The sequence below is a fragment of the Streptomyces sp. NPDC002176 genome, from assembly GCF_044903645.1.
Lineage (GTDB): Bacteria > Actinomycetota > Actinomycetes > Streptomycetales > Streptomycetaceae > Streptomyces.
In genome coordinates, this window is the sequence record NZ_JBJDQW010000003.1 from 618,094 (window position 1) to 675,764 (window position 57,671).

General features: G+C 71.3%; 45 protein-coding genes, 3 tRNA genes and 2 pseudogenes (2 of these 50 only partly in view). 22 read left to right on the plus strand and 28 right to left on the minus strand.

The window, feature by feature from the left end; all coding sequences use genetic code 11:
- On the minus strand, positions 1-442 hold the 5' portion of the coding sequence (locus ACI2LY_RS16645; protein ID WP_404707765.1) for a RimK family alpha-L-glutamate ligase. The gene continues 437 nt to the left of window position 1, outside the view; 442 of the gene's 879 nt are visible here — the first part of the coding sequence; its start codon is at positions 440-442; its stop codon lies off the left edge, out of view.
- A gap of 152 nt (positions 443-594) precedes the next feature.
- Here ACI2LY_RS16645 and ACI2LY_RS16650 point away from each other — a divergent pair, with 152 nt between their 5' ends.
- From ACI2LY_RS16650 to ACI2LY_RS16665, 4 genes are all read left to right on the plus strand, one after another.
- Positions 595-1,635 (plus strand): MerR family transcriptional regulator, encoded by a 1,041-nt coding sequence (locus ACI2LY_RS16650; protein WP_404707766.1) that lies wholly within the window; start codon positions 595-597, stop codon positions 1,633-1,635.
- A 37-nt stretch (positions 1,636-1,672) separates the two neighbouring features.
- A complete protein-coding gene (locus ACI2LY_RS16655; RefSeq protein ID WP_404707767.1) occupies positions 1,673-3,160 on the plus strand; it encodes an acyl-CoA synthetase in 1,488 nt (495 codons plus the stop codon).
- 137 nt (positions 3,161-3,297) lie between these two features.
- Complete coding sequence (locus tag ACI2LY_RS16660; RefSeq protein ID WP_404707768.1) at positions 3,298-4,335, plus strand: rod shape-determining protein; 1,038 nt, start codon at positions 3,298-3,300, stop codon at positions 4,333-4,335.
- Between the two features lie 406 nt (positions 4,336-4,741).
- Entirely contained in the window at positions 4,742-5,572 is an 831-nt protein-coding gene (locus ACI2LY_RS16665) for a glycoside hydrolase domain-containing protein (protein WP_404707769.1), read from the plus strand.
- Positions 5,573-5,578: 6 nt separating this feature from the next.
- On the opposite strand, the gene ACI2LY_RS16670 is transcribed toward ACI2LY_RS16665, so the two are convergent.
- The 5 genes from ACI2LY_RS16670 to ACI2LY_RS16690 form a co-directional block, all read right to left on the minus strand.
- Positions 5,579-6,115 carry a DoxX family protein gene (locus ACI2LY_RS16670; RefSeq protein ID WP_404707770.1) on the minus strand — a complete coding sequence of 179 codons (537 nt, stop codon included), beginning with the start codon at positions 6,113-6,115 and terminating at the stop codon, positions 5,579-5,581.
- Between the two features lie 75 nt (positions 6,116-6,190).
- A complete protein-coding gene (locus ACI2LY_RS16675; RefSeq protein ID WP_404707771.1) occupies positions 6,191-7,729 on the minus strand; it encodes an N-acetylmuramoyl-L-alanine amidase in 1,539 nt (512 codons plus the stop codon).
- Positions 7,730-7,816: 87 nt separating this feature from the next.
- A complete protein-coding gene (locus tag ACI2LY_RS16680; protein WP_404707772.1) occupies positions 7,817-8,557 on the minus strand; it encodes a D-Ala-D-Ala carboxypeptidase family metallohydrolase in 741 nt (246 codons plus the stop codon).
- A 40-nt stretch (positions 8,558-8,597) separates the two neighbouring features.
- Positions 8,598-9,017, minus strand: a complete 420-nt coding sequence (locus tag ACI2LY_RS16685; protein WP_404707773.1) for a hypothetical protein — start codon at positions 9,015-9,017, stop codon at positions 8,598-8,600.
- Positions 9,018-9,067: 50 nt separating this feature from the next.
- On the minus strand, positions 9,068-9,463 hold the full coding sequence (locus ACI2LY_RS16690) for a hypothetical protein (RefSeq protein ID WP_404707774.1): 396 nt from the start codon (positions 9,461-9,463) through the stop codon (positions 9,068-9,070).
- Between the two features lie 141 nt (positions 9,464-9,604).
- Here ACI2LY_RS16690 and ACI2LY_RS16695 point away from each other — a divergent pair, with 141 nt between their 5' ends.
- The 3 genes from ACI2LY_RS16695 (at position 9,605) to ACI2LY_RS16705 (ending at position 12,650) form a co-directional block, all read left to right on the plus strand.
- The gene (locus tag ACI2LY_RS16695; RefSeq protein ID WP_404708158.1) at positions 9,605-10,594 is read left to right on the plus strand and encodes an ArsR family transcriptional regulator; all 990 of its coding nucleotides are present in this window, start codon (positions 9,605-9,607) and stop codon (positions 10,592-10,594) included.
- Positions 10,595-10,680: 86 nt separating this feature from the next.
- A complete protein-coding gene (locus tag ACI2LY_RS16700) occupies positions 10,681-11,304 on the plus strand; it encodes an acyltransferase (RefSeq protein WP_404707775.1) in 624 nt (207 codons plus the stop codon).
- Positions 11,301-12,650, plus strand: coding sequence for a hypothetical protein (locus ACI2LY_RS16705; RefSeq protein WP_404707776.1), 1,350 nt, complete (start codon positions 11,301-11,303; stop codon positions 12,648-12,650). The genes ACI2LY_RS16700 and ACI2LY_RS16705 overlap by 4 nt, the downstream gene beginning before the upstream one ends.
- Here ACI2LY_RS16705 and ACI2LY_RS16710 read toward each other — a convergent pair.
- From ACI2LY_RS16710 to ACI2LY_RS16745, 8 genes are all read right to left on the minus strand, one after another.
- Positions 12,555-13,838, minus strand: a complete 1,284-nt coding sequence (locus tag ACI2LY_RS16710) for a nucleotide sugar dehydrogenase (RefSeq protein ID WP_404707777.1) — start codon at positions 13,836-13,838, stop codon at positions 12,555-12,557. The two genes, ACI2LY_RS16705 and ACI2LY_RS16710, sit on opposite strands and share 96 nt — an antisense overlap.
- Positions 13,839-13,840: 2 nt before the next feature.
- Complete coding sequence (locus ACI2LY_RS16715) at positions 13,841-15,484, minus strand: glycosyltransferase family 2 protein (protein ID WP_404707778.1); 1,644 nt, start codon at positions 15,482-15,484, stop codon at positions 13,841-13,843.
- Positions 15,481-17,094 carry a glycosyltransferase family 4 protein gene (locus tag ACI2LY_RS16720; RefSeq protein WP_404707779.1) on the minus strand — a complete coding sequence of 538 codons (1,614 nt, stop codon included), beginning with the start codon at positions 17,092-17,094 and terminating at the stop codon, positions 15,481-15,483. Before ACI2LY_RS16720 ends, ACI2LY_RS16715 begins: the two co-directional genes overlap by 4 nt.
- Before the next feature lie 99 nt (positions 17,095-17,193).
- Positions 17,194-18,177, minus strand: coding sequence for a Gfo/Idh/MocA family protein (locus ACI2LY_RS16725; protein ID WP_404708159.1), 984 nt, complete (start codon positions 18,175-18,177; stop codon positions 17,194-17,196).
- Positions 18,178-18,224: 47 nt separating this feature from the next.
- A complete protein-coding gene (locus tag ACI2LY_RS16730; RefSeq protein ID WP_404707780.1) occupies positions 18,225-19,373 on the minus strand; it encodes a DegT/DnrJ/EryC1/StrS family aminotransferase in 1,149 nt (382 codons plus the stop codon).
- A 391-nt stretch (positions 19,374-19,764) separates the two neighbouring features.
- Positions 19,765-19,838: transfer RNA gene (locus ACI2LY_RS16735), tRNA-Ile, on the minus strand.
- 168 nt (positions 19,839-20,006) lie between these two features.
- Positions 20,007-20,079 (minus strand) — tRNA-Asn (locus ACI2LY_RS16740).
- 6 nt (positions 20,080-20,085) lie between these two features.
- Positions 20,086-20,158 (minus strand) — tRNA-Asn (locus ACI2LY_RS16745).
- Positions 20,159-20,328: 170 nt separating this feature from the next.
- Here ACI2LY_RS16745 and ACI2LY_RS16750 point away from each other — a divergent pair.
- The 4 genes from ACI2LY_RS16750 to ACI2LY_RS16765 all read left to right on the plus strand — a co-directional run bounded on the left by ACI2LY_RS16750 (position 20,329) and on the right by ACI2LY_RS16765 (position 25,977).
- Positions 20,329-20,637 carry a YtxH domain-containing protein gene (locus ACI2LY_RS16750; protein ID WP_388993232.1) on the plus strand — a complete coding sequence of 103 codons (309 nt, stop codon included), beginning with the start codon at positions 20,329-20,331 and terminating at the stop codon, positions 20,635-20,637.
- A 96-nt stretch (positions 20,638-20,733) separates the two neighbouring features.
- Positions 20,734-22,188: an FGGY family carbohydrate kinase gene (locus tag ACI2LY_RS16755; protein ID WP_404707781.1), complete on the plus strand. Its 1,455-nt coding sequence runs from the start codon at positions 20,734-20,736 to the stop codon at positions 22,186-22,188.
- Positions 22,189-22,315: 127 nt separating this feature from the next.
- Positions 22,316-24,049: an ABC transporter ATP-binding protein gene (locus tag ACI2LY_RS16760; protein ID WP_404707782.1), complete on the plus strand. Its 1,734-nt coding sequence runs from the start codon at positions 22,316-22,318 to the stop codon at positions 24,047-24,049.
- Entirely contained in the window at positions 24,049-25,977 is a 1,929-nt protein-coding gene (locus ACI2LY_RS16765; RefSeq protein WP_404707783.1) for an ABC transporter ATP-binding protein, read from the plus strand. The genes ACI2LY_RS16760 and ACI2LY_RS16765 overlap by 1 nt, the downstream gene beginning before the upstream one ends.
- Before the next feature lie 157 nt (positions 25,978-26,134).
- Here ACI2LY_RS16765 and ACI2LY_RS16770 read toward each other — a convergent pair.
- The 4 genes and pseudogenes from ACI2LY_RS16770 to ACI2LY_RS16785 all read right to left on the minus strand — a co-directional run.
- Positions 26,135-27,349 (minus strand): annotated as a pseudogene (locus ACI2LY_RS16770) (RNA polymerase sigma factor); the annotation flags it as partial.
- 124 nt (positions 27,350-27,473) lie between these two features.
- The gene (dnaG, locus tag ACI2LY_RS16775; RefSeq protein WP_404707784.1) at positions 27,474-29,378 is read right to left on the minus strand and encodes a DNA primase; all 1,905 of its coding nucleotides are present in this window, start codon (positions 29,376-29,378) and stop codon (positions 27,474-27,476) included.
- Between the two features lie 47 nt (positions 29,379-29,425).
- Entirely contained in the window at positions 29,426-30,685 is a 1,260-nt protein-coding gene (locus ACI2LY_RS16780) for an NAD(P)/FAD-dependent oxidoreductase (RefSeq protein WP_404707785.1), read from the minus strand.
- A 115-nt stretch (positions 30,686-30,800) separates the two neighbouring features.
- Positions 30,801-32,075, minus strand: a complete 1,275-nt coding sequence (locus ACI2LY_RS16785) for a deoxyguanosinetriphosphate triphosphohydrolase (protein WP_388993253.1) — start codon at positions 32,073-32,075, stop codon at positions 30,801-30,803.
- A gap of 135 nt (positions 32,076-32,210) precedes the next feature.
- On the opposite strand from ACI2LY_RS16785, the gene ACI2LY_RS16790 reads away from it, so the two are divergent.
- Entirely contained in the window at positions 32,211-32,882 is a 672-nt protein-coding gene (locus tag ACI2LY_RS16790; protein WP_404707786.1) for a vancomycin high temperature exclusion protein, read from the plus strand.
- Here ACI2LY_RS16790 and ACI2LY_RS16795 read toward each other — a convergent pair.
- Complete coding sequence (locus ACI2LY_RS16795) at positions 32,879-33,181, minus strand: MarR family winged helix-turn-helix transcriptional regulator (protein ID WP_404707787.1); 303 nt, start codon at positions 33,179-33,181, stop codon at positions 32,879-32,881. The two genes, ACI2LY_RS16790 and ACI2LY_RS16795, sit on opposite strands and share 4 nt — an antisense overlap.
- Before the next feature lie 135 nt (positions 33,182-33,316).
- Between ACI2LY_RS16795 and ACI2LY_RS16800 the strand changes: the two genes are divergently transcribed.
- The 3 genes from ACI2LY_RS16800 (at position 33,317) to ACI2LY_RS16810 (ending at position 36,548) form a co-directional block, all read left to right on the plus strand.
- Positions 33,317-34,963 (plus strand): M4 family metallopeptidase, encoded by a 1,647-nt coding sequence (locus ACI2LY_RS16800; protein WP_404707788.1) that lies wholly within the window; start codon positions 33,317-33,319, stop codon positions 34,961-34,963.
- Between the two features lie 286 nt (positions 34,964-35,249).
- The gene (locus ACI2LY_RS16805; RefSeq protein WP_404707789.1) at positions 35,250-35,792 is read left to right on the plus strand and encodes a hypothetical protein; all 543 of its coding nucleotides are present in this window, start codon (positions 35,250-35,252) and stop codon (positions 35,790-35,792) included.
- Between the two features lie 129 nt (positions 35,793-35,921).
- The gene (locus tag ACI2LY_RS16810) at positions 35,922-36,548 is read left to right on the plus strand and encodes a class F sortase (protein WP_404707790.1); all 627 of its coding nucleotides are present in this window, start codon (positions 35,922-35,924) and stop codon (positions 36,546-36,548) included.
- A 4-nt stretch (positions 36,549-36,552) separates the two neighbouring features.
- Here ACI2LY_RS16810 and ACI2LY_RS16815 read toward each other — a convergent pair whose 3' ends face one another.
- A complete protein-coding gene (locus ACI2LY_RS16815) occupies positions 36,553-37,194 on the minus strand; it encodes a hypothetical protein (protein WP_404707791.1) in 642 nt (213 codons plus the stop codon).
- A gap of 172 nt (positions 37,195-37,366) precedes the next feature.
- Here ACI2LY_RS16815 and ACI2LY_RS16820 point away from each other — a divergent pair, with 172 nt between their 5' ends.
- A complete protein-coding gene (locus ACI2LY_RS16820) occupies positions 37,367-37,729 on the plus strand; it encodes a hypothetical protein (RefSeq protein ID WP_404708160.1) in 363 nt (120 codons plus the stop codon).
- Between the two features lie 325 nt (positions 37,730-38,054).
- On the opposite strand, the gene ACI2LY_RS16825 is transcribed toward ACI2LY_RS16820, so the two are convergent.
- Both ACI2LY_RS16825 and ACI2LY_RS16830 read right to left on the minus strand, forming a co-directional pair.
- Complete coding sequence (locus ACI2LY_RS16825; protein WP_404707792.1) at positions 38,055-38,345, minus strand: hypothetical protein; 291 nt, start codon at positions 38,343-38,345, stop codon at positions 38,055-38,057.
- Between the two features lie 252 nt (positions 38,346-38,597).
- Positions 38,598-39,314 carry a GntR family transcriptional regulator gene (locus ACI2LY_RS16830; protein ID WP_404707793.1) on the minus strand — a complete coding sequence of 239 codons (717 nt, stop codon included), beginning with the start codon at positions 39,312-39,314 and terminating at the stop codon, positions 38,598-38,600.
- A gap of 56 nt (positions 39,315-39,370) precedes the next feature.
- Between ACI2LY_RS16830 and ACI2LY_RS16835 the strand changes: the two genes are divergently transcribed.
- Positions 39,371-40,192: a class I SAM-dependent methyltransferase gene (locus ACI2LY_RS16835; protein ID WP_404707794.1), complete on the plus strand. Its 822-nt coding sequence runs from the start codon at positions 39,371-39,373 to the stop codon at positions 40,190-40,192.
- Positions 40,193-40,543: 351 nt separating this feature from the next.
- Here the strand turns inward: ACI2LY_RS16835 and ACI2LY_RS16840 are convergent, their stop codons facing one another.
- The 3 genes from ACI2LY_RS16840 to ACI2LY_RS16850 form a co-directional block, all read right to left on the minus strand.
- A complete protein-coding gene (locus tag ACI2LY_RS16840) occupies positions 40,544-42,016 on the minus strand; it encodes a P-loop ATPase, Sll1717 family (protein ID WP_404707795.1) in 1,473 nt (490 codons plus the stop codon).
- A 575-nt stretch (positions 42,017-42,591) separates the two neighbouring features.
- Positions 42,592-45,312: a pyruvate, phosphate dikinase gene (gene ppdK / locus ACI2LY_RS16845; RefSeq protein WP_404707796.1), complete on the minus strand. Its 2,721-nt coding sequence runs from the start codon at positions 45,310-45,312 to the stop codon at positions 42,592-42,594.
- A gap of 406 nt (positions 45,313-45,718) precedes the next feature.
- Positions 45,719-46,987: an ROK family protein gene (locus ACI2LY_RS16850; protein WP_404707797.1), complete on the minus strand. Its 1,269-nt coding sequence runs from the start codon at positions 46,985-46,987 to the stop codon at positions 45,719-45,721.
- A gap of 119 nt (positions 46,988-47,106) precedes the next feature.
- On the opposite strand from ACI2LY_RS16850, the gene ACI2LY_RS16855 reads away from it, so the two are divergent.
- From ACI2LY_RS16855 to ACI2LY_RS16865, 3 genes are all read left to right on the plus strand, one after another.
- Positions 47,107-48,525: an MGH1-like glycoside hydrolase domain-containing protein gene (locus ACI2LY_RS16855; protein WP_404707798.1), complete on the plus strand. Its 1,419-nt coding sequence runs from the start codon at positions 47,107-47,109 to the stop codon at positions 48,523-48,525.
- Positions 48,522-50,450 carry a glycogen debranching N-terminal domain-containing protein gene (locus ACI2LY_RS16860; RefSeq protein ID WP_404707799.1) on the plus strand — a complete coding sequence of 643 codons (1,929 nt, stop codon included), beginning with the start codon at positions 48,522-48,524 and terminating at the stop codon, positions 50,448-50,450. Before ACI2LY_RS16855 ends, ACI2LY_RS16860 begins: the two co-directional genes overlap by 4 nt.
- Positions 50,451-50,932: 482 nt before the next feature.
- Positions 50,933-52,495 carry a sulfatase-like hydrolase/transferase gene (locus ACI2LY_RS16865; protein ID WP_404708161.1) on the plus strand — a complete coding sequence of 521 codons (1,563 nt, stop codon included), beginning with the start codon at positions 50,933-50,935 and terminating at the stop codon, positions 52,493-52,495.
- A gap of 57 nt (positions 52,496-52,552) precedes the next feature.
- Here ACI2LY_RS16865 and dusB read toward each other — a convergent pair whose 3' ends face one another.
- A complete protein-coding gene (gene dusB, locus ACI2LY_RS16870) occupies positions 52,553-53,683 on the minus strand; it encodes a tRNA dihydrouridine synthase DusB (protein ID WP_404707800.1) in 1,131 nt (376 codons plus the stop codon).
- 139 nt (positions 53,684-53,822) lie between these two features.
- Here dusB and ACI2LY_RS16875 point away from each other — a divergent pair, with 139 nt between their 5' ends.
- The gene (locus ACI2LY_RS16875) at positions 53,823-55,265 is read left to right on the plus strand and encodes an MFS transporter (RefSeq protein WP_404707801.1); all 1,443 of its coding nucleotides are present in this window, start codon (positions 53,823-53,825) and stop codon (positions 55,263-55,265) included.
- Positions 55,266-55,267: 2 nt separating this feature from the next.
- On the opposite strand, the gene ACI2LY_RS16880 is transcribed toward ACI2LY_RS16875, so the two are convergent.
- On the minus strand, positions 55,268-55,846 hold the full coding sequence (locus ACI2LY_RS16880) for a DUF6000 family protein (protein WP_404707802.1): 579 nt from the start codon (positions 55,844-55,846) through the stop codon (positions 55,268-55,270).
- Complete coding sequence (locus tag ACI2LY_RS16885) at positions 55,843-56,715, minus strand: helix-turn-helix transcriptional regulator (protein ID WP_404707803.1); 873 nt, start codon at positions 56,713-56,715, stop codon at positions 55,843-55,845. Before ACI2LY_RS16885 ends, ACI2LY_RS16880 begins: the two co-directional genes overlap by 4 nt.
- Positions 56,716-56,893: 178 nt before the next feature.
- Here ACI2LY_RS16885 and ACI2LY_RS16890 point away from each other — a divergent pair.
- A pseudogene (locus ACI2LY_RS16890) lies at positions 56,894-57,671 on the plus strand (MFS transporter); it runs 657 nt beyond the window's last position.

Genomic DNA, 57,671 nt, shown 5'->3' on the forward strand with positions numbered 1-57,671 from the left:
GTTCCTCGGGCGTGTACCGGGCCGCGTACCGGGCTCCCGCGCCCGAGGCGGGCTTGATCACGTACTCGTGCCCGGTCGGCAGGTCCGGTTCGGCGCCGGGCGGGAGGTAGCGGGTGGGGACGGTCGGGACGCCCGCGTCGGCCAGTTCGCCGAGGTAGCGCTTGTCGACGTTCCAGTGCACCACGTCGGCCGGGTTGAGCAGCAGGGTCAGCGCGTCAGCCCGGTCCACCCAGGCCAGGAACTCGGCGGTGCGCCAGGTGTAGTCCCAGGTGGAGCGGATGAGGACGAGGTCGTAGGCGGCCCAGTCGGCGTCCGGGTCGTCCCAGAACCGGGCCTCGGCGTCGGCGCCCGCCGCCCGCAACTGAGCGACCAGACCGACCAGATCGGGGTCCTTGCTGGGCTCGGTGCCGGGGTCATAGGTGGCGAGGGCGATACGCGGCACGGCGGGCTCCCTGGTCGTCTGCGTCGGCTCGGTGCTCGCGAGGCTAGCAACCGCCCCGGAACCGGCACACCCCGGTTGACCTTCCCCTTCGGTGAAGCCCCAGCATCGGTGGCGAAGCGAGGAACCGGCCTTTCCAGGGAGCTTGCACGGACATGGATCTGCTGACCATCGGCGCGTTCGCCAAGGCGTCCGGGCTCTCCCCGAAGGCCCTGCGGCTCTACGACGAGCTGGGCCTGCTGCGCCCCGCACGCGTCGATCCGTACACCGGCTACCGCTACTACGCCGTCGTCCAGTTGGACCGGGCCCGGCTGGTGGCGTGGCTGCGGCGGCTCGGGATGCCGCTGGCGGAGATCCGCGCGGTGTCCGCCCTGACCGGGGCGGACGCGGCGCGGGAGGTCCGGGCGTACTGGGCCCGGGTCGAGGCGAAGACGGCCGTACGGCGGGATCTCGCCGCGTTCCTCGTGACGGAGTTGACCGAAGCACCGAGAGAGGGAACCACCATGCTGGAACTGCGCTGTGCCGCCCACTCCGACCGGGGGCACGTCCGCCACGCCAACCAGGACTCCGTGTACGCGGGCCGCAGGCTGCTCGCCGTGGCCGACGGCTTCGGCGCGGCCGGGGCTCCCGCCAGCGGGGCCGCCGTCGAGGCGCTGCGGTTCCTCGACGAGGGGGACGGGGTGCGGCCGGGCAATGTGCTGAACCTGCTGGCCGACGCCGTGCGCGGCGCGGGCGATGCCGTACGGGACGTCACGGAGGGGGCCGAGGACGCGGGCACCACGCTGACCGCGCTGCTGTGGACGGGGTCGGGGCTGGCCCTGGCGCACATCGGGGACACGCGGGCCTGTCTGCTGCGCGAGGGCGAGCTGTTCCGGATCACCCACGACCACAGCGTGGTCCAGTCGCTGCTGGACGAGGGCCGCCTCACCCCGGCGGAGGCCGAGAGCCACCCGCAGCGGTCGCTGCTGCTGAAGTCCCTCGGCGCCGAACCGGACCTCCGCCTGCACGAGGCCCGCCCCGGCGACCGCTACCTGCTCTGCTCGGACGGTCTCACCGGTGTCGTCCCGGACGACCGGATCAGGGAGCTGCTCACCGCGGCCCCGGACCCGGAGACGGCCGTACGGGCGCTGGTCGACGCGGCCAACGCGGCGGGCGGGCCGGACAATGTGAGCTGTGTGGTGGGTGACGTGGGGTAGGAAGGGGCTGTCGTACCCGGCAGCGAAGGAGTCCCGCGTGTCCTCCCTGTTCCCCGCCCTGACGGACCCCCGGACGGCTGGAAGGACGGCGCTGCGTTTCGGCGCCCGGTCGCTGACCTACGCGGAACTCGCCTCCGCCGCCGGGGCGGTGGCCGGGCACCTGCGCGGCCTCGGCCGGGTCGCCGTGTGGGCGACGCCCGAGCTGGAGACCGCCGTGGCGGTGACCGGCGCGCTGCTCGCCGGGACGGCCGCGGTGCCGCTCAACCCCAGGTCGGGGGAAGGGGAGCTGGCGCACATCCTCGCCGACAGCGAACCGGCGCTGCTGCTGACCGCGCCGGGCGCCGAACTCCCGCCGGTAATGGCGGACTTGCCCCGACTGGAGGTCTCCGGCACCGGCCAGGTCCCCGAGGACACCCACGGGGACGAGGACCCGGCGCTGATCGTCTACACCTCCGGCACCACCGGCCCGCCGAAGGGTGCCGTCGTCCCGCGCCGCGCGCTCGCCGCGACCCTGGACGCGCTGGCCGACGCCTGGCGGTGGACCGGGGAGGACGTGCTGGTGCACGGTCTGCCCCTGTTCCATGTGCACGGACTCGTCCTCGGCGTCCTCGGCCCGTTCCGGCGCGGCGGCTCGGTGCGGCATCTGGGCCGCTTCTCCCCCGAGGGCGTGACCCGCGAGCTGAACGACGGCGCGACCATGGTGTTCGGCGTGCCCACGATGTACCACCGGCTGGCGGAGGCCCTGCCGTCCGACCCGGAGCTGGCGAAGGCCCTCGGCGGGGCCCGGCTGCTGGTCTCGGGCTCGGCCGCGCTGCCGGTGCACGACCACGAGCGGATCGCGGCGGCGACCGGACGCCGGGTGATCGAGCGGTACGGCATGACGGAGACCCTGATGAACACCTCCGTACGCGTCGACGGCGAGGCCCGCGCGGGCACCGTGGGCGTACCGCTGCCCGGGGTGGAGCTGCGGCTGGTGGAGGAGGACGGCACCGAGGTGAGCGCGCGGGACGGGGAGAGCGTGGGCGAGATCCAGGTGCGCGGCCCGAACCTGTTCACCGGGTATCTGAACCGGCCCGACGCGACCGAGGCCGCGTTCACGGCCGACGGCTGGTTCCGCACCGGGGACGTGGCGGTGCGGGAGGCCGACGGGTACGTCCGGATCGTCGGCCGGAAGGCCACCGACCTGATCAAGAGCGGGGGTTACAAGATCGGGGCGGGCGAGATCGAGAACGCGCTGCTGGAGCACCCGGCGGTCGCGGAGGCGGCCGTCACCGGGGAGCCGGACGCGGACCTGGGCGAGCGGGTGGTGGCCTGGGTGGTGCCCTCGGACCCCGAAAGCCCGCCCGCGCTAACCGAGTTGGCGGGTCATGTGGCCGCCCGGCTGGCCCCGCACAAGCGGCCCCGCGTGCTGCACCTGCTTCCCGCGCTCCCCCGCAACGACATGGGAAAGATCATGAAGCGCGCGCTGACAGTCCCGGCCCCGCTGACACCCCCGGCCCCCGAGGGCCAGCCCGACACGGCATAGTCGCGCCGAAACCCCCCGTTCGGCGGCGCCCCGCCCGGCCCCCTCCAGAAGGCACCCCCGCCGGTGCCCGCGCAGGATTCCACTGAGGCCCCGAATCCGGTGGCCGCCCATGGTCAGCGCACTCGGGAGGAACTGCCGTGACCGTCAGCCTGGAGCAGTTGGGCCGCTGCCACTTCGCCGTCGACCTGGGCGCGGCCCGCACCCGCGTCTATGTGAAGGGCGCCGGACTCGTCGTCGACCAGCCCTCGGTGGCGGCCGTGAACACCCGGACCGGCGCGCTCATCGCGGTCGGTGACTTCGCGGAGCAGATGACCGGGCGCACCCCGCAGTACATCCGCGTGGTGCGGCCGGTGTCCGGCGGCACGGTCGTGGACATCGAGATGGCGCAGCGCATGCTGCGGCATCTGCTCGGCGACAAGATGCGCCGCGCCCTGCGCCGCAAGCCCCGGCTCCGCGCGGCGGCGTGCACCCCGCACGAGGCGGACCCGCTGGCGCGCCGGGCGACGATCGAGACGCTGGTCGGGCTGGGCGCGCGGCGGGTGGAGCTGGTGGACACGCTGATCGCGGCGGCCGTCGGCTGCGGACTTCCGGTGGAACGCCCCGAAGCCACCATGGTCATGGTGTGCGGGGCGGCGGCGACCCAGGTGGCGGTGCTGTCGCTGGGGTCGATCGTCACGGCCGAGCGCATTCCGGTGGGCGGCGAGGCGGTGGACCGGGCGATCGTGCAACACCTGCGGCACAAGCACGAGTTGATGCTGCCCAGCCAGTCGGTGCGGCCGCTGCAGATCGCCCTGTCGGACAACGGGCTGACCCCGCAGGGCCCGGTGTCCACCGAGATCCACGGCCGGGACGTGGCCACCGGCCTGGCGCGCAGTGTGCGGGTGGACACGGCGGCGATGCGCACCGCGATCCACACCCCGCTGCTGGCCGTCCTGGACGGCATCGGCAAGGTGCTCCGGGACTGCCCGCCGGACCTGGTGGCCGACCTGGTGGACCGGGGCATCATGATGGTCGGCGGCACCGCGCTGCTGCCGGGCCTGGACCAGATGCTCCAGGAGGCCATCGGCATCCCGGTGCACATCGCGGAACGCCCCGACATCTGTGCCGTGCAGGGCCTGGGCGCCATGCTGGAGGGGAAGATCGCCCCCCTCGTCCTGGCACCGCTGGCCGCCTGACGGCCGCCGCCGCCCGGTCTCAGTACGGCAGGACGCGCCCCGAGGGCGTCCTGCGGTCGATCTCCTGGCCCCGCGGAGCCGCAGGCCGACGACTGACCCGTACCCGAATTTGACGCTCCACGTCACCCTCCTCCCAACCGACACCGAACACCGGTAGGAGGACGGTGCCCAGAACGCGACCGCCCCAAGCCCGCCCGGCGAAAAGAATGCGATCACCCCGTTCTCCGGGCCACTTGACGGAAACCGGCACACGAGCGCACATCCCCCTCGCACACCCCTTCCATTAGAGTGCTGTCACTTCGTACGTCCGCGGTCCCGCAACGGGCGACCGCCGTACCTGAAGTCACATCGTTCGCCCCTCGCGGCGCCGTCCGCGCGCCCGGGGGCATGAGCATCTGGGGTGGGGATGTCCAGCCATCGGCTGTCCAAGAAGAGCCGTTACATCGCCTGGGGCGCCGCGGGGGTCGCGGTCGTCGCCGGTGCCGGGATCGCGGCGCAGGCGTCCAGCGCGGCCACGGTCTGGCCCGCGCAGAAGACCTTCACCGGCCGCGCCTTCGACACCTGCACGGCGCCGTCCGCCACGGCGATGAAGGCATGGAAGGCGAACGGCTACTACGGCGCCGCCGCCGTCTACATCGGCGGCAAGAACCGCGGCTGCGCGCAGCCGAACCTGACCGCTTCCTGGGTCAAGTCGGTCAACTCCCTGGGCTGGAAGCTGATCCCGCTCTACGTCGGCGCCCAGCCGCCCTGCCAGAAGAGCGCCAACCCGGAGAAGATGACCACCGCCAACGCGGCCTCCCTCGGCGCGACGGACGCGAAGGACGCGGTGGCCAAGGCGTCCGCGCTCGGCATGAAGACGGGCAGCGCGATCTACCTCGACATGGAGCCGTACGACACCGCGAACAAGGCGTGCAACGACGCCGTGCTGACGTACGTCCGTTCCTTCAGCAAGACGCTGCGCGCCAAGGTGTACCGCGCGGGCTACTACGGCTTCACCAGCTCCAGCGCGAAGGCAGTCGCCACCGCCACCGACAAGACCGACCTGCCGGGCAACCTCTGGTACGCCCTGTGGGACGGCCAGGACACCACCACGGCCGACTGGCCCTGGAACCCGAAGCAGTTCACCGACCACAGCCGCGCCCACCAGTACATGGTCAACAGCAAGGAGACGCGCGGCGGTTACACGATCACGGTGGACCGCGACGCGTGGGACGCGCCGGTCGCGATCGTCGGCTGAGCGGGCCTACAGGCTGAGGGTGATCGCCGCGCCGATGCCGCCCAGGCCGAGGGCCAGGGCGGCGGACCACCAGCCGCCCCGGCCCCAGGGGAAGAAGCGGTCGAAGGACAGGCGGCCGGGGCCGGTCGCGGCGATGCCGAGGGCTACGGCGGCGATGCAGAGGTTGTACTCGAGACCGCCGTCGGACGCCCACAGGCCGTGCTGGGCCGTGACCAGCGCCATCGCGTTGATCATGACGCCGATCAGCGCGGCGCAGGCCAGGGGGGTCAGCAGGCCGACGGCGAGGCCGAGGCCACCGACCAGCTCGGACAGGCCCGCGATGGTGGCGAAGACCTTGCCCGGCCGGTAACCGAGGGCTTCGAACCCCTTGCCGGTCGCGGTGAGCCCCTGCCCGCCGAAGATCCCGAACAGCTTCTGCGCCCCGTGGGCCGCCATCACCAGACCGAAGGTCACTCTGATGAGCAGCAGCCCCCAGTCGGCGGCGGAACCGAACAGGGTGCGGTCCGTGGCACGGGCGGGTCGGTCGGTACGCGTAGTGGTCATGGGCGATGCTCCGAAGGCCCCCCACCTGGGTCGGAAGGTACGGGCGGCTCCCCCCGCACGTGCCTTCCCAGGCTATTAGCGTCCGGCCTGCAGCGCGCCCCAGGTGGCCGGGCCGACCTGACCGTCGACGCCGAGGGAGCGGCTGGTCTGGTAGTCGCGTACCGCCTGTCCGGTGCCCGAGCCGAAGTCGCCGTCCGCCGTGATCGTCCGCCCGAGGGCCGCGGTCAGGGCCCGCTGGAGGCGCTGGACGGCGGCGCCGGTGCTGCCCTGGCTGAGCGCGGGCGTGCTGCCCGCCGAGAGCAGCGCGGTCCAGGTACGGGCGCCCACCACACCGTCGGCGCCGAGTCCCCGCGCCTTCTGGAAGGCGGTCACGGCCGAGGTGGTCTTGGTGCCGAAGCTGCCGTCGACGGTGCCCGCGTCGAAGCCCTGCGCGTTGAGCAGCGACTGCGCGGCCGAGACCTGGGCGCCGGTGGAGCCGGAGCGCAGGGTGTCGTACGACGGGAAGCTGAGCTGCACCTCGCCGCCGCCGGTGCTGCCGCCGACCAGCTGCATGTAGTAGGTCCAGTTCCAGTTCGGACCGGGGTCGGTGTGGTCGTTGCCGGGCACCTCGGAGTGGCCGACGATGTGCGCGCGGTCCTTGGGGATGCCGTAGCGGGCGCAGATGGAGGCGGTCAGCGCGGCGGAGGAGCGGTACATCGCGTCGGTGAACCAGCTGGGGTTGTTTATGTACCCCTCGTGCTCGATGCCGACGCCGGTCGCGTTCCCGGACCGGGCGTGCCAGGCGGTGTCCTTCTCACGCACCATCTGGGTGATCTGGCCGTCCGAGGAGCGCACCACGTAGTGCGCGCTGACCTGCGCCGACGGGTTCTGGAACCAGCTGATCGTCCCGGCGTACGAGCCCTCGGTGACGTGGATGACGACCTTGCTGATCGCGGCCGTGCGGCCGACCGCGTAGTTGGCGGAGTTGGCCGGGACCCAGAGGGCGGAGGGGTAGTCGGGGCTCTGCGCGGCCGGAGCGAGGCTGCCGCGCTCGGGGGCGACCTTGCGGGCGGGCAGGGTCAGCTGCTCGCCGCCCTCGGCGCGGGCGGTGACGCCCTTGGCCAGGAAGGTGTAGACGGTGTCGGCGTAGAGCCGGGCGGTGGCGGGGTCGGTGGCGCCGCCGTACCGGGCGAGGAGCGGGTACCAGGTGTCGGTGTCGCGGCGCTCGGCCTGGCTCAGTCCGGCGTGGTCGGCGTAGGAGCGCAGCACGGCGGCGCCGCCGCGGATGTTGGCGGCGGTGTCGGTGCGCAGCTCGCGGGCGGTGTCACCGGTCAGCCGGGACGCCAGCTCCAGGGTGTGCTGGTCGGGGTTGCTGACCAGGTGCATCACACCGTAGCCGCCCGCCTGGCTGGGCAGGCCGTCGTGGCCGTCGAGGTGGGTCTCGCTGTAGCCGAGGGCGATCAGGAGGTCGCGCGGGACGCCGTACTCGGCCGCCGCGCTGCTGAAGGCGTGGGCGACGGGGCCCTCGGCTCTGTCCGTCCGGGGTGCGGCGCTGACGGGCTGCACGGCGGCGGCGATCACGGCCAGGGTGCCGAGACCGGCGAGGGCCGCGCGGCCCAGGGGTATGCGGGGCATGGGGGTGTGACCTTCCGGGTGGGGGTGGTGGAGGTGCGGGGAAGCCGGGGACCTCGTGCGGTCCCCGGCCCCTGGGCTGCGGCGGCTTTAGATGGTGCCGCTCTCCCACCACCAGGAGCGGCCGAGGTCGGCGCGGCTGTCGACGTGCTGGTGGTCGACGTCGTACCGCTCCAGGCCGGAGAAGCCGCAGGTCTCGGCCTTCTGGTAGACGGTGCGGTTGGCGACGCCGGGCACGTCTAGGTCGGCGGCGGTGCCGTAGAGGTGCATGCTGTCGCTGGCGCCGCCGATCTCGGCGTTGTGCGCGATGCTGCGGAAGCCGGAGTTGACGGTGATCGGCACGTTGCCGAGCTTCTTGCGCAGCGCCTCCAGCTTGTACATGGCCCGGCGGGCGTTCTCCTTGACGGCGGCCGCGCTCACCTTGCCGCCGTTGAAGTTGCCGCTCGAACGGTCGTAGAACTCGCTCCAGTTGAAGTGCGCGGTCGAACCGTCCGACTGCTCCAGGGCGTTGAGCTGCGCCTGGGTCGCGGGCCCGGCGCTGCCGTCGGCGGAGAGACCGTACGCGGCCTGGAACCGGCGGACCGCGGCGGCCGTACCCGGGCCGAAGTCGCCGTCGACGCTCACCCGCGACTGCGAGGCGGAGTCCGCCGCCCAGCCGGCCACCCGGATCTGCAGCTCGGTCACATCGGCGCCGGTGGCGCCCTGGTTCATGGTGCGTGTCCAGTTGTACGCCTGCGCGCTGCCCGAGAGCAGGACGGGCCCGGCGAAGACGCCCGCGGTGGCGGCGAGGGTGCCGCGCAGGATGGTGCGGCGGTTCGGAGAGAAGGTCATCGTGAACTCCCTTTTACGAACGGTCAGAAGGCGTCTGCGGTCAGAAGGCGAGCTGGAACGGGACGTTCTGGGCGTCGGTGTCGTAGGCGTGCACGCGGAGCTTGAAGCGGGTGCCGTCCTTGACGTCGGTGGCGACGGTCGCCCACTGGGGGCCGAACGTCGAGTAGGTGTTGTCGTGGTTGCACAGCGTGGTGTGGTCCACGAAGACGATGCAGGCGTCCAGGAAGCCGGTGGCGGAGCTGCTGAGCTTGATGTTGATGTCGCCGCAGCGCGAGGTGGTGGTGTAGGTGCCGTACTCGACCGCGGCGGTGGAGTAGCGGTAGGTGAGGGACTTGGCGCCGCCGTAGCAGGAGGTGGCGGCGGCCTGCTCGGGCTGGGCGACGGCGGGCGCGGTGGCTCCGGCGGCGAGGAGCGCGGTCGCGGCGGCGAGGACGGCCGCCGTTCTCCGGGTGCGGGTCATGGTGGGTCCGATCACTTGAGGAGAGCGGGAGTTGAGGACCGTTGCGGGTGTCAGAAAGCGATCTGGACGCGCGCGGAGGAGCCTTCGAGGTCGACGCCGAGGGGCACGGTGAACTTGCTGCCGTCCTTGACGTCGGTGGCGATGGTCTTCCAGCTCCGGCCGACCTTGGTCCAGTAGTTGCACTCGCCGACGCGGGTGAACTTCACGCAGGCCCAGACGAATTCGGCGTCGCCGCTGACCATGCGGAGGTTGATGTCGGCGCAGCGGGAGGTGGTGGTGTAGGGGCCGAACTCGACGGCGTCGCCGTAGTTCACGGTGACGGCGCCGCCGTAGCAGCTGGCGGCCGCCACGGGGGCGGGGGCGGCCGACGCGGTGGCGGGCGCCGAGACGGCGAGGGCCGCGAGCAGGGCCGCCGCCGCGGCCGGGTGGGTGAGGATCTTCGCCATCGGGTTCCTTCGGTGTGCGGAAGGTGCGGGTGGTGCCTCGGGGATCGGTGCGGCGGAGCGAGTTCATGCTCCGGTGTGCGCCATCGGCTGTCATGCTCATTCGAAGAGGGTCAAATGACGGCGGTGGAAAGGGTGTTGAGCGTGCTTCGCTTCCACTTCTCGGCCGAGGATCTGGCCCGGACCCGGGTCGCCGCCGCCCCGCACCCCCTGTGGGAGATCGCCGCCAGCCTCCACCGCTTCCAGACCCCGGCGGGCCGCTGGGCGTACGCGGCCTGGTACCGCACGGCCCGCGAGCGGTTACGGGAGGCCGGGCTGGAGAACGCGGTACGCCGGACCCTGCTCCCGCTCTATCCCCGCGCGTCGTACTGGCCGGACTTCCTCACCCCGCTGGAGGGCGCGTACGGCCTGGAAGCGGGCCTGACGGCGATCCTGGCCACGCCCCCGGCCCGGGTGACGGCGGAACTGGCGGCGCTGGCCCGGATAAGACGTATCCCGCCCCACCTGGCCCGGCTGCCGGAGAAGGGGGCCCGCGAGGAGCTGGTGAGCGTCCTGCGGGCCTACCACCGCACCGTGATCGAGCCCCACGAGGAGTGGATGCACGAGGGCGTCCACACCGAACGCGTGCGCCTGGCCCGGCACTTGCTCGACGGCGGCACCGAGGGCCTGCTCGGGGGGCTCGGCCCCACGGTCCGCTGGCGTCATCCCCTGCTGGAGATCGGCGCGTACCCGACGGAGCACGACATCCGCCTGGAGGGCCGCGGGCTGCTCCTGATCCCCTCGTACTTCTGCTGGAAGGGCCCGGTCTCCCTGGCCGACCCGACCCTGCCCCCCGTCCTCATCTACTCCCTCCACCACGAGCCGCCCCGCGCGGCCCCGGGCTCACCCTCCCTGGAGGTCCTCCTCGGCCGGGCCCGGGCGACGGTCCTCCGTGCCACCGCCGCCGGAGCCACCACCACCGAGGCCGCCCACCGCGCCGGGGTGACCCCCGCCACCGCCACCCACCACACCACCGCCCTCCGGGACGCGGGCCTCATCACCAGCCACCGCCACGGCAACTCCGTCATCCACACACTGACCCTGCTGGGGGCGACGATGCTGAGCCGGAACCTCCGGCAGGACGCGGAGCCGTGATGCCCCGTTCCGGGCCGGGCGCGCCCGGTGTCGGCGGTGCGCCGTATGCTCGGCCGATCAAGGAGCGTTTTCGGAAAGGCGCAGTTGTGGATTACACGGTCAAGCCCACCGCCCAGGTCGACGCCACCGCGGAGCTGGGGGCGGGCACCACCGTCTGGGAACTCGCCCAGATCCGCGAGCAGGCGGTGCTCGGCGCGGGCTGCGTGATCGGACGCGGCGCCTACGTCGGCACCGGCGTGCGGATGGGCGACAACGTCAAGCTCCAGAACTACGCGCTGGTCTACGAGCCCGCCGTGCTCGGCGACGGGGTGTTCGTCGGCCCCGCCGCGGTGCTCACCAACGACCAGTACCCGCGCTCGGTCGACCCCGAGGGCAAGCAGAAGCGCGGCGGTGACTGGGAAGCGGTGGGCGTGACCGTCGGCGAGGGGGCGTCGCTGGGCGCCCGTTCGGTGTGCGTGGCGCCGGTCGCCGTCGGGCGCTGGGCACTGGTCGCGGCCGGGGCCGTGGTCACCCGGGACGTCCCGGACTTCGCGCTGGTCGCCGGGGTCCCGGCCCGCCGTATCGGCTGGGTCGGCCGGGCGGGCGAGCGGCTCGTCGAGAGCGCCGACGAACCGGGGACGTGGCAGTGCCCGCGCACCGGGGAGCGCTACACCGAGCAGGCCGGGGTGCTCACCCAGGCCGGACCCGAGGGCGCGGCCGACGCGTCATGACGCGGCCCGGAACCGCGCCCGGCGCGAGCCGGGCCGCCGCCGCGCTGGGGGCGCTGACCGCCCGCGCCTGGCCGCTCGCCGCCGCCGTGGCCGTCGTCTTCGTGCTGCTGCAGTTCACCGCGGGCGGGCAGTGGTCGATGTACCCGGACTCGTACCGGTACGCGCGGTCCGCGGAGCAGTTCGCCGGGCAGAGCCGGGCCGAGGCGCACCGGGAGGCGCTGGACGCCTTCTGCCGCACCCGCGCGGATGCGGCGCGGGCCACCGCCGATCTGGCGCCGCTCGACGGCGCGCCGCTGCCCACCGGCACGATGACCGCGGCCGACTGCGTGGCCCGCTGGGCGGACGCGCCGGACATCACCACCGCCGACCCCCGCTACCAGGCCATCTTCTCCTCCCGCCCCGGCTATCCGCTGCTGGCGGCGCCCTTCGTGCGCGCCTTCGGCGTGGCGGACGGCATGCGGGCGCTGGGGCTGCTGACCGCGGCGGGCTGCTCGCTGCTGGTGGTCGGGCTGCTGCGCTCCGCGGGGCTGACGCCGACGGCCGCGCTCGGCGGGCAACTGGTCTTCCTCGCCACCCCGCTGTCCCGCTGGAGTCTTCAGGCGCTCAGCGAGGGCCTGGTGACGCTGTGCGTCCTCGCGGCGGTGTGGGCCGCGGTGCTGCTGACCGGGCGGCGGCCGTGGGCCGGGGCGCCGCCGCTGGTGGTGGCGCTCGGGGTGTGCGCGGTCACCCGCTACTCCACGGCGCTGGTGCTGGCCGGGCTGCTGGCGGCCGCGGCGGTGGCCTGCTGGGCCGGTTCCCGGCGGCTGCGGCACCGCGGTACGGCGCTGCTGGCCGGGCTGGCGGCGCTGGGCGCCGTGGCGACCGGCGCCGCGATGTCCGTACTGGCCCTGCCGTCGTCGGCCACGACGCTCCAGGACACCTTCACCCGGCACTTCGCGTCCCCGGACGTGGCGGACCCGTGGGGGCGGCTGGCCGACCTGGACGTCCGCTACTGGGCGCACTGGATCGGCGAGCAGGCCACGATGCCGGTCTATGTGGTGCCGACGCTGCTGGCTGGCTGGGCGCTGGCCCGTCACGGCCGCGGGCTGGGCTGGTTCGCGGCGGCCACGGCCCTGGTGGGCGTGGTGCAGGTCGCCGCGCACCCGCTGGTCCAGGAGGCGGACCGGCTCGGGGTGCTCATGTGGGTGCCGACGGTGCTGGGCCTGCCCCTGCTGCTGGAGCGGGCCCGGCACCGTACGGGCGGTGCGGACTCAGCCGCCGATGACCACCCGGCGCACTCCCTGCCAGCGGTCCGGGTCGGTGGTGCGGCGCCCGTCGACCAGGACGCGCACCTCGGGAAGGTCTGACGGCGCGAGCTCGCGGTACTCCGCGTGGTCGGCCTGCAGGACGGCGGCCGTGACGGTCTCCCCCCGGTGCGGCGGGAGACCGAGCGCGGTCAGCTCGTCCGCGGTGTACATCGGGTCGGAGACGTACGGCACCGCGCCGCGCTCCCGCAGCGCCTGGACGGTCGGGAAGACGCCGGAGAAGGCGGTCTCCTTCACCCCGCCCCGGTAGGCGGCGCCGAGCACCAGCACCGCGGCGTCCGTCAGGTCGCCGTAGGCGGCGGCCAGCAGGTCCACCGCGTACAGCGGCATGGCGGCGTTCGCCTCGCGCGCCGAGCGGACCACGGTGGCCTGCGGGTCGTTCCACAGGTACATCCGCGGGTAGATCGGGATGCAGTGGCCGCCGACGGCGATGCCCGGCTGGTGGATGTGGCTGTAGGGCTGGGTGTTGCAGGCTTCGATGACCTTGGTGACGTCGATGCCCGCCTGGTCGGCGAAGCGCGCGAACTGGTTGGCCAGCCCGATGTTGACGTCGCGGTAGGTGGTCTCGGCGAGCTTCGCCAGCTCCGACGCCTCCGCGGAGCCCAGGTCCCAGACGCCGTTGGGGCGCGCGAGGTCGGGGCGCTCGTCGAAGTCCAGCACCTCCTCGTAGAAGCGGACGCCGTGCGCGGCGGACGCCTCGTCGATGCCGCCGACCAGCTTCGGGTAGCGGCGCAGGTCGGCGAAGATCCGGCCGGTCAGCACCCGTTCGGGGCTGAAGACCAGGTGGAAGTCCTCGCCCGCGGTCAGGCCGGAGCCCTCCGCGAGCATCGGCGCCCAGCGGTCGCGGGTGGTGCCGACCGGCAGCGTCGTCTCGTACGACACCAGGGTGCCGGGACGCAGACCGGCGGCGATGGCGCGGGTGGCGGAGTCCATCCAGCCGAAGTCCGGGACACCGTCGGCGTCCACGAACAGCGGGACGACGACCACGACGGCGTCCGCCTCGCGGACCGCCGCGGTGGTGTCGGTGGTCGCCGTCAGCAGGCCGCTCTCCACCGCCTGCTTGAGCCGGATGTCGAGTTCGGCCTCACCGGGGAACGGTTCCACCCCGGCGTTGACCTGCTCGACGACCTTCTCGTTGACGTCGGCACCGATCACCCGGTGGCCCTTGGCGGCGAACTGGACCGCGAGCGGCAGCCCGATCTTGCCCAGGGCGACGACACAGATCTGCACTGCTATTTCCTTCCGGTGGCCCGCAGCCGACGCAGGCGTTGAGCGATCACCCGGCGCAGCCGGATGGGGGTCAGGACAAAGGTGAGCGCGCCGTCGGACTCGACGGTCGCGGAGGCGCGGTAGACGTGCAGGCCGCGCCGCAGCCGTACGGACGCCGGGCCACCGGTGGTTCCGGGGGCGGTGGCCACCGGGACCGGCAGCTCGCCGTCGGCGGTGTCCAGCCGCCAGCGCAGCGACCAGGCGGTGCGGCCCGCGGCCGACGCGGCGGCGAGCAGCGGTGCGAGCGGGACGCGGGTGCTCAGCCGGGTGCCGCCGTCGGCCGGGGTGTACCCGACCTCGCAGTCCAGGCCGGCCGGTACGCCGCCCGCGGGCTTCCGCTCGCAGCCGAGGGACGCGGAGCGGACGAGGCCGCCGTAACCGGGTACCGGGGTCTCGGCGGTGAGCAGCAGGGCGGGGCCCGCGGCGTCGGTGACGAACGACGCCCGGGCCTTGCCGAGTCCGCGCACCGCGGCGCGGGTGCGGTCGACGAGCTTCGTGAGGTCGGCGAACCGGGGGTCGCCGACGAAGGGGTAGCCGAGGTGGGCGCGGCCTTCGACGACGGTGAGCGGCAGCTTCTTCTCGTCCACCTGCTCGGCGCCGCCGTGCTCCGCCTCGAAGCGCAGGGTGCTCAGCAGCAGGTCGAAGGCGCCGGAGCGGGCGAGCGTCAGGTGGACGCGGTCGGTGAGCGGCAGTCGGCCGAGCAGCGCGTCGGTGGCGAAGTCCGTCAGCAGCGGCCGGGCCCCCGCCATGATCCGCTCCCGCACGTCGGGCTCGGCGGCCAGCAGCCGGTAGCCCAGCACGAAGGACATCTCACTGGTGAGGTGGCGGCGGTTGAGACCGTAGCGCTCGTCCTCGGTCTCGGTGAACCGCTCGGTGAGCCGCATGATGCGCTCGGTGCCGATCAGCCGGTGCTCCAGGCTGCCGCGATAGGTGACGTTGCCCTCGTCGCCGCGCCGGACCGCGAAGTAGTAGTCGTAGTCGTCGAGGATCGATATGCCCTCGGCGCGGAAGCACGCCTCCAGGGTGAACGGCTGGTCGCTGAGGATCGGCAGGTCCTCGGGGTAGCGCAGGTGGTGCTTCTCGATCAGCGCGCGGCGGAAGAGCTTGGTGTTGGACAGCGCCCACGGGAGCGGGGAGTTGCGGAGGGTCGCGTCGTGCCGGGTGCGCTCGAAGACCGCCTGGGGCACCCAACGCCCGTTCACCCCGACCATCTTGGCGACGACCACGTCGGTGCCGTGCTCGTCGGCGGCGGCCACCATCCGCTCCAGTGCCTCGGGGCCCAGGTAGTCGTCGGAGCCGAGGAAGAAGACGTAACGGCCGGTGGCCACGTCGAGCGCCTGGTTGCTGGGGGCGGCCGGGCCGCCGGAGTTCTCCTGGGTGATCACCCGGAAGACGCCGGGGTGCTCGGCCGCGAACCGGGCCAGCTCCTTCGGGCTGTCGTCGGTCGACCCGTCGTCGACGGCGACGACCTCCAGCCGGTCCAGGCCGATGCTCTGCTCCACCAGGGAGTTCAGGCACTCGGTGAGGTACGGCATGGTGTTGTACACGGCGACGACGACGGTGACATCGGGCTCGGCGGGTTCCGCGGCCGGTGCGGATTCGGTCACGATCTGACTCCGGTCTGTGCGGGTTCGGGCTGCTCCGCCGGGCGCTCCAGGCGCGGGCGGTCCAGCAGATCGGCGTACAGGTCGTCGAGGATCTCCGCCTGCGCCTCCCATGTCCACTGGTCGAGCAGGCCGGGCTGGTCGTACACCGCCCGGTACCGCGCCGGATCGGCGAGCACCGCCTTCGTCGCGCGCACGAAGTCCTCCAGGTCCTCGGCCCGGAACACCTCGCCCTGCCCGGTGGACTCGGTCACGCCGCCCATCGTCTTCACGTCGCTGACCACCAGCGGCAGCCGGGCGTGCGCGTACTCCATGAACTTCGTGATCAGCGCGATCTCGTGGTTGGGCCAGTGGTGGATCGGGATGACGCCGATGTCGGCGGCCGCCAGGAACCTCGACACCTGGTAGTGCGGCACGTACGGCAGTACGTGCATCCGGTCGGCGACGCCGAGCGCGGCCGCCCTGGCCCGCAGGCTCCGCATGTACCCGTCCTCCGGGTACAACACGACGAACGCGGCGTGCACGCCCTCCAGTCGGGGCAGCGCCTCCACCATGATGTCGAGCCCGCGCTGCTTGGCCGCGGCACCGCTGTAGACCATCAGCGGCACGTCGGGGCCCACCCCGCACAGCGCGCGCAGGTCGGGGACCGGCTCGGCGGCCAGGTCGGGCGCGACGGTGGCGCTCGGCGCGTTGAGCACCACGCTCGGGCGCTCGGCCAGGCCGTGGGTCTCGCGCAGCATGTCGGCGAGCATCTCCGAGACGGTCACCACCGCGTCGGCGGCAGGCGCGTACTCGCGCTCCATCGCCACCGCGGCCGGGTGCCAACGGGCGGTGTCCTTCCACGGCTTGATACCGGGCAGGTACTCGTGCGCGTCCCACACCAGCTTGACCGAGCGGCCGCGCGCCCGCGCCCGCATGACCGCCCGCGCGGCCACGCCGAGCATCCGGAAGTCGTTGGCGTGGATCAGCTCCGGCTTGAGACGGTCGATCACCGGGCCGTAGGCCAGCTCGAAGTCCCACATGCCCGGCTCCAGCCGCCGCCAGGCGCTGTCGCCGCGCAGCACCGTCTGCATCCGGGCGACCAGCCGGTCGTACCGGGTGTCCTGGCGCCGCCTGGCCCGCTGCATGGACTCCAACTGGTGGCGTCGGAAAGCCACCCAGCGCTTGGCGACGAAGGCGCCCCCGCGGCTGGGCAGCAGCGCGGCCCGGCCGGCCGCGACCCGCAGCGGCGAACCGCCCTCGCGGGCGGCGACGTCGAGCTTCGTCCGGCGCTCGCGCAGGTAGGCGTGCCAGGCGTCGACCTGCGCGGTGCGGTACCGGGCGACGTGGAACGGCGGGTACGCGAACGGGCGGCGCAGCCAGGCGCGCCGGAAGTACATGGGGTGCTTGTCGAGGTGCCCCGCGACCTCGATCAGCCGGACGTCGGCGTCGCCGAGCTTCCAGGAGGCGACCTTGCCGTTCGGCGCGCGGCCGAGCAGGATCACCTCCCAGCCCGCGTCCGCCGCCGACCGGGCCTGCTTCTGGACGCGCGAGTCACCGTTGACCCCGTTGTCCACCAGCATGACGACACGTCCGCGGCGCTCGCGCGTCCCGGAGCCGTTCTCAGGGTCCATTGCCTGCCTTTTCCTGGGTGGGTGCGTCGGCTCCGTGCCGGTCCGCGGTGGATGGCCGCCGGACGGCGGGCGGGGCGGCCCGCCGTCCGGCCCGGGTGTTCAGTGCGCGGCCACGGTGTCCCGGGCAGGCGCGCAGTCCACGGTCAGGCCGCGTTCGGCGGACTCCAGCACCGCGGCGGAGACCTCGACGGTCCGCAGCCCCTGCCGGAGGGTGACGAGGTCCGCCATGGAGCCCACGCCGAGCACCGCGTCGCGGAACTTCTCGTGCTCGACCTGGAGCGGCTCCCGCTTGGCGATCGCGTAGCGGATCATGTCGCCCTCGGCGACGCCGCGGAAGGCGCGCAGCGCCTCCCATTCGGTGTTCACGGCCCCGTTGGCGTAGAAGGTCAGGTCGGCGGTCAGGGTGTCGGCGACGAAGCAGCCGCGGTCGCCGGTGACGACCGTGGACCGCTCCTTGAGCGGACTGAGCCAGTTGACCAGGTGGTTGACCATCGTGCCGTCGGACAGCTCGCCGACCACGGCGACCATGTCCTCGTGCGGGCGGCCGCTCTTGGAGACGGTGCGGGCGGCGACGGAGACGTAGTCGCGGCCGGTGACCCAGCCGGTGAGGTCGATGTCGTGGGTGGCGAGGTCCTTGACCACGCCGACGTCCGCGATGCGGTGCGGGAAGGGGCCCTGGCGGCGGGTCACGACCTGGAAGACCTCGCCGAGTTCACCGGCCTCCAGCCGCTTGCGCAGGCTCTGCAGGGCCGGGTTGTACCGCTCGATGTGGCCGACGCCCGCCACCAGCCCGCGGGACTCGAACGCCTCGACCAGCCGGGCGGCGGCCGCCACCGAGTGGGCCAGCGGCTTCTCGATCAGCGCGCAGACACCGGCCTCGGCCAGTTCCAGGCCGATCGGTTCGTGCAGCGCGGTCGGGCAGGCGATGACGGCGTAGTCCACGCCGCGCGCGATCAGTTCGGCGACGGTGGACACCACCGGCACACCGCGCGCCGCCCCGCCGGGGTCCCCGGCCGGGTCCACCACGGCGACCAGCTCGACGCCGTCGAGGCCGGACAGCACGCGGGCGTGATGGCGTCCCATCGCGCCGACCCCGATGAGTCCGGCGCGCAGCTTCGTAGCGGACCCGGTCACAGCACGTCCTCCAGCGCGTTCACGGCGGCGATGATCCGGTCCAGTTCGGCCGGGGTCAGCGACGGGTGCACCGGCAGCGACAGCGCCTCGGCGGCGGCCCGCTCGGTCTGCGGCAGGTCCCAGTCGCGGGACGCCGACGGACCCGACTGCGCGTACGGCACCAGGCGGTGGATCGGCGTCGGGTAGTAGACGGCGTTGCCGACACCGGCCTCGGTGAGCCGGGCCTGGGCCGCGTCGCGGTCACCGGATATCCGGACGGTGTACTGGTGGTAGACGTGGCTCGCGCCGGGTGCGACGGGCGGCGTGGTGACCGTGGTGATGCCCGCGTCCAGCACCTTGGCGTTGGCGCGCCGCTGCTCGGTCCAGCCGGGCAGCTTCTTCAGCTGCTCGCGGCCGATCGCGGCCGAGACGTCGGTCATCCGCATGTTGGCGCCGACGATCTCGTTGGCGTAGCGCTGTTCCATGCCCTGGTTGCGCAGCAGGCGCAGGGTCCGGGCCAGGGCCGGGTCCGCGGTGGAGACCATGCCGCCCTCCAGGGCGTGCATGTTCTTGGTCGGGTAGAAGCTGAAGCACCCGGCCGCGCCGAACGCCCCCACGGGCGTGCCGTCGAGGGCCGCGGCGTGCGCCTGCGCGGCGTCCTCCACGACCGCCAGCCCGCGGGCGTCGGCCAGCGGCTGGATACGGTCCATCGCGGCCGGGTGGCCGTAGAGGTGGACCGGCATGATCGCGGCGGTGCGCGGGCCGATGGCGGCGGCGGCGGCGTCCGGGTCGAGGCAGAAGCTGTCGGCGTCGATGTCGGCGAAGACCGGTTCCGCGCCGACCAGTCGCACCGCGTTGGCGGAGGCGGCGAAGGAGAAGGAGGGCACGATCACCTCGTCGCCCGGTCCGATCCCGAGGGCCAGCAGCGTGAGCTGGAGCGCCGAGGTGCCGGAGTTCACCGCCACACAGTGCCGTCCGGCCACCAGCTCGCCGAACTCCTCCTCGAACGCGGCGACCTCGGGGCCCTGCACCACCCGTCCGCTGCGCAGCACGCGGACGGCGGCGGCGATCTCCTCCTCGCCGATGACCGGTCGCGCCGCGGCAATCGGCTCGCCGGTGACGGCCGGCCCCTGGCCGGTGTCCGGCCCCTTGTCGCGTCCCGGCACTGGGCTTCCTCCTCGTGGGTGGCGGGTCCTCCCGCCGATCCGGCTCGACCCCGTCACGGGCCGATCAGTACGCAGGGGCTTGGCTGCCGCCGTATACGTCTCACCGTCGCGGGATGCCCGCGGGCAGCGCATTCGCGTACCCGAATGGGCGAACAATCGGCGCGCCTTCGCACGCCTGATCCAGCGACACCTTATAGCAGCTTTACCGCAGGGCAACCGTCCGTCAGGAACCCCGACATCGCCCGTACTCCGCGCGTTAATCCGGCGACGATCCCCTGACCCGGCATCAGCCGACCGGTCATCAAGGGGGAAGCGAAACGGGTCATCGGCAACCGCTGTCGCAGCGGGCGGCCCGGCCGCTCACGAAGCGGCACGGCTCTTCCAGTGTGGGTGGGGCGGGTGGGACTCGAACCCACGGCCGACGGATTATGAGTCCGCTGCTCTAACCGGCTGAGCTACCGCCCCTCGCGGCGTGTCGCGTACAACTGTGCGCGCCGTCTGCCGCAGCATAGCCGCTCATACGATCTCCTGCTTCGGATGGTCGGCTTCCGCGCTGCTTCCTGACCTGGAACGACTCTCCCGGACAGGGAAGCGGACATGAAAAAGGACCCCGCAGGGTCCTCGTTCACCGCGCTCCCCCGACTGGACTCGAACCAGTAACCTGCCGGTTAACAGCCGGCTGCTCTGCCAATTGAGCTACAGGGGATCGAAGCTCCCCCGACTGGACTCGAACCAGTAACCTGCCGGTTAACAGCCGGCTGCTCTGCCAATTGAGCTACAGGGGATCGCTTCGTCTGCATCGAACGCATCCACCTGGGTATTCGCCAGGGGGCGGGCGCTCGCTGCGACACATACATTAGCGCAAGCAGGGGGGTGCTCCGCCAATCGGTTCCCCTCCGGCCCCCGCTCAGCACCACAGACCCCCGTCAGGGACTACGAAGGAAGGGTGGCCCACATGCGCTACCGGCTCACGTTCGTCGCCGGACTGGCCGTCGGATACGTCCTCGGAGCACGCGCCGGCCAGCAGCGCTACGAGCAGCTGAAGAAGGCCGCTCGCGGGATCGCGCAGAACCCCGCGGTCCGCAACACCGCCGAGACCGCCGCCCAGCAGGGCAAGGTCTACGCGGGCAAGGCGCTGCACACGGTGAGCGAGAAGGTCGGCGAGCACGCCCCCGAGTCCTTCACGGACCGTGTCCGCTCCCGGCTCGGCCGGGGTGGCCCGGCCCGTCCGGCCGAGGACGACTGGGGCACCAGCCACCCCTGAACCGGCCACCCCGCACACGTGCCCCCTGAGCTGCGGCTCCAGGGGGCACAGGCGTATCGGCCGGAGCAGCCCCCGCTCTGCGGCAGAATTTGAGCCATGGGGATAGTCGCCGGGTTGGACAGTTCGCCCGCATTCACTCGCATCGTGGTCTGCGACACGGACACGGGGGCCGTGCTGCGTCAGGGGTACGCCCCGCATCCGCTGGACGTGCCGGACGGCGCCCCGCGGCCCAGTGACGTCGACCCGCAGGCGTGGCTGCTCTCCCTGGGCGAGGCCGCGGGCGGCGGCCTGCTGGAGGGCGTGCAGGCCATCGGCGTCTCCACCCAGGCGAACGCCGTGGTCCCGCTGGACGCGCAGGGCAACACCGTGCGCCCGGCGATGGCCGGGGCCGACAAGCGGGCCCAGGTGGCCGCCGCCGACCTGATCGACGCGCTCGGCGGCCGCGAGGCGTGGGCGCAGGCGGTGGGCTGTGTCCCGCAGGCCGCCCGGCCGGTGACCAAGCTGCGCTGGCTGGCGAAGAACGAGCCGGAGAACGCCAGCCGGACCGCCGTACTCCTCCAGGCGCATGACTGGCTGGTCTGGCAGCTGCTGGGGCGCCCGGTGCGCCGGACCACCGACCGGGGCGGCGCCTCGGGCACCGGGTACTGGTCGGCGGCCACCGGCGCCTACCGCCCCGACCTGGTCGAGCTGGCGCTCGGCCACCAGGTGGCGCTGCCCGAGGTGATCGGCCCGGCCGAGGCCGCGGGCACCACCCCGGAGGGGCTGCTGATCTCCGCCGGTACGGGCGAGACGATGGCCGCCGCGTTCGGCCTCGGGATCGGGCTCGGCGACGCGGTCGTCTCGCTGGGCGCGTCCGGGTCCGTGATGGCCGTGCACACCGAGGCGCTGGCCGACCAGACCGGGATGATCACCTCCCTCGCCGACGCCACCGGCATGCACCTGCCGGTCGTCACCACGCTGAACGCCGTACGGGCCCTGCGCGGCACCGCCGGACTCCTCGGGCTGGGCGGCCTGGAGGAGCTGTCCGAACTGGCCCTGAAGTCCACGCCCGGCTCGCACGGCCTGGTGCTGCTCCCCTACCTGGAGGGCGAGCGCACCCCCAACCTGCCGCACACCGCGGGCACCCTCGCCGGGCTGCGCCGGGAGTCGATGAAGCCGGAGCATCTGGCGCGGGCCTCCTTCGAGGGCATGCTGTGCGGGCTCGCGGACGCGCTGGACGTGCTGCGCGGGCGGGGCGTGGCGGTGCGGCGGATCTTCCTGCTGGGCCAGGCCGCCGAGCTGCCCGCCGTGCAGGCGATCGCCCCGGCGCTGTTCGGCACGCAGGTGGTCGTGCCGCAGCCCGCCGACTACGCCGCGATCGGCGCCGCCCGCCAGGCCGCGTGGGCCCTCGGGGCCGCCCAGGGCACCCTGGACCCCCGTACCCCGCCCGCCTGGCGGGGAGCGGCCGCCCAGGTGCTGGAGCCGGGCGACGACCTCGCCGTGGGGCAGGCGGTGCGCCAGCAGTACGTGGCGGTGCGCGAGCAGACCCACCCGGGGGCCTTCCGCGCGTAAAGAGCCGTACAAGCCGGGAGCGGCGGGGCACCCGATGGGTTAATCGGTTGAGGTAACACGGGTGGAGTGCCCGACGATAGGGCCATGGGCTGTTCCACCGCCCCACCGCCGACTCCGAGAGACAAGCGTGCTCATACGACTTCTGCGGACCTGTCTCAGGCCCTACAAGAAACCCATCGCCCTGCTGGTGGCGCTGCAGCTCCTCCAGACCTGCGCCACGCTCTACCTGCCCAACCTCAACGCGCACATCATCGACAACGGTGTCGTGAAGGGTGACACGGGTTACATCCTCACCGCCGGTGCCCTGATGATCGGCATCTCGCTGGTCCAGGTCGTCTGCAACATCGGCGCCGTGTACTTCGGCGCCCGTACCGCCTCCGCGCTGGGCCGGGACCTGCGCGCCGCGGTCTTCGACCGGGTGCAGTCCTTCTCCTCGCGGGAGCTGGGCCACTTCGGCGCGCCGTCGCTGATCACCCGTACGACCAATGACGTGCAGCAGGTCCAGATGCTGGTCCTGATGACGTTCACGCTGATGGTGTCGGCGCCCATCATGTGTGTCGGCGGCATCGTGCTGGCCCTCGGTCTCGACGTGCCGCTCTCCGGCGTGCTGGTCGCCGTGGTGCCGGTGCTGGGCATCTGCGTGACGCTGATCGTGCGCAGGCTGCGGCCGCTGTTCCGGTCGATGCAGACCCGGCTGGACAAGGTGAACCGGGTGCTGCGCGAGCAGATCACCGGCAACCGCGTCATCCGCGCCTTCGTCCGCGACACGTACGAGCAGGAGCGGTTCGGGAAGGCCAACGGCGAGCTGACCGAGATGCAGCTGGCGACCGGCCGGATGCTGGCGCTGATGTTCCCGATCGTGATGACGGTGGTGAACCTGTCGTCGATCGCCGTGGTGTGGTTCGGCGCGCACCGCATCGACAGCGGCGGGATGCAGATCGGTGACCTGACCGCGTTCCTCGCCTATCTGATGCAGATCGTCATGTCCGTGATGATGGCCACCTTCATGTTCATGATGGTGCCGCGCGCGGAGGTGTGTGCCGAGCGCATCCAGGAGGTGCTGGGGACCGAGTCCAGCGTCGTGCCTCCGGTGGCGCCGGTCACCGAGCTGCACGGGCACGGGCGGCTGGAGATCCGGAACGCGGGCTTCCGCTATCCGGGCGCCGAGGAGCCGGTGCTGCGCTCCATCGACCTGGTGGCCCGCGCGGGCGAGACGACGGCGGTGATCGGCTCGACCGGCAGCGGCAAGTCGACCCTGCTGGGCCTGGTGCCCCGGCTGTTCGACGCCACCGAGGGCCAGGTCCTGGTGGACGGCGTGGACGTGCGCGAGGCCGACCCGGCCCTGCTGGCCCGTACCGTCGGCCTGGTCCCGCAGAAGCCGTACCTGTTCGCGGGCACGGTCGGCGGCAATCTGCGCTACGGCAAGCCGGACGCCACCGACGACGAGCTGTGGGCCGCGCTGGAGACCGCGCAGGCCAAGGAGTTCGTGGCGGGTCTCGAGGGCGGCCTGGAGGCGCCGATCGCGCAGGGCGGCACCAATGTGTCCGGCGGTCAGCGCCAGCGTCTGGCCATCGCCCGCACCCTGGTGCAGCGCCCGGAGATCTACCTCTTCGACGACTCGTTCTCCGCGCTCGACTACGCCACCGACGCGGCCCTGCGTGCGGCGCTCGGCCGGGAGACCGCCGACGCCACGGTGGTGATCGTGGCCCAGCGGGTGGCGACCATCCGGGACGCGGACCGGATCATCGTGCTCGACGAGGGCCGGGTGGTGGGCTCCGGCCGCCACCACGAGCTGATGGCGGGCAATCAGACGTACCGGGAGATCGTGCTCTCCCAACTGACGGAAGCGGAGGCCGCCTGATGGCCGGTCCCATGGGACGCATGATGGCCGGGGGCGGACCCGACCAGCGGTCGATGGACTTCAAGGGCTCGGGCAAGCGGCTCATGGCCCAGTTCCGGCCCGAACGGGTCACCATCTACGGGCTGCTGGCCTGCGTGGTGATCAGCGTGGCGCTGAACGTGATCGGCCCGAAGATCCTCGGCAAGGCCACCGACCTGGTGTTCGCGGGCATCGTCGGCCGGAAGATGCCCGCCGGGGCGTCCAAGGAGCAGGTGCTGGACTCGCTGCGCGAGCGCGGCCAGGGTTCGGTCGCGGACATGCTGCGCAGCACCGACTTCACGCCCGGCCAGGGCATCGACTTCGACGCGGTCGGCCGGGTGCTGCTGCTGGCGGTCGGGGTCTTCCTGGTCGCGGGTCTGCTCATGGCGGTGGCGACCCGGCTGGTGAACCGGGCCGTCAACCGCACGATGTACCGGCTGCGCGAGCAGGTGCAGGCCAAGCTGTCGCGGCTGCCGCTGTCCTACTTCGACAAACGGCAGCGCGGTGAGGTGCTGTCCCGCGCCACCAACGACATCGACAACATCGGGCAGACGCTCCAGCAGTCGATGGGCCAGCTGATCAACTCGGTGCTGACCATCATCGGCGTGCTGGTGATGATGTTCTACGTCTCCTGGCTGCTCGCGCTGGTCGCGCTGGTGACGGTGCCGCTGTCCTTCGTGGTGGCGACGAGGGTCGGCAAGCGGTCGCAGCCGCACTTCGTGCAGCAGTGGCGCGTCACCGGCACCCTGAACGCCCACATCGAGGAGATGTACACCGGGCACACCCTGGTGAAGGTGTTCGGCCGCCAGGAGCAGTCGGCGAAGCAGTTCGCCGAGCAGAACGACGAGCTGTACGAGGCCGGGTTCAAGGCGCAGTTCCACAGCGGGGTGATGCAGCCGCTGATGATGTTCGTGTCGAACCTGAACTACGTGCTGGTCGCCGTCGTCGGTGGTCTGCGGGTGGCCTCGGGCGCGCTGTCCATCGGTGATGTGCAGGCGTTCATCCAGTACTCCCGCCAGTTCTCGATGCCGCTGACCCAGGTCGCCTCGATGGCCAACCTGGTGCAGTCCGGTGTCGCCTCGGCGGAGCGGGTGTTCGAGCTGCTGGACGCCGAGGAGCAGGAGGCGGACCCGGTACCGGGAGTGCGTCCCGCCGAGCGGCGCGGCCGGGTGGAGCTGGACCACGTGTCCTTCCGGTACGACCCGGAGAAGCCGCTGATCGAGGATCTCTCGCTCACCGTGGAGCCGGGCCAGACGGTGGCCATCGTCGGCCCGACCGGCGCGGGCAAGACCACACTGGTCAACCTGCTGATGCGGTTCTACGACGTCACGGGCGGCCGCATCTCCCTCGACGGGGTGGACGTCCGCACCATGTCCCGCGACGACCTACGGGCCGGGATCGGCATGGTCCTCCAGGACACCTGGCTGTTCGGCGGCACCATCGCGGAGAACATCGCCTACGGCTCCTCGCGCGAGGTCACCCGCGGCGAGATCGAGGAGGCGGCGCGGGCGGCCCACGCGGACCGCTTCATCCGTACGCTGCCCGACGGCTACGACACGGTGATCGACGACGAGGGCACCGGGGTGAGCGCCGGTGAGAAGCAGCTCATCACCATCGCCCGGGCGTTCCTGTCCGAGCCGGTGATCCTGGTACTGGACGAGGCGACGAGTTCGGTGGACACCCGGACCGAGGTGCTGATCCAGAAGGCCATGGCGAAGCTCGCCGACGGCCGCACGTCCTTCGTCATCGCCCACCGCCTCTCCACGATCCGGGACGCGGACACGATCCTGGTCATGGAGAACGGCTCGATCGTGGAACAGGGCGCGCACGCTGCCCTGTTGGCCGCGGATGGCGCCTACGCGCGCCTGTACAAGGCCCAGTTCGCGCAGGCGGTAGCCGAAGTCGACTGAGGCTGAGCGGGGGTGGGCGCACTTGCCCGCGTTGGCGGGGTGCCGCCTGCGCCCACCCGTGCCGCCCCAAGCGGCACGACTGCCCGCAGTCCAGCTGTAGTTGTTTTTAGGGGCGCGGGGAACTGCGCGACAAGCCACGACGGGCCCGCAGCCGGAATCAGTCCAGATAGCCCCGTAGTTGATCCGCGTAAGCGTGATCCCGGAGCTTGCTCAGTGTCTTGGACTCGATCTGCCGTATCCGCTCACGGGTCACCCCGAACAGCCGGCCGATCTCCTCCAAAGTACGAGGGCGGCCGTCCGCCAAGCCGTACCGAAGTTGGACCACCTTCCGCTCCCGCTCCCCGAGGGTCGACAACACCGCCTCCAAGTGCTGCCGCAGCAGCAGAAACGCGGCCGACTCCACGGGACTTGCCGCATCCCCGTCCTCGATCAGATCGCCGAAGGCGACATCGTCCTCCTCCCCCACCGGCGCGTGCAGCGACACCGGTTCCTGGGCGAGCCGGAGCACCTCACGGACCCGCTCGGGCGGGAGGTCGAGGTGAGCCCCGACCTCCTCGGGGGTGGGCTCGTACCCCCGCTCCTGCAGCATGCGCCGCTGCACGCGGACGACCCGGTTGATCAGCTCCACCACATGCACGGGCACCCGGATGGTGCGGGCCTGGTCGGCGAGAGCACGTGACATGGCCTGCCGAATCCACCAGGTGGCGTAGGTCGAGAACTTGTACCCGCGCGCGTAGTCGAACTTCTCCACCGCGCGGATGAGCCCGAGGTTGCCCTCCTGGACCAGGTCGAGCATGGTCAGCCCCCGGCCCACGTACCGCTTGGCCACGGAGACGACGAGGCGCAGGTTGGCCTCGATGAGGCGGCGCTTGGCCATGCGGCCCATGACGACGATCCGGTCCAGGTCGAGCGCGAGCCCGCTGTCGAGGTGCGGGGTGGTGCCGAGTTTCTCCTCGGCGAAGAGTCCGGCCTCCACCCGGCAGGCGAGTTCGACCTCCTCGGCGGCGGTGAGCAGGGGGATGCGGCCGATCTCGCGGAGGTACTGGCGGAACAGGTCGGCGGAGGGGCCCCCGCTCTCGGTCCGGGCGGCTCCGCGTACGTCGGCGGGCTCGGGCTCGCCGGTGTCGCCGGTCAGCGCCTCGGCGGGGGGTTCGGGGGTGTCCTCCGGCGCCGGTTCCGGGGCCGTCTCCGGATGCCGGTGGCCATGGCTCTGCGCGGGCACGGCCCTGAGCAGTCCCGGCTCGGCACCGCCGTGGGCGCTGCGGGCTGTCTGCGTGAGGGTGTGGGTCTGCACGGGGGCGACCTCCAGGATGATCGCTGCTCCGGGGGGGTGTGCGGCAGCGGCGCGGCGGAGCGCGAAGTCGACGGCCTGCGCTCCGGAGACTCGGGCACCGCCCCCAGTGTGGGGTACGACACATCTCCGCCACGAGAGTCGTGCGGTGACTTTTTGCTTCCGGCCGGTGACCGCGTGGTGATCCTGGGGCGCCGGGGAACGTCTAGAGCGCGGCCGGACCCTCGTGCTGGAGGGCGCGGTCGTACCGGGTGAGCACCATCATCTCGTTCTGGACGGCCGCCGACTGGGCCGGATCGGTGTGGCCGAGGCGGGTGAGGGTGGACTGCAGCTCGGTGATGCGGCGGCTGACGGCACGCCGCCTGATCTGCACCAGCACCATGCCCGCGTACGTCTCGTCGACCGTGCGGCGCATGATCGCCTCCACGGCCAGCTCGGTCACCATGGCCCGGACGGTGTCGTCGGGGGCGGCCTCGCGGACGCGGACCACGTACTCCTGGGGGTCCTGGGTGCCGAATTCGGCGCCACCGGCTTCCGCGATGGCCTGACGGACGGCCGTGTACGGGGGTGCGGTGAACTCGTCGAGACCGTAGGCGTCGAAGGCGGGCGAGACCAACTCCGGTCGCTGGAGGGCGAGTTTGAGGAGTTCGCGTTCGGTGGCGTAGACCGGGTTGCGCAGCGTGAGGGCGGGGCCGCCGGTGGCGCGGGGCGCGGCCTCCCAACTCTGCTGGGGGGCGCGGGACCGCTCCTGCGGGGCGCCGCCCTTGCCGCCGCGTTCGCGGGCCCAGCGGGCCAGTTGGGCGACGCGCTTGACGACGAACTGGGTGTCGAGGATGCCGAGCATGCCCGCGAGGTCGACGGCGACCTCGTGCTGGGCACCGCTGTTCTTGATCCGGGCGACGACCGGCGCGGCCTCGTCCAGGGCGGCGGCGCGTCCGGCGGGGGTGTCGAGGTCGTAGCGGGCGACGATCTGGCGCAGCGCGAACTCGAAGAGCGGGGTGCGCGGCTGGACCAGGTCGGCGACGGCCTCGTCGCCCTTGGCGAGGCGGAGGTCGCAGGGGTCCATGCCGTCGGGGGCGACGGCGATGTAGGTCTCGGCGGCGAACTTCTGATCGTCCTCGAAGGCGCGCAGCGCGGCCTTCTGTCCGGCCGCGTCCCCGTCGAAGGTGAAGATCACGCGGGCCGAGCCGTTGTCCATCAGCAGGCGGCGCAGGATCTTGATGTGGTCGCCGCCGAAGGCGGTGCCGCAGGTGGCGATGGCGGTGGTGACCCCGGCGAGGTGGCAGGCCATGACGTCGGTGTAGCCCTCGACGACGACCGCCCGGCTGGACTTGGCGATCTGCTGCTTGGCCAGGTCGATGCCGTACAGCACCTGGGACTTCTTGTAGATCGCGGTGTCGGGGGTGTTGAGGTACTTGGGCCCGTTGTCGGACTCGTAGAGCTTGCGGGCGCCGAAGCCGACGACCTCGCCGCCGATGTCCCGGATGGGCCACATCAGGCGGCCCCGGAAGCGGTCGATGGGGCCGCGGCGGCCGTCCTGGGCGAGGCCGGAGAGGATCAGTTCCTTGTCGCTGAAGCCCTTGCCGCGCAGGTAGCGGGTGAGGTGGTCCCAGCCCTGAGGGCTGTAGCCGACGCCGAAGTGGACGGCGGCGGCCTGGTCGAAGCCGCGTTCGGCGAGGAAGATCCGGCCGGTGTCGGCCTCGGGGCTGGTGGCGAGCTGTTCGGCGTACCACTGGGCGGCGATCTTGTGCGCCTCGACCAGCCGGATGCGTTCGCCGCGCTGGTGGGCGGGGTTGTAGCCGCCCTCCTCGTAGCGCAGGGTGATGCCGGCCTGGGCGGCGAGGCGCTCGACGGCCTCGGAGAAGGAGAGGTGGTCCACCTTCATCACGAAGGTGAGGGTGTCGCCGCCCTCCTGGCAGCCGAAGCAGTGGAAGAGTCCCTTGCTCGGGCTGACCTGGAAGGACGGCGACTTCTCGTCGTGGAAGGGGCAGAGGCCCTTGAGGTTGCCGCCGCCCGCGTTGCGCAGCTGGAGGTACTCCGAGACCACGGCGTCGATCGGGACCGCGTCCCGTACCGCCTTCACGTCCTCGTCGTTGATCCGTCCTGCCACGGATGAATTCTACGGGGGTCCGGCGGCTCCCCCCGCTCGCGCGGACCTCAGGGCACCAGGTCGGCGAGCGGTACGTGCGGGTCGGCGAGCGCCTCGACGTCCACCGCGGCGCCGGAACGGATGAGGCGCTGGATGTGCTCTGTGACGTCCCACACGTTCACGTTCATCCCGGCGAGCACCCGGCCCTCGCGCACCCAGAAGGCGATGAACTCGCGCTTGCCCGCGTCGCCCCGCAGGACGACCTGGTCGTAGGAGCCGGGGGGTGCCCAGCCGCTGTACTCGAGGCCCAGGTCGTACTGGTCGGAGAAGAAGTAGGGGACGCGGTCGTAGGTGACGTCCTGGCCGAGCATCGCGCGGGCGGCCGCGGGGCCGCCGTTCAGGGCGTTGGCCCAGTGCTCGACGCGCAGCCGGGTGCCGAGGAGCGGGAAGTTCGCCACGTCTCCGGCGGCGAAGACGTCGGGGTCGGAGGTGCGCAGCCGTTCGTCCACCGCGATGCCGCCGCCGAGGGCGCGGTCGGCCAGGTCCAGCCCGGCCGCCTCGGCGAGGCCGGTGCGGGGGGCCGCGCCGATGGCGGCGAGCACGTCGTGCGCGGGGTGTTCCTCGCCGTCGTCGGTGCGGGCGGCGAGCACCATGCCGTCCTGGCCGATGATCTCGGTGAGCCGGACGCCGAAGTGGAAGCGGACGCCGTGCTCGCGGTGCAGCTCGGCGAAGAGGTTGCCCAGCTCGGGGCCGAGCGCGCCGTACAGCGGGGCGGGCTCGGGCTCGATCACGGTGACCTCGGCGCCGTACTCGCGGGCGGCCGCGGCGACCTCCAGGCCGATCCAGCCCGCGCCCGCGATCACCAGGTGGCCGTTGTCCCGGCCGAGGGCGGCCAGCACACCCTTGAGGCGCTCGGCGTGGGCGAGGCGGCGCAGGTGGTGGACGCCCGCGAGGTCGGTGCCGGGGACGTCGAGGCGGCGGGGTTCGGCGCCGGTGACGAGGAGCAGCTTGTCGTAGCGGATCAGGGTGCCGTCGTCGCCGAGGCGGACGGTCCGGGCCTCGCGGTCGAGGGCGTCGACGGTCTGGCCGAGGTGCAGCTCGATGTCGTTGCGGGCGTACCAGGCGGGCTCGTGGACGAAGACGCTGTCGCGCTCCTCCTTGCCGAGCAGGTGTCCCTTGGACAGCGGCGGACGCTCGTAGGGGTGGTCCAGCTCGTCGCAGATCAGTATCACGCGGCCGGTGAACCCCTCCGCGCGGAGCGTCTCGGCCGCCTTGGCTCCGGCGAGACCGCCTCCGACGATCACGAACGTCTGATCCGCGTCGACCACTTGATGCCTCCTCGTGAAGATGCCCCGCCTTCAGGCTTCAGGCGAGCGTCCCGCACGCGGCGTGGTGCGGGAAGAGGGGGTGACTTGAAACGGGCCACCCTCGGTCATTTTCCCGCTACATATGCCCCGTCAGTCTCGCGTGCAGCGTGCGGGCGGACGCGTCGGTCAGCGAGGCGATCTGGTCGACGATGACCCGCTTGCGCGCGTGATCGCTCTCCGCCTCGTCGAACAGCGCCCTGAACTGCGGCTCCAGCCCCTCCGGCGCGCGTCGGGTGAGCGCCTCGGCCAGCTCGGCGACGACGATGCGCTGATCGGCGCGGAGCAGTTCCTGCTCGGCGCGCTGCATCACGTACCGGTCGGCGACGGCCTTGAGCACCGCGCACTCCATGCGGGCCTCGCGGGGTACGACGAGTTCGGCGCCGTACCGGGTGAGGCGGCCGGTGCCGTACGCGGCGCGGGTGGCGCCCTCGGCGGCGAGGCAGAAGCGGCCGATGAGCTGGCTGGTGGCGTCCTTCAGCCGGGACTGGGCGACCGCGGTGCCGTCGTAGCCGTGCGGCCACCACTCCTGGTCCTGGAGCCGGTCGAGGGCCTCGGCCAGCTCGGCGGGGTCGGTGTCGGCCGGGACGTAGCGGCCGACGGCGACCTGGAAGACGGCCTGCCGTTCGGAGTCGGCGTGCAGGCAGTCGGGGTCGATGTGCCCGGCGTGCAGGCCGTCCTCGATGTCGTGCACCGAGTACGCGACGTCGTCGGCCCAGTCCATGACCTGCGCCTCGAAGCAGGTGCGGGTGCCGGGGGCCTCCTTGCGGACCCAGTCGAAGACGGGGCGGTCGTCGTCGTAGACGCCGAACTTGGGGGACGCCGGGTCGGTGGGGTGGGCGCCGCGCGGCCAGGGGTACTTGGTCGCGGCGTCGAGGGTGGCGCGGGTGAGGTTGAGGCCGACGGAGCCCTCGGGGGTGAAGCGCTTGGGCTCGATGCGGGTGAGCAGGCGCAGCGACTGGGCGTTGCCCTCGAAGCCGCCGATGTCGTCCGCGAACTCGTTCAGCGCCTGTTCGCCGTTGTGGCCGAAGGGGGGATGGCCGAGGTCGTGCGCGAGGCAGGCGGCTTCGACGAGGTCGGGGTCGCAGCCGAGGGCGGCGCCCAGCTCGCGGCCGACCTGGGCGCACTCCAGGGAGTGGGTGAGGCGGGTGCGCGGGGTGGCGTCCCACGCCGGGGTGCGGGTGCCGGGCGTGACGACCTGGGTCTTGCCCGCGAGGCGGCGCAGCGCGGCGGAGTGCAGGATGCGGGCGCGGTCGCGCTGGAAGGCGGTCCGGCCAGGGCGTTTGTCGGGTTCGGGTGCCCAGCGTTCGACGGAGGTCGGATCGTAGGCCGAGGGGTGTGCGGTGCCTTCCATGCCTCGACAGTAAGCGCCGGTACGGACATCGCGGGGCAGGGGGGACGGAATTGTGGCGGTATGCGGGGGCGGAGTGAACCACGTGGGCGTGTTTCACGTCCTCCGGGGCGGGGTTCGGACACCACAGGGGGCGGGATGGGGATCGGCCGACCGAGGCTGCCGCGTACGGTGCGGGGGCGCCGACGGCTGGTGCGGGGCGTGGTCGCGGGGTGCGTGCTGGCCCTGCTTCCGTCGACCTGGCTGTACGTGTCGACGGCGGACCGGCTGCGCACGGCGTCCGACGTGCCGCGTACCGACGTCGCCGTCGTCTTCGGCGCCGGTCTGTGGGACGGCGGGCCCTCCCCGTACCTGGCGCACCGGCTGGACGCGGCGGCCCGGCTGTACCGCGCCGGCCGGATCAAGGCGGTGCTGGTCACGGGCGACAACAGCCGCGAGGACTACGACGAGCCGAGCGCGATGCGCGCCTACCTCAGCCGCCACGGGGTCCCGGCCGGACGGATCGTCAGCGACTACGCGGGCTTCGACACCTGGGACTCCTGCGTCCGCGCCCGCCGGATCTTCGGCGTCCACCGCGCGGTCCTGATCAGCCAGGGCTTCCACATCCGCCGCGCGGTGGCCCTCTGCGAGGCGGCGGGCGTCACCTCGTACGGCCTCGGGGTCGAGGCGAAGCACGACGCCACCTGGTACTACGGCGGCACCCGCGAGGTCTTCGCGGCGGGCAAGGCGGCGCTGGACGTGGCGCTGCGCCCTGATCCGCGGTTCCTCGGCCCGCGGGAGAAGGGCATCCAGCGGGCGCTGGCTCCCTAGGGGGTGTCCCCCAGGGAGACCAGCAACTCGCGCGGGATGCGGCCCAGTTCGTCACGGTCGGTGTCCTCCAGCCCCGAGAGGATCTTCCGCTGGTTCCGCACGTGCCCCTCCGCGACGCGGTCGACGAGGTCCCGCCCGGCGTCGGTGAGCGCGATGTGCAGTCTGCGGCGGTCTCCGGGCACGGACTCGCGGACCACGAGGCCGCGGGCGACCAGCCGGTCGACGCGGTTGGTGCGGCTGTCACACGCCCGGAAGCCCCGCGGTCGCCAGTCCCCTAAGGGATCTCCACGCGCCGTCACGCCCCGTAGGGGATCTCCACGAGAACCCCATCAGGCCCCCTGACGGCGCTATGGACATGACATGTCATGCCCTCTTAAATCTCTAGGGCATCGCGCCACCCCCACGCCTCACAGGCGCCTCACCCAAGGAGACCGATGAGCCGGATACGGCAGCACGTCCGAGGGTCCCGTCGTCTCGCCACCGCCGGAACCGCCGCGGCCGCGGCAACCCTGCTGGTCACCGCCCTCTCCCCCGCCGCCCAGGCCGACCCCGGACCGCAGCGGGCGACCACGCTCGCGGACGCGGCCTCGATCCTGGTCGCGCACGCGACGAGCCTCGGCCTCACCTCCGACCAGGGCACCAGTGTCCGGGACGTGATCGTCGACAAGGACGGTACGCAGCACGTCCGTTACGACCGCACGTATCACCAGCTTCCCGTGCTCGGCGGGGACTTCGTGGTCCACCTGAACTCCGGCGGCGCCTACCGCGGCGCCGACCGCGCCACCCGTACCGCGCTCTCGCTGCCCACCGTCACCCCGAAGCTGACCGGCCCGAAGGCGGCCGGGATCGCGGTGGACGCGCTGCGTGCCGCGAGCCCCCGGAAGCTGACCCAGGCCAAGGCCAAGCCGCAGCTGGTCGTCGACGCCCTGCACGGGGCGCCCCGACTGGCCTGGCGCACCAACGCGGTCGGCCTGGACACCCTCGGCAACCCGGTGGGCCGTACCGTGCTGACCGACGCCCGCACCGGCGCCCGGATCGACGCGTGGGACAGCATCGAGACGGCGGCGGGCGACGGCAAGTCGCTGTACAGCGGCACCGTTCCGCTGCAGACGACCCAGTCCGGCTCGTCGTACCAGCTCAAGGACGCGACACGCGGCAACACCTACACCGGCGACGCGGCCAACAAGACCGACCTGTGCATCCTCGGGATCTGCCTGAGCCGCGCCCCCTCGACGGTGTTCACCGACACCGACAACCACTGGGGCACCGGCGCCACCGCCGACCGCGCCTCGGCTGCCGTCGACGCCCAGTACGGCACCGACCAGACCTGGGACTACTACAAGGACGTCCACGGCCGGAACGGCATCGCGGGCGACGGCAAGGGCTCGTACAACCGCGTCCACTACGGCAGCAACTACAACAACGCCTTCTGGGACGACAGTTGCTTCTGCATGACGTACGGCGACGGTGACGGCACCACGTTCGGCCCGCTGGTCGCGCTCGACGTGGCCGGGCACGAGATGACGCACGGCGTCACCTCCAAGACGGCCGCGCTGACGTACTCGGGCGAGTCCGGCGGTCTGAACGAGGCGACCTCGGACATCCTCGGCACGATGGTCGAGTGGCACGCGGACAACGGCACCGACCAAGGCGACTACCTCATCGGTGAGCGCATCGTGAAGCCCGGCTTCGGCAAGGCCGCGCTGCGCTTCATGGACAAGCCCTCCAAGGACGGCAACTCGGCCGATTACTGGTCGAGTTCGCTCGGCAACCTGGACGTGCACTACTCCTCCGGCGTCGCCAACCACTTCGCGTACCTGCTCGCCGAGGGCAGCGGCGCGAAGACCATCAACGGCGTGTCGTACGACTCCCCGACCGTGGGCGGCCAGTCGGTGACCGGCATCGGCCGGGACAAGGTCGGCAAGATCTGGTACCGGGCGCTGACGGTGTACATGACCTCCTCCACCAAGTACGCGGGCGCCCGCACGGCGACCCTGAACGCGGCGAAGGACCTGTATGGGGCCGGAAGCGCGGAGTACAGCGCGGTCGCGGCGGCGTGGACCGCGGTGAACGTGAGCTGAACCTGCTTCAGCGAGCGGTGACTGACGGTGCGTCGGGCTTCCGGCGCACCGTCTTCGCGTTCCCCCCGGCCGCACGCCATTCGTGTGCACTTGCCCCCCTGTCCCTGTGGTGCCCCTGACCTGCGGTTACGCCGTTCCGCCTCACCCGTGCGGGGGCGGCGGGCGCCACCCGTTCACCGCAGCGGGGGCGACGGCTCGGGAGGCGCGCCGGGCGCGGTGGCCTTTACCTCGAAAGGGCAGGGGCACGCCCCTGGATCACACGAGTCGGACAAGCTCTGGGGAGACCATGCGACGCACCGCCCGTCTGCTGACCGGTACCGCGCTGGCCGTAGCCGCGGCCGGGCTCGGCACCGCTCCGGCCCACGCGGGCGTTCCGCACCTGCGGCCCGCGCAGGTCGGCAGCCTCCAGGTGTACCCGTCCACCGCACTGCCGGGCAGCCAGGTCACGGTGAACACGGCGGCCTGCGGGGAGAAGGGCGCGGCGCTCGGCGACGCGGGGGCGGTGGGCGCGGGAACGTTCGCGTTGGCGCCCACCACGCACGAGGGCGAGGCGATCGGGCAGTTCCAGGTGCCGACGGGGGCGCAGCCGGGGACATACGAGATCGTCGCGCGGTGCGCGGAGGGCGACCGGCAGGTGCGGGGGGACCTGACGGTGACCATGGCCGGGGCGCACGGGCAGGTGCAGCCGCACGGCAGTGTGAAGACGGGTGTCGGCGGCGCGTTCGGCCCCGGCCCCACGCAGACCACGGCGGGTGTGGCGGCTCTGGCCGTCGCCGCCGCGGGCGGTACCTGGCTCCTGCATCGCCGGGCGAGAGGCGACGGGATCTGACGGACACCCTCCGCTGTCCGTCGCCGGTACCGCGAAGTCCCGCCCCCTAAGGGTCCGATGCCCCTCGTGACCCCTAGGGGGCGGGCCTCCCCTTGAGGGGGTCGTCGTCTCCGGGAAGAAGGGGTTCCCATGCGCAGGATCGGCGACACCGCCATAGCCGCCGTCACGGTATTCGCGCTCGGTACCGGTATCTGGCTGCTCGGTACCAGTACCGATACCGGTACTCCCCCGCAGCCGTCCGCCGCCGAGGGCCGCCCCGATCCGGGTGGCGAACGCGGCGCCGCCCCACCCCTGATGGCGTCCCCGCCTACCCGTATCCGCATCCCCACGATCCGGGTGAACGCTCCCCTGATGGGCCTCGCCCTGACCTCCTCGGGCAGCCTGGACGCCCCGCCCCCCGCCGAGAAGAACCTCGCGGGCTGGTACGAGGCGGGCACCACCCCCGGCGACACCGGCACCGCGATCGTGGCCGGCCACGTCGACAACACCGAGGGCCCCGCCGTCTTCTACGACCTCGGCGCCCTGAAGCGCGGCGCGGTGATCGAGGTGGACCGCGAGGACGCCACGACTGCCGTCTTCACGGTGGACGCGGTCGAGGTGTACGCGGCGAAGGACTTCCCCGACACCAAGGTCTACGGCGCCTCGTCCCACCCGGAACTCCGGGTGATCACCTGTGGGGGCGGGTACTCCAAGTCGACGGGATATCAGGGGAACGTGGTGGTCTTCGCCCACCTGACGGGCGCCCGGCCCACGTGACGGATCAGTTCCATCCGCCGAGCAGGCCGGAGCTGAGCTGGGCGTCGCAGATGTTGTAGCCCCCGGCCGCGTGGCCCTTCTTCGTGTGGCCGTCGACCGTGACCGAGCAGTTGATGTCGCCGGAGCCCTGGAGCTGCGCGGTGAGGCTGTAGTACATCGCGTCGTCGTTCAGCGGCAGGGTGGCCGTGAAGGAGCCGTTCTTCCAGGCGCCCTTACGGTTGTCGGAGTCTGACCCGTAGGTGATGTCCAGCGGACCGAGCGCCCCGCCGGGGGCGGTGCCCCACACCTTGAAGGTGACGACCTTCTTCTCCGGCTTGGCGTCGGACTTGGCCTTGTCGGCCTTCTCGTCGTCCCCCTTGCCCTTGTCGTCAGCGGGCTGCTCCTGCTTGGGCGCGGCAGCCTTGGCGTCACCGGAGCCAGTGGCCTTCCCGGACTTGGAGTCACCTCCGGCGCCCAGGGCGGCCCCGATGATCCCGATCAGCACGAACAGGCCGATGATCCCGAGACACCCGATACCGAGGATCTTCCCGATGCCGCTCTTCTTCGGCGGCTGCGGCTGCGGCTGGAACGGCGGCTGCCCGTAGGGCTGCTGGGGGCCGCCCCATCCCGGCTGCTGCTGGGGCTGCTGAGGCTGCGACTGGTTCATGGTCCCTCCCGAGGCACACTGTGTGACTTGCACGTGTGTGACTCGTGAAGGATGTGTGCGGTTGCGGCAAACCGCTGACGTTCACTCAATCGTGATCTTTGGGGTTAGGCGTCACTCCGTCCCTGATCGGCGCCGTGCCATGGGCATCTGATAGACCCTGCCCGTGGCGTTCATGGTGGTGGTCGAGGGTGATGCGGGCGGATGGCACGTCGATCGGGATGCGCTGACCGAGGTGATCCGCACCCGGTGGGCTGAGGTCAAGATCGATTCGTCGGCCCGTAGTGCGGCGCGCGCTCTCAGCTGGGCGCTCGACACGGAGAACGGCCCGGGCGAGGCTCACCTGCACGAGGACGGCACCTGCCTGTACCTGGACGTGTGGGAGAAGGACGCGATCTGGCTGGCGATCGCCTTCCGCAGCCTGACACCCATACATCTGGACCTGGTGTTCTGCGACGACGGCTACACCTTCGACGTGCGCGTCCCGGCCGGGGCCACCGAGGCCGAACTGTCGGCCCTGGTGCAGGCCCACTTGTAGCCAGGTTCTCGGCGAGAGCCGCCTTCAGGCGCGGTTACGAGGCGTCTCCAGCGACAGCCGCGGCTGTTGTAGCCCTTGTTGATCTCGTACGCGGCCCGGCCGTAGCCGAGGCCGGTACCTGGGCGCATGAGTACGGTGTCCCGCATCACCGCGCCCGCCAGATCCATGCTCCAGGCCGTGAGAGCGTGGTCGAGGAGCCAGGTCGGCAGAGGGTTGCTGCTCTCGGCGGTCGAGGCCAGCCCTTCGTAACGCGTCCGGGAGATACGGATTCCGCCCTTGGAGCCGAGGCGGGCAATCGAGAAGATTCCGTCGCACGGGCTCGCGATCAGCTGATGCACGGGGCCTCCTCCGGCGTGTCCTCCCAGGTGTGCCGCTCGGCGTGATCGGCGAACAGACAGCAGCCCTCCCCGCCGGTCGCCGGGCAGTCCGGGAGTACGACGAGTTCCGCCTCACTCATCCCGTACCAGCGGAGCCACAGTGCGGTCCCGCACATGCCGTCGTCGCCGAGGAGACCGAAGTGGTCACCATCGTGCGTGGACAGCTGGCACTGCACCGCCCTGTCGACGTGATCAACAGTCAGCTTCTCCTGAGCTTCCCGCACCAAGTCGAGGGGCACCCTGCGCCAGTGAACGCACCGCATGACGACACCATCCAGACAGACATGGCGGAATGGCAGGCCACCCCGAACCGGAGCCGTTCCGCCGTATGGCGGTGCGGCTTGCGCATCCAGGCTGGACCGGTGGACCGGTCCAGTCAAGGATGAATCTGGGCTTGATGAACGGGGAAGTGTGTCCCAGCAGCTCAAAGCACTTGATGAGGCATCAGGTGCAGACACGCGAGGCAGCGAGCTTCCGCTTCAGAGGTTCTTCTACATCGCGTAGGTGTCTACCTGTTCGAAGAGCGAGGCAGGGGTAATGCCCTCTTCGCAGACCAGCGGGCGCCCCTCCTGGTCGCGCGCCGTGTGCAGAAGAACAGCGACAGCGCTGCCCTCCTCGACCCCCAGCCGCTCCGCCTCAACATCGGTGGCGAGGCGCATGGTGATCACGTCCACTCCTTCTGCCGGGAAACGCCCGGTCTGCCGACGGACGTAGCGAGTCGTGCCCTCGGCGATGGGCGCGGCGCCGGACAGCCGGGGTGCCGCCTCTGCGATCTCTGGAGGGAACCACGCCTCCACACAGCTATGAGGGCTCCCATCGGGGAGTTGGAGGACCCGGACGCGCCGAAGAGCCAGTACGGCGGCCGCCAGACCCAGCGCCTCTGCGACGCGCGCGGGCGGTTCGGCCCAGTCGGGCACCCCGACCCGCAGGAAAGGCATCCCGCCGAGGATGCGTGCCGCCCCGGCCCGACGAGCGCCGGCAGCCCTCGCCACGGGTGTCTCCGTCACCACGAAACCGGTCCCCTGCTTGGCCACCACTACGCCGTCGTTGCGGAGCACATCCACAGCCTTGATGGCGGTAGCCCGCGACACCCCCCACTGCTCGGCCAGGTCTCGGCCGGACGGGATGGTCTCGCCGGGGGCGAACTCCCCAGCGGCGATGCGGGCCCGAAGCGACTCGGCGATCTCCTCATACTTCAGAACAGCCATGGTTTCCCCTACCTCGCACGCTGGACTGGTCCACCGGTACGCACGATACTGCGACCATGCCGACTCCCGAATTGGCCCCCTCTGTAATGCAGTTCTACGGCGAAACGGTGAACGAGGACGACCGCCTGCGCACATCGGCAGACGGACGGATGGAGTTGGCCCGCACGCAAGAGCTTCTCCGCCGGTTCCTTCCCCCTGCACCGGCCCGCGTGCTCGACGTGGGCGGGGGGACCGGGATTCATGCCGAATGGCTGGTGAAGGACGGCTACGACGTGACACTTGTGGACCCAGTCCCCCGTCACGTCGAGACAGCGTCAAGGGTGTGCACAGCAGTGGTGGGAGACGCTCGCGACCTGAGTGAACCGGACGACAGTTTCGACGTGGTGCAGCTTCTCGGGCCGCTATATCACCTGCCCAACCCCGAGGACCGGCGCACTGCACTGGCCGAAGCCCGGCGCGCAGTGAAGCCGGGCGGCTTGGTCGTAGCAGCCGCCATCAACCGGTATGCCTCGCTCTTTGAGCACGTGACTTACGCCCACCTTCACACGGAGCGCATCCGTGAATCCGTCTCCAAGATTCTTGAGACGGCTGTTTATGACGGAGTACGCGGATTCACCCTGAGCTACTTCCACAGGGCCGAGGAGCTGGCTTCGGAGTTGTTGACATCCGGCCTGACCGACGTGCAGGTTTTCGGAATCGAGGGCCCGGCGTGGTCGCTGGTGAAGGCGGCGGAGCAGCAGCCGGGCGAAGGACCTACAGATGAGCTGATTGCGTCCGCCATGGAGGCGGCCCGCTTGGCCGAACCGTACCCAGAGTTGCTTGCTGCTAGTTCGCATCTACTAGCCGCGGGAAGAGCCCCTGTTGGCATCAGTGTCTGATGCCAACGATGGCGAGCACTCACGGAGCAACAACCTTCATCGCGCAGCCGTTTTAGCGCTGGCAGCGCGGTACAAATTTCTTTACTCCGTCAAGGCCCGCGCACGGCGCGGGCGCGCTGCGTGCATGCGGATGAAGGCTGGAAAGAAACTCTCTGAGGCTGGGGCCGGCCGGCTCCACAGCTTTAGGCAGCCGATTTGATGCGAGCCTCGAAAATCACGGCCCAAAATCGAGCACTAACGGGTAGGCTAACAAAGCTGCCCGATCCGCTGACTAGCGGAATGGGCTATGATCACTCGCACCAAATGAACTCCAACCCAAAGCCTCTCCACCGACCTGACTTGTTTGGCCGACTATGCGGATTGGCGGACGAGGTCGAGTGCTTCTTTGAAGCCAGGGTGAACCCTGAAGACTTCCGAGGATGCATTGAAGCGGGCACGCGGATCTCGATAGCGCCATACGTACTCCGAGCCACCGCCACGCCCACCAGGCTTCAAGTAGCCCACCACCGAGAACTCAAATAGTTGACCCAACGCAAGGATAGGGTCAATGCCGGAGAGACTGGTACGTCGACCCCAGGTCGTTGTGAACTCTTCTAGAGAGAACTGGAGGGAGCCCATTTCTTTCACTACCTCCAGGTACTCCTTGTACTGGGGAACGTGCTTAGCTATCTCGTCATCGAGCTCGTTGAGGAGGTAATCCGAGTACCCCGATCGGGCCTCATGCACTACCTGGTTATCGAACTGTCCGCCGACAGCAAAAATTGGCTGCTTATATTGGTCCAAGACCTCGTTGCAGAACTTGATAATATCTCTCGGACGTAGGAATGTGCGATCGCAGATGTGCTTATATTTGGTCTGCCTACTCGGCATCTCGCGCGTCTCGTCGAACACTCGATCCCAGGTAATAGACTCCCCGGAGTCCTCCCCGAGGACGCGACTGAACCGACTCTCCATCAGGCCCTCGAGGGTCAGGCCGCCGATGCTCTCGTGCCACTGAACCAGTTCGGAGAAGTTTTCAGTGATCTTATTCTTGTCCTCGAATTGGAGGTCTTGGTAGATGTCGTCCCTGAGGAAGACAACGACGTTGAGCTTTTTCCCGCGTTCTCGTGCCGCCAAGAATAGATCTCTGGCCGCAAGGATCAGCCCGATCAGTCGCTGAGAGTACGCCGGATCAGACTTGATGAATCCAAGGTCGAGCTGATCGAAACAAATGTAGTAGGAGTTCCTTGGATTCAAGGCTCGAAGAATATGTTCCTGAATGGCGCGATTGACTTCCTGAATATGCGGAGGAAGCTCCTTGACTCGCACCCGTTCACCACTTATGTCAATAAAGGGCAACTTGAAGGCGCCCTTGAACCGCAACTCCTTATCCGGACTGAATAGTTGCCGCACATCCGGATCGCGCGACCCGTAGGAATCCACAACGAAATCTTCCAACGCTTGCACAGAGTCGAAAGACTCGTCGCTCCACGGCTGGCTCTGGTCGACGTTCAGGAGGAGTTTCGCCAAGCCGAGCAAGGTGAGATACTTCCAGCTGTGAAAATACCGGCGCTCTTCCGGGACTCCCGTCTGCGCTTGCAGGTCATGATGATGCCATGGGTAATCGTCGAACGAGTGGCCATAAGCGAATTCATGGGGATAACGCTCAGTTAGAATCCTTTTGAATATTGCTGTCTTGCCTGACCCTTTGCGACCAAGGATTAGGAACTTCTTATTACGCTTGGCGGCAAGATATGCAGGATGGTCCTGAAAGCATTCGCGCAACAATTCATCGGCATCTGCGTCGATGGCCCCAAAGTTTTCAACGTCTGCAATGTTACGCACTAGTCACCCGTAGCCTTCTGTGTGAGCCATGGTCGCCAGAATTAGCCTATCGCCAGGCACGCCGGTCTAGGGAGGGTTCGCCTACTGGCAAGCTCCCTTGAGTAGCCGTCCGCAACTTCGGCTGGCTCCGCAGCGATGACTGGTTGATAGCGAGTTTCGCCATGTTCCGGGGGCGTCCCTGGGCCGTCCGAGGTCACCCGACGCCGACCGGCAACGACAGAAGCCCACGGCGCCCGAGCTGGACAGAGCCGTGAGCTCCTGCGGTCCGCTGGTCAAGGGAGACGGTGATCAGTTGTGACTGTAGAGAACAGCCACAGGTACGCACCCTGGCGACCGCCACCGTAAGTGACAAGCCGGAGCCGTACCCAGAGGGCCCAACAGCCCCGCGCAGGTTCAACGACAACCAACGCCAGCAAACAACATTTGGCCTGGTCGGCGCCGCATCTTGACAGCCCCCCACCCCCAAAGAGGCGGCACCCCCGCACAGGGTGCCGCCTCTCTTTTTGGTGCCGGGGCCCGTCGGCGATCGGTGGTGAGGGTCGGGGACCGACGGCGGGCTCCGGGGCCGGGAAGGGTCAGCGGTGGTCGCTGCCCTCCGACTGGGTGGCCGCGCGGCCCGCTTCCAGGCGGGCGACCGGGATGCGGAACGGGGAGCAGGAGACGTAGTCCAGGCCGACCTCGTGGAAGAAGTGGACGGACTCCGGGTCGCCGCCGTGCTCGCCGCACACGCCGAGCTTCAGGTCGGGGCGGGTGGCGCGGCCGGCTGCGGCGGCCGACTTGACCAGCGAGCCCACCCCGTCCTTGTCGATCGTCTCGAACGGGCTGACCCCGAAGATGCCCTTCTCCAGGTACGCCGTGAAGAACGATGCCTCCACGTCGTCCCGGCTGAAGCCCCACACCGTCTGCGTGAGGTCGTTCGTGCCGAAGGAGAAGAATTCGGCGGCCTCCGCGATCTGGCCCGCGGTCAGCGCGGCGCGCGGGAGTTCGATCATCGTGCCGATCGCCAGCTTCAGCTTCGTACCCGTCGCCGCCTCGACCTCCGCGATGACCTGGTCTGCCTCGTCGCGGACGATCTCCAGCTCCTGGACCGTACCGACCAGCGGGATCATGATCTCGGCGCGGGGGTCGCCCTTGGCGGTCTTGCGCTCGGCGGCCGCCTCCGCGATGGCGCGGACCTGCATGGTGAACAGGCCGGGGATGACGAGGCCGAGGCGTACGCCGCGCAGGCCCAGCATCGGGTTCTGCTCGTGCAGCCGGTGCACGGCCTGGAGCAGGCGGAGTTCGTTCTCGTGCGGCTCCTGCCGGGACTCGGCGAGGGCCACGCGGACCGACAGCTCGGTGATGTCGGGCAGGAACTCGTGCAGCGGGGGGTCGAGGAGACGTACCGTCACCGGCAGGCCGTCCATCGCCTCGAACAGCTCGATGAAGTCCTGCTTCTGCAGCGGGAGAAGCTGCTTCAGTGACTCCTCGCGCTCCACCTCGGTGTCCGCGAGGATCAGCCGCTCGACCAGCTCGCGCCGGTCCCCGAGGAACATGTGCTCGGTACGGCACAGGCCGATGCCCTGGGCGCCGAACCGGCGGGCGCGCAGCGCGTCCTCGGCGTTGTCGGCGTTGGCCCGCACCCGCAGCCTGCGCTTGCGGTCGGCGAAGGCCATCATCCGGTGCACGGCCTCGACCAGCTCGTCGGCGTCGTCGGCGCCCGGGTGCATCCGGCCCTCGAAGTACTCCACGACCGGAGATGGGACGACCGGGACCTCACCGAGGTACACCTTGCCGGAGGAGCCGTCGATGGAGATGACGTCGCCCTCCTCCACCACATGCCCGCCCGGCACGGTCATCCGGCGCCGCTTGGTGTCGACCTCCAGCTCCTCCGCGCCGCAGACACAGGTCTTGCCCATGCCGCGCGCGACCACGGCCGCGTGGGAGGTCTTGCCGCCGCGCGAGGTGAGGATGCCCTCGGCGGCGATCATGCCGTCCAGGTCGTCGGGGTTGGTCTCCCGGCGTACCAGGATGACCTTCTCGCCCGAGCGGGACCACTTGACGGCGGTGTACGAGTCGAAGACCGCCTTGCCGACCGCCGCGCCCGGCGAGGCGGCGATGCCGCGTCCGACCTGCTCGGCCCGCGCGTCCTCGTCGAAGCGGGGGAACATCAGCTGGGCGAGCTGGGCGCCGTTGACCCGCTGGAGCGCCTCGGTCTCGTCGATCAGGCCCTGGTCCACCAGCTGGGTGGCGATCCGGAACGCCGCGCCCGCGGTGCGCTTGCCGACGCGGGTCTGGAGCATCCACAGCTTGCCGCGCTCGATGGTGAACTCGATGTCGCAGAGATCCTTGTAGTGGTTCTCCAGCGTCTCCATGATCTGCATCAGCTGGTCGTACGACGCCTTGTCGATGTTCTCCAGCTCCGCGAGCGGCACGGTGTTGCGGATACCCGCGACCACGTCTTCGCCCTGCGCGTTCTGGAGGTAGTCGCCGTAGACACCCTGGTGCCCGGAGGCGGGGTCACGGGTGAAGGCGACGCCGGTACCAGAATCAGGGCCGAGGTTGCCGAAGACCATGGAGCAGACGTTGACCGCGGTGCCCAGGTCGCCCGGGATACGCTCCTGGCGGCGGTAGAGCTTGGCCCGGTCGGTGTTCCAGGAGTCGAAGACCGCGTGGATGGCGAGGTCCATCTGCTCGCGCGGGTCCTGCGGGAAGTCCCGGCCGGCCTCGGCCTTGACGGTCTTCTTGAAGGCGGTGACCAGCTTCCTCAGGTCGGCCGCGTCCAGCTCGGTGTCGACCTGGACGCCCTTGGCCTCCTTGGCCTTCTCCAGCGCCTCCTCGAAGAGCTCGCCGTCGACGCCGAGGACGGTCTTGCCGAACATCTGGATGAGGCGGCGGTAGGAGTCCCACGCGAACCGCTCGTCGCCCGCCTGCTTGGCCAGGCCCTTCACCGACTTGTCGGAGAGGCCGATGTTCAGGACGGTGTCCATCATGCCGGGCATGGAGAACTTGGCGCCGGAGCGGACCGAGACCAGCAGCGGGTCGTCGGCCTGGCCGAGCTTCTTGCCCATCCGCTGCTCGAGGGCGTCGAGGTGCGCACTCACCTCGTCGCGCAGGGGGGCGGGCTCCTCGCCGCTGTCCAGGTAGACCTTGCACGCCTCGGTGGTGATGGTGAAGCCGGGGGGGACCGGCAGTCCGAGGTTGGTCATCTCGGCGAGGTTGGCACCCTTGCCACCGAGCAGGTCCTTGAGGTCCTTGTTGCCTTCGGTGAAGTCGTAGACGAACTTCGCTACGTGAGGCTCTTTGTTTTCCGACACGGGTCTCGACTCCTTGAGGCCACGGTGGCTGCCCTGACGGCGAGGAACATACCCAGATCGAAGGCGCCTTGGTACGTCCAGTCGTGCGTCATAAGCCTGTAACCAGCCGTCTGCCACAGGATCTAAAGCAAAGGCATGGCAAGGCCAGGGCCACGCGAGTGTTCACTTCTTGAACGGACGGGCCTGCCGCGACGCCCCATCCTGCTCAGATGAGCGGTGATCGGCACGCTTGATTTCGATCAATGAACGCCGCAGGGGTGGCACCGAGTGCCACCCCTTGGAGAAGTGCAGCCGCTCATGATCCGCTCATCTGAGCGCGACCCTTATCAAGGGTGGCGAGAATCACGCTGCCACACGGCACGGGATTTCACCATGCGGACGCCGTTCCGGGCCGGAAACCGGGGCGTCACACACCGAGCGCGGCGAGCCGCTCCTCCACTCGTTCCGGCGCGTACAGATGCTCCACGACCAAGGCTCGCGCGCCGATCAGCCCGGCCCGCTCCCCCAGCCGCGCGGTGACGACGTCGAGGTGGGCCGTGGAGCGGGGCAGCGCCCGCTGGTAGAGCAGTTCGCGCACCCCGGTCAGGAAGGGCGTCCCGGCGAGGTCGCCCGCGATCATCAGCACTCCGGGGTTGAGCAGGGTGACGACGGTCGCCAATACGTCCCCGACCCGGCGCCCGGCCTCCCGTGCCAGGGCCGCCGCCTCCGGGTGCCCGGCGGCCAGCAGTTCCCGTACGTCGGAGCCGGACGCGGCCGGTACGCCCGCCTCCGTCAGCCGCCGGGCCACGGCGCCACCGCTGGCGACGGCGGCGAGACAGCCGTACGAGCCGCAGCGGCACAGCGCCTCGGTGCCGACCCGGATGTGCCCGAGGTCGCCCGCGCCGCCGTCCACGCCCCGGTAGATCGCGCCGTCGACCACGACCCCGGCGCCGATACCGGTACTGACCTTGACCAGTACAAACGCCCGGCAATCCTGGTACCCGGTGCGCTGCTCCCCGTACGCCATCAGGTTGGCATCGTTGTCCACGAATACCGGGACCGGGCCGATACGGGTATCGGCACCGGTACTGGTACCCGTATCGGTACCAGTACTGATACCGGTGTGCTCGGCAAAGGCGCGGGAGAGGCGGCCCCGTATGTCGTAGCCGTCCCAGCCGGACATCATCGGCGGCTGCACCACCCGCCCGGTCTCACTGTCCACCGGGCCCGGCACACCGAGCCCGATCCCGCACACCGACTCCGGCGCGTACCCGGTCTCGGCGAGCAGCTCGGCGAACCAGCGGCCGAGACCGGCGAGGACCACCTCCGGGCCGTCCTCGACGACCAGGGCACCGGCCCGCTCGGCGAGGATCTCGCCGGTCAGGGTGAGCAGGGCGGCGCGGGCGTGCCGGGTGTCGAGGTCGGCGGCGAGGACCATGGCGTGCGAGCCGTCGAACTCCAGGGTGATGGCGGGGCGGCCGCCGAGCGGGGAGTCGACCGGGCCGCCCGCGCCCTCGCGCAGCCAGCCCGCCCGGAACAGCCGGTCCAGGCGCTGGCCGACCGTGGCTCGGGAGAGCCCGGTCAGCTGCTGGAGCGCGCCGCGCGTGACGGCCTGTCCACTGCGCACCAGGTCGAGCAGATCACCGGCGCTCGTCTGAGCGCCGCCCCTGGCCGTCCTGCCCGGCTTTCCGGTCATGCCACCCCCTTGTGTTCCTCAAGTTTGCATTACATATTGAGTTTTGCGTGTTAAATGGACGTAACCCTGCGATAGACACAACCAAACCAGGCCGGCCGGACGTCTTCGGGGAGCCCCGAGTGGATCGCACTGCCCAGCTCACCGCCCGTGTCACCGAGCGCGGGATCGCATACGATCCACCCTCCTCCTCGCCTCCCCCCGCGCCCTCGGCCGCATCGCTGCACGTCAGGGCGGCCCGGGTGCTGGCGGCGAACTGGACGGGCGGCTCGACGGTCCCCTCCCGGAGCCTGTACCCGCACCAGTGGTCCTGGGACTCGGCGTTCATCGCCATCGGGCTCAGGCATCTGTCGCCGCTGCGGGCGCAGACGGAGCTGGAGACGCTGCTCGCGGCGCAGTGGGCGGACGGGCGGGTGCCGCACATCGTGTTCTCCCCCTCCGTGCCGCTCGACGCCTACTTCCCGAGCCCGGATTTCTGGCGCTCGTCCACCGCCGGGCGGCCCGCGGGCGCCCCGCGCACCGTACAGACGTCCGGCATCGTGCAGCCACCCGTGCACGCGCTGGCGGCCTGGCTGGTGCACCGGGCCGACCCCGTCCTGTCGCGGGCGCGCGGCTTCCTGGCCCGCGTGTATCCCCGACTGGCTTCCTGGCACCGCTATTTGCTGCACCGCCGGGACCTCGGCGGGGGCGGGCTGGTGTCGGTGGTGCACCCGTGGGAGCAGGGCATGGACAACAGCCCTTGCTGGGACGGCCCGTTGGCCCGCGTCACCCCGGCCCCGGCCCGCTCCTTCCGCCGCGCCGACCTCGATCACGGCGCCGCCGGGGACCGGCCGACCGACCTGGACTACGGGCGGTACGTGCGTCTCGCGGCCGACTACCGGGACGGCGGATACGCGGACGGAGAAGGCGAGTTCGCGGTGGAGGACCCGTCCTTCAACGCCCTGCTGATCGCCTCCGAGCACGCCCTCGCCCGGATCGCCGCCGAGTTGGGCGCCCCCGGCACCGCCCGCCACGCCCGCGCCGAGCGGCTGACGGCGGCCCTGGTGGAGCGGCTGTGGGACGACGCGTCCGGGATGTTCCTGTGCCGGGACCTGCGGGGCGACGGCCCGATCCGGGAGCGGAGCGTGTCGGGCCTGGTCCCGCTGCTGCTGCCCGGCCTCCCCCGCGAGGTGGCGGGCGCGCTGGTGGGCACCCTGCGCGGCCCGCACTTCGCGGCGCGCACCGGGCTCGTACCCAGCTACGACCTGCGCGGCCCGGCCTTCGAAGCGAACCGCTACTGGCGCGGCCCGGCCTGGTTCAACACGGCCTGGCTGGTGGAGCGCGGACTGCGGGCCCATGGCGAGAGCGGGGCCGCCGACTCCCTGCGCGGTGCCTTCCTGCGCACGGCCGGGGAATCCGGGTTCGCGGAGTACGTGGACCCCGACACCGGCGAGGCGTGCGGGGCACCGGGGTTCGGCTGGACCGCCGCGCTGACGCTGGATCTGCTGCACGGTGCGGACGTGGCTCGGGAGACTGGGGAAGAGGGAGGGAACCGGGGATGACTCATCTGCTCGTACGGGGAACGACGTTCGCCGCCGTGGGCGACCGGGGCGACATCAGCGGGGTACGCGGCGGCGGCCAGGTGGACGGGCTGTTCGTGCGCGACGCCCGGCACTTGAGCCGCTGGCAGCTCACCGTCGACGGCGCCGTGCCGGAGGTGCTGCGGCCGGTCGGGGAGGGCGACACGGCACGCTGCGTACTGGTGCCGCGCGGTGGCCGTCAGGAGCCGCCCGCGTACACCCTGTGGCGTGCACAGGCCGTGGGTGACAGCTCGTTCGTGGAATCGGTACGGATCACCGGCAATCTCCCGGTACCCACCACGGTACGGCTCGCCCTCACCGTCGACGCCGACTTCACCGACCAGTTCGAGCTGCGCTCCGACCATCGCACCTACGTCAAGACGGGCGCCGTGCGCAGCCGCCAAGTCCTGGACGACGGGATCGAGTTCGGTTACCGGCGCGGTGCGTGGCGGTCCTGTACGACCATCACCGCCGACCCCGCCCCGGACGCGGTGGAGGAGACCGGTACCGGTGCCCGGCGGCTGGTCTGGACGCTCGAACTCCCGCCGCACGGAAGCGCGGAGCTGCTGCTGCGGGTGATGGCCCGCCCGCACGGCGACCGGCGCGCGGTGCGCGTACCCCGCTCCCCCGCCGCCGTGAGCGGACAACTCCGATCAGCGGAGGACGAGTTCATGGAGGGGGTCGCCTTCCCCACCGCCTGGCCGGAGTTGGCGGCCGCCTGTGCGCGCGGGCTGTCCGACCTGGCCGCGCTCCAGGTACCGGCGCGGGGGCCGGACGGGGAGGAGTTGCGGGTGCCTGCCGGGGGCGCGCCCTGGTTCCTCACGCTGCTCGGCCGGGACGCCCTGCTCGCCTCGCTGTTCGCGCTGCCGTACCGCCCTCAGCTGGCCGCCGCCACGCTCCCCGCGCTCGCCGCCACCCAGGCCACGGCCGACGGCACCTCCCCGGTCGCCCAGCCCGGCAAGATCGTGCACGAGGTCCGGCACGGCGAGCTGGCCCACTTCGGGCAGGTGCCGTACGGGCGTTACTACGGCTCGGTCGACGCCACCCCGCTCTTCCTGGTCCTGCTCGGCGCCTACACCGAGCGCACCGGGGACGCGGCCCTCGCCCGGCGGCTGGAGCGGCACGCCCGCGCCGCCGTCGGCTGGATGCTGGACCACGGCGGGCTGACCGCGCGCGGCTATCTCGTCTACCGCGCCGACGAGGGCGGCCTCGCCAACCAGAACTGGAAGGACTCCCCCGGCGCGATCTGCCGCGCCGACGGCACCCGGCCGAGCGGCGCGGTGATGGCGGCGGGCGCGCAGGGATACGCGTACGACGCGCTGCGCCGCACGGCGTGGCTGGCGCGCACGGTGTGGGACGACGGGACGTACGCGGCGCTGCTGGAGCAGGCGGCGGCCGACCTGCGCGACCGCTTCCAGCGGGACTTCTGGCTGCCCGAACAGTCCTTCCCCGCCCTGGCGTTGGACGGCGACGGCCACCGGATAGACGCGCTCGCCTCGGACGCCGGGCATCTGCTGTGGTCGGGGCTGCTGGACAAGGAGTACGGGGAGGCCGTCGGGCGCAGGCTGCTGGAGCCGGACTTCTTCTCCGGCTGGGGCGTGCGCACGCTGGCCTCCGGCCAGGCCGCGTACCACCCGCTCTCCTACCACCGGGGCTCCGTCTGGCCGCACGACAACGCGCTGATCACCCTGGGCCTGGCCCGCTACGGCCTGCACGACGAGGCCCGCGCGGTGGCCCGTGGCCTGGTGGACGCGGCGGCCTGTGCGGGTCACCGGCTTCCCGAGGTGCTGGCGGGTTACGGCCGTGACACCCACCCCGAGCCGGTACCGTACCCGCACGCGTGTGTGCGGGAGTCCCGTTCGGCTGCCGCGCCGCTCGCCCTGCTCACCGCGGTCGGGGGTGCCTGACACCGGCCTTGACCGGGCGTTTGCCCGGTATTTGCCGTAGGTCGTGAACACCGGTCCGCGGTGGACCGTACGGAAGGACGGCGGGCCAGGCGGACCGGCCGCCACCGGTCCTGCCCAGCCTCCCCAGCGTGGCCCGCCGCCTCCGTCGTCACCGGCCCCGTGCGGAAGGACCTCCGGGTTTGTCTCAGCAGAAGAACACGCATACGTCACCCGGCGCGCCGGGGGGACCAGGGGGCGCGGGGGCTGTTGCCGAGCCCGAGGTTCGGCCGGGCACGCCTGCGGGGGACGCGGAGGTAGGGGCCGACCCTGAGGGCAGCCCTGAGGGCACCCCCGGCGCGGAACCCACCCCTGAAGCCGGCACCCCCGAGCCACCCCGCTTCGCCCGCCTCACCCGCTGGCGGGCCGAGCACCCCCGGCGGGTCCGCTTCCTCTCCCGCGCCGTCACCATCCTGGCCGCGGTACTGGTCGTCTGCACCCTGGTGATGCCCGCCACCATCGCGGGCGTCCACCCCGCCAGCTTCTTCCGGCTGCCCGGTGAGGCGATCGTCGGGGCGGCCGTGCTGCTCGCGCTGCCCCGGAAGCCCCGTGTGGTGCTGGCCGCGCTCTCCGGCGTGGTCCTCGCCGCGCTGACGGTGCTGAACTGGCTCGACATGGGGTTCAAGCAGTACCTGGGCCGGACCTTCAACCTGGTGCTGGACTGGAGCCTGCTGGGCGACGCGCAGTCGTACCTGGAGGACTCGCTCGGCCGGACGGCCACTCTCGCCGCGACCGCCGGACTGATCGTCCTCGTGCTGGTGCTGTTCGCCTCCTCGGCCTACGCCGTCGTGCGCCTGAGCGACGTCCTCGCCCGGCACTCGGCCACCGCGACGCGGGGCACCCTGATCGCGGGCGTCGTCTGGATCACCTGCTCCTCCTTCGGGGTGCAGCTCGCGGGCGTGCCGCTGGCCGCCGACAGCGCGGCCCTCACCATCCAGAGCCAGACCCAGCGGGTGTCGAACACGCTGAAGGACGAGGCCGCGTTCCAGAAGGTCGCCCGGGCGGACGCGTTCGGCGCGACCCCGCCCGACCAGCTGGTGCCGGACCTGCGCGGCAAGGACGTCATCTTCACGTTCATCGAGAGCTACGGGCGCAGCGCGATCGAGGACCCGATCATGGCACCCGGTGTGGACCAGACCCTCGCCGTCCGCAACGAGGCGCTGGAGAAGGCGGGTTACCACGCCAAGAGCGGCTGGCTGACCTCGGCGACCTACGGCGGCAGCAGCTGGCTCGGCCACTCCACCACCCTGTCGGGGCTGTGGGTCAGCAACCAGCAGCGCTACCGCACGGTGATGGCGAGCGACCACCTCAGCCTCACCAAGGTGTTCAAGAAGACCGGCGCCTGGGACACGGTCGGGGTGATGCCGGGCATCCAGAAGGCATGGCCGGAGCAGAGCTTCTTCGGCTTGGACAAGGTCTACAACGCCTTCCAACTCGGCTACAAGGGACCGAAGTTCAGCTGGTCGACGATGCCGGACCAGTACGCGCTGGAGCAGTTCCAGCAGCGGGTGCACGGCAAGAAGCACGACAAGCCGGTGATGTCGGAGGTCATCCTGACGTCCAGCCACCAGCCCTGGGGCCCGATCCCGAAGATGGTCGGCTGGGACCAGCTGGGCGACGGCTCGGTCTTCAAGGGCATCGAGGCGGCGGGCAACGACCCGGCCGACGTGATCGCCGACACCACCAAGTCCCGCCAGGAGTACGGCAAGTCGATCCAGTACTCGGTCACCGCGCTCACCGAGTGGCTGGAGCGCTACGGCTCCAAGGACACCGTGCTGGTCTTCCTCGGCGACCACCAGCCCATCGCCCGCGTCAGCGGCAACCACGCCAGCAGGGACGTACCGATCTCGATCGTCGCCAAGGACCCGAAGGTGCTCGACAAGATCGGCGACTGGAACTGGACGGACGGCCTGCGCCCCGCCCACGACGCCCCGGTATGGAAGATGAACCTCTTCCGCGACCGCTTCCTGACCGCGTACGGCTCGACCCCGCACCCGAAGAAGGGCTGACCCCTAGGGGTCCTGAGGGCAGGGCCGGTCCCTCAGGGGAACCGGCCCTGTTGCCGCTCAGCCGCCGGAGGTGTCCAGCTCGGCTTCCTCGCCGACGCCCGCGCAGTCGTACGGGTCCTTCAGCCAGCCGTCGGGGAGCACCACCCGGTTGTTGCCGGAGGTGCGGCCGCGGGGGCCGTCGGCGCCGGTCGGCCACGGCTGGTCGAGGTCCAGCTCGTCCAGGCCGGAGCGCAGCTCCTCCAGCGAGGAGGTGATGGCGAGCCGCTTGCGCATCTCGGAGCCGACCGCGAAGCCCTTGAGGTACCAGGCGACGTGCTTGCGGAAGTCGATGACACCGCGCGACTCGTCGCCGAGCCACTCCCCGAGCAGCGTGGCGTGCCGGACCATGACGTCGGCGACCTCGCGCAGCACGGGCCGCTGGAAGTCGTCGCGGCCCTCGAAGGCGGCGACCAGGTCGGAGAAGAGCCAGGGTCGGCCGAGGCAGCCGCGGCCGACGACCACGCCGTCGCAGCCGGTCTCGCGGACCATGCGCAGCGCGTCCTCGGCGGACCAGATGTCGCCGTTGCCGAGCACCGGGATCTCCGGGACGTGCTCCTTCAGCCGGGCGATGGCGCTCCAGTCGGCGGTGCCGCCGTAGTGCTGGGCGGCGGTGCGGCCGTGCAGGGCGATGGCGGTGACGCCCTCCTCGACGGCGATGCGCCCGGCGTCGAGGTAGGTGATGTGGTCGTCGTCGATGCCCTTGCGCATCTTCATGGTGACCGGCAGGTCGCCCGCACCGGAGACGGCTTCGCGCAGGATGGACCGCAGCAGGTTCCGCTTGTACGGCAGCGCGGAGCCGCCTCCCTTACGGGTGACCTTGGGGACCGGGCAGCCGAAGTTCAGGTCGATGTGGTCGGCCAGGCCCTCCTCCGCGATCATGCGGACGGCCTTGCCGACGGTGGCCGGGTCGACGCCGTACAGCTGGATCGAGCGGGGCTTCTCGGACTCGTCGAACCGGATGAGCTGCATGGTCTTCTCGTTGCGCTCGACCAGCGCCCGGGTGGTGATCATCTCGCTGACGAACAGCCCCTTGCCCCCGCTGAACTCCCGGCACAGGGTGCGGAAGGGGGCGTTGGTGATCCCGGCCATGGGTGCGAGCACGACGGGCGGCACCACGGCGTGCGGGCCGATGGACAGCGGCTGGGTCATCAGGGGGCTCCGGGACGGATGTACGGCATGGGCGTCGTCCATTGTCCCTCACCTCACCGGTGCCTCTCCCCCATGAGGGGCAAGGATCATGTAAGGGTCATTAGTTAGCCGCACTATCGAAGCGCGTACGATGGGACGCATGCCCGAGCTGACTCACCGGCGGCGGATGCTGGTGCTCTCGATCTGCTGCATGAGCCTGCTGATCGTGAGCCTGGACAACACCGCCCTGAACGTCGCGCTGCCCTCGATGCAGCGCGAGCTGCACGCCACCACCTCCGGCCTCCAGTGGGCGATCGACGCCTACACGCTGGTGCTGGCCTCGCTGCTGATGCTGGCGGGGTCCACGGCGGACCGGATCGGCCGCAAACGCGTCTTCATGGCGGGCCTGGTGATCTTCACCGCCGGTTCCCTGCTGTGCTCGCTCGCCCCGAACCTGGAACTCCTCGTGGTGTTCCGCATGGTCCAGGCGATCGGCGGCTCGATGCTCAACCCGGTCGCCATGTCGATCATCACCAACACCTTCACCGACCCGCGCGAACGGGCGCGGGCGATCGGCGTCTGGGGCGCGGTGGTCGGCATCTCCATGGCGGCCGGTCCGCTGGCGGGCGGGCTGCTGGTGGAGTCGGTCGGCTGGCGCTCGATCTTCTGGGTCAACCTGCCGGTCGGCCTCGCCGCCCTGCTGCTCACCCTCCGCTTCGTCCCCGAGTCCCGCGCACCCCGGCCACGCCGCCCGGACCCGGTCGGCCAGGTGCTGGTGATCGCCCTGTTCGGCTCGCTGACGTACGCGATCATCGAGGCGCCCGACGCGAGCCTCGCCGAGGTCCTCCCCTTCGCCGCCGTGGCCCTCGCCGCCCTGCTGGCCCTCCTGATCTACGAGCCCCGGCGCGCCGAACCCCTCATCGACCTGCGCTTCTTCCATTCGGCGCCGTTCAGCGGGGCGACCGGGATAGCGGTGAGCGCCTTCGCCGCGCTGGGCGGGTTCCTCTTCCTGTCCACGCTGTACCTGCAGAACGTACGCGGCCTCGACGCCCTGCACGCCGGTCTGTGGATGCTGCCCATGGCGGTGCCGACCCTGCTGTGCGCCCCGCTGTCCGGACGGCTGGTCGGCAGCCGGGGTCCGCGCCTGCCCCTGCTGATCGCGGGCGCTGCGATGACGGCGAGCGGCCTGCTCTTCGCCCTGTTCGAGGCCGAGACCTCCGACGTCACCCTGTTCCTCGGCTACGTCCTCTTCGGCGTCGGCTTCGGCTTCGTCAACGCCCCCATCACCAACACCGCCGTCTCCGGCATGCCCCGCGCCCAGGCGGGCGTGGCGGCGGCGGTCGCGTCCACCAGCCGCCAGCTCGGCCAGACCCTGGGCGTGGCCGTGATCGGTGCGGTCCTGGCGGCGGGTATCGGCAGCTCCCCGTACCGCGACACCTTCGTCTCGGCGGCCCGCCCCGGCTGGTGGGTCCTGGCCGCGTGCGGCGCCGCGGTCCTGATCCTGGGCCTCCTCACCAGCGGCCGCTGGGCCCACCGGACAGCGGAGCGGACGGCGGAACGCCTGGAGACGGAAGAGGTACGCCAGCCCGCGGGGGTGTCCTGACCTCAGACGGCCTCGGCCAGTTCGACCCACTGGCGGACGAGTCCTGCCCACCGGGCGGGCTCGGAGCTGCCCAAGGTGCTCGCCTCCGCCCAGCGCTCCCACGGCCCTCCGGGGGCGAGCAGTTCGCCCGAGACCATCGAGCCGAGCCGCTCTTCGACGACCAGCAGCGCGCCCAGCAGCCACGGCTGGTAGCTCCGGTGCGCGGGATCACCGAGGTCGGCCGCCAGATGGTGCGCCAGCACCTCCGCGTCGGCGGCCTGTCCGGACCGGGCCAGCGCGAACGCGATCCCCTTAGCCGCGCGCCCGGCCTCCCCCGCCCGGAGGCGTCGGCTCAGCTCGGGCCGGAATTCCCACCGCTGCGCGAACCCGATGAGCCAGCACGCGGTGCTGACCTCACGCCAGTCCCCCGCGAGCAGCCCCTCCAGCTCCGCCACGGACGCCCGGCGGCCGTCGTCCGCCATCGCCCGGCCGAACCGCAGCGCCTGTTCCCGGTCGCCGGTCAGGACCCTCACAGAGAGGAGCTTCTTGTACCGGTTGCCGGGCAGGCAGTACCGCCGGAACAGGTCGTCCCGCCCGCTCACCCCTCCAGCGCCATCGCGTGCAGCTTCTCCAGTCGCTCGCGGGACTCCTCGTTCTTCGGCGGGTAGATCACGATGCGGGGGCCGGGGTCCGGGGAGAGCCAGAGGTCGGTGTGTTCCAGGGTGAGGTGGCCGACGTGGCGGTTGAGGAACTCCTTGGTCTTGGACCGGCTGCCGACCACCTCGTAGCGCTCCCAGTTCTCGAGGAACTCCGGGTACGCCTTGAGGCGCTTGAGCAGCATCTTCCAGGCGGGTTCGCCGAGGTGTCCGGCCATGGAGGCGCGCAGCCGGGCCGCCATCAGCCGCAGGGCCTCGTCGAGGTGGACGATGGAGGAGCGCCACTCGGGGTTGGAGTAGGCGAGGAGCACGCAGTTGCGGTCCTCGGGCGGGACGGCGTCCATGTCGCACAGGAGCCGGGCGTAGGTGCGGTTGTAGGCCAGGATGTCGTACCGGCTGTTCTGCACGGCGGCCGGGAACGGTTCCATCTGGCGCAGGGTCGCGAGCAGCGCCGGGGTGACGCTGGGGCAGATCGCGGCCGGGGTCGGGTCGGTGGCCCCGGCCAGCTGGAAGAGGTGGGCGCGCTCGCTGGGGTCCAGCATCAGGGTGCGGGCGAGGGCGTCGAGGACCTGCACGGAGACCTGGATGTTGCGGGCCTGTTCGAGCCACGTGTACCAGGTGACGCCCACCGCGGAGAGCTGCGCGACCTCCTCCCGGCGCAGACCGGGCGTACGCCGCCGGGCCCCGCGCGGCATCCCCACCTGTTCGGGGGTGATCCGCTCGCGGCGGCTGCGCAGGAACGCCGCCAGTTCATGGCGCCGGATCTCCGCGCCCTTGACCGCCGGGGCGGCGCTTTCCTGGGCCATGGTCGTCATGGTCCTAGAGTGCCTCCGCCCGGACACCGTTGCCAGGTACTCCTGCCACCAGGATGAGCGCCCGCCACCACCAGGCTGCGGGTGGGACAAGGCCCGGCCGAGGGCGTTGGCGGGTACTTCCGGTACCAGCATCGGCACACTCTGGTACCCGTCTAACGGCGGGCACACGCTCGGTGGCATGACCGAGACCACCCTCTCCACCGCGCCATCCGTACGCGCTCCGGCGGCGGCGCCCACCCTGAGCGGGGCGGGCCTGATGACCGTCCTGCTGGCCGCCGCGCTCCCCCTGGTCGACTTCTTCATCGTCAACGTCGCGCTCCCCGCCATCGGCAGCGACCTCTCCGCGAGCGAGGCCCTGCTGGAACTGGTCGTGGCCGGGTACGGCGTCACGTACGCCGTGCTCCTCGTGCTCGGCGGGCGCCTCGGGGACCTCTTCGGCAGGCGTCGGCTGTTCATCGGCGGCATGGCCGCCTTCGGGCTGACCTCGCTGGCGTGCGGACTGGCCCCGGACGCGTGGAGCCTGGTCGCGGCGCGGGCCGCGCAGGGCGCGTCGGCCGCGCTGCTGCTGCCGCAGGTGCTCGCCACCATCCAGTCCACCACCACCGGTGGCCGCCGCGCCCACGCGATGAGCCTGTACGGGGCGACGGCGGGCCTGTCCATGGTGGTGGGCCAGATCCTGGGCGGCGTCCTGGTCGCGGCGGACATCGCCGGAACCGGCTGGCGCTCGATCTTCCTGGTGAACGTGCCCGTGGTCGTCCTCGGCCTGATCCTCGCCGTCCGCCACGTCCCCGACACCCGCGCCCGGCACCCCGAGCCGGTCGACGTCCCCGGCACGGTTCTGCTGGCGGTGGCCCTGCTGGCGCTGCTCGCCCCACTCACCGAGGGCCGCGCGACGGGCTGGCCGCTGTGGACCTGGGTCTCGCTCGGCGTGTTCCCGGTGGCGGGGTGGGCGTTCT

Coding starts and splice junctions, on each gene's coding strand:
- ACI2LY_RS16650 (WP_404707766.1), top strand. CDS start 595: ATGGATCTGCTGACCATCGGCGCGTTCGCCAAGGCGTCCGGGCTCTCC.
- ACI2LY_RS16665 (WP_404707769.1), top strand. CDS start 4,742: ATGTCCAGCCATCGGCTGTCCAAGAAGAGCCGTTACATCGCCTGGGGC.
- ACI2LY_RS16670 (WP_404707770.1), bottom strand. CDS start 6,115: ATGACCACTACGCGTACCGACCGACCCGCCCGTGCCACGGACCGCACC.
- ACI2LY_RS16675 (WP_404707771.1), bottom strand. CDS start 7,729: ATGCCCCGCATACCCCTGGGCCGCGCGGCCCTCGCCGGTCTCGGCACC.
- ACI2LY_RS16680 (WP_404707772.1), bottom strand. CDS start 8,557: ATGACCTTCTCTCCGAACCGCCGCACCATCCTGCGCGGCACCCTCGCC.
- ACI2LY_RS16685 (WP_404707773.1), bottom strand. CDS start 9,017: ATGACCCGCACCCGGAGAACGGCGGCCGTCCTCGCCGCCGCGACCGCG.
- ACI2LY_RS16690 (WP_404707774.1), bottom strand. CDS start 9,463: ATGGCGAAGATCCTCACCCACCCGGCCGCGGCGGCGGCCCTGCTCGCG.
- ACI2LY_RS16705 (WP_404707776.1), top strand. CDS start 11,301: ATGACGCGGCCCGGAACCGCGCCCGGCGCGAGCCGGGCCGCCGCCGCG.
- ACI2LY_RS16720 (WP_404707779.1), bottom strand. CDS start 17,094: ATGGACCCTGAGAACGGCTCCGGGACGCGCGAGCGCCGCGGACGTGTC.
- ACI2LY_RS16725 (WP_404708159.1), bottom strand. CDS start 18,177: ATGGGACGCCATCACGCCCGCGTGCTGTCCGGCCTCGACGGCGTCGAG.
- ACI2LY_RS16750 (WP_388993232.1), top strand. CDS start 20,329: ATGCGCTACCGGCTCACGTTCGTCGCCGGACTGGCCGTCGGATACGTC.
- ACI2LY_RS16755 (WP_404707781.1), top strand. CDS start 20,734: ATGGGGATAGTCGCCGGGTTGGACAGTTCGCCCGCATTCACTCGCATC.
- ACI2LY_RS16765 (WP_404707783.1), top strand. CDS start 24,049: ATGGCCGGTCCCATGGGACGCATGATGGCCGGGGGCGGACCCGACCAG.
- ACI2LY_RS16785 (WP_388993253.1), bottom strand. CDS start 32,075: ATGGAAGGCACCGCACACCCCTCGGCCTACGATCCGACCTCCGTCGAA.
- ACI2LY_RS16790 (WP_404707786.1), top strand. CDS start 32,211: ATGGGGATCGGCCGACCGAGGCTGCCGCGTACGGTGCGGGGGCGCCGA.
- ACI2LY_RS16800 (WP_404707788.1), top strand. CDS start 33,317: ATGAGCCGGATACGGCAGCACGTCCGAGGGTCCCGTCGTCTCGCCACC.
- ACI2LY_RS16805 (WP_404707789.1), top strand. CDS start 35,250: ATGCGACGCACCGCCCGTCTGCTGACCGGTACCGCGCTGGCCGTAGCC.
- ACI2LY_RS16810 (WP_404707790.1), top strand. CDS start 35,922: ATGCGCAGGATCGGCGACACCGCCATAGCCGCCGTCACGGTATTCGCG.
- ACI2LY_RS16815 (WP_404707791.1), bottom strand. CDS start 37,194: ATGAACCAGTCGCAGCCTCAGCAGCCCCAGCAGCAGCCGGGATGGGGC.
- ACI2LY_RS16820 (WP_404708160.1), top strand. CDS start 37,367: ATGGTGGTGGTCGAGGGTGATGCGGGCGGATGGCACGTCGATCGGGAT.
- ACI2LY_RS16830 (WP_404707793.1), bottom strand. CDS start 39,314: ATGGCTGTTCTGAAGTATGAGGAGATCGCCGAGTCGCTTCGGGCCCGC.
- ACI2LY_RS16835 (WP_404707794.1), top strand. CDS start 39,371: ATGCCGACTCCCGAATTGGCCCCCTCTGTAATGCAGTTCTACGGCGAA.
- ACI2LY_RS16850 (WP_404707797.1), bottom strand. CDS start 46,987: ATGACCGGAAAGCCGGGCAGGACGGCCAGGGGCGGCGCTCAGACGAGC.
- ACI2LY_RS16860 (WP_404707799.1), top strand. CDS start 48,522: ATGACTCATCTGCTCGTACGGGGAACGACGTTCGCCGCCGTGGGCGAC.
- ACI2LY_RS16865 (WP_404708161.1), top strand. CDS start 50,933: ATGCCCGCCACCATCGCGGGCGTCCACCCCGCCAGCTTCTTCCGGCTG.
- dusB (WP_404707800.1), bottom strand. CDS start 53,683: ATGACCCAGCCGCTGTCCATCGGCCCGCACGCCGTGGTGCCGCCCGTC.
- ACI2LY_RS16875 (WP_404707801.1), top strand. CDS start 53,823: ATGCCCGAGCTGACTCACCGGCGGCGGATGCTGGTGCTCTCGATCTGC.
- ACI2LY_RS16885 (WP_404707803.1), bottom strand. CDS start 56,715: ATGACGACCATGGCCCAGGAAAGCGCCGCCCCGGCGGTCAAGGGCGCG.